At 70.2% G+C, this 57,194-nt stretch carries 49 protein-coding genes and 1 pseudogene (1 of these 50 running past the window's edge); 11 read left to right on the plus strand and 39 right to left on the minus strand.

Going from position 1 to position 57,194, the window contains the following annotated elements:
- Positions 1-102: pseudogene (locus ABZ532_RS27200) on the plus strand (ATP-binding protein); the annotation flags it as partial.
- Between the two features lie 456 nt (positions 103-558).
- Here ABZ532_RS27200 and ABZ532_RS27205 read toward each other — a convergent pair.
- Both ABZ532_RS27205 and ABZ532_RS27210 read right to left on the minus strand, forming a co-directional pair.
- Positions 559-759, minus strand: coding sequence for an acyl-CoA carboxylase epsilon subunit (locus ABZ532_RS27205; RefSeq protein ID WP_361289119.1), 201 nt, complete (start codon positions 757-759; stop codon positions 559-561).
- A gap of 21 nt (positions 760-780) precedes the next feature.
- Positions 781-2,364 carry an acyl-CoA carboxylase subunit beta gene (locus ABZ532_RS27210; protein WP_361289122.1) on the minus strand — a complete coding sequence of 528 codons (1,584 nt, stop codon included), beginning with the start codon at positions 2,362-2,364 and terminating at the stop codon, positions 781-783.
- A gap of 493 nt (positions 2,365-2,857) precedes the next feature.
- Between ABZ532_RS27210 and ABZ532_RS27215 the strand changes: the two genes are divergently transcribed.
- Positions 2,858-3,478: a YceI family protein gene (locus ABZ532_RS27215; RefSeq protein ID WP_361289280.1), complete on the plus strand. Its 621-nt coding sequence runs from the start codon at positions 2,858-2,860 to the stop codon at positions 3,476-3,478.
- 155 nt (positions 3,479-3,633) lie between these two features.
- Here ABZ532_RS27215 and ABZ532_RS27220 read toward each other — a convergent pair whose 3' ends face one another.
- The 9 genes from ABZ532_RS27220 to ABZ532_RS27260 form a co-directional block, all read right to left on the minus strand.
- Positions 3,634-5,001: a hypothetical protein gene (locus ABZ532_RS27220; protein ID WP_361289126.1), complete on the minus strand. Its 1,368-nt coding sequence runs from the start codon at positions 4,999-5,001 to the stop codon at positions 3,634-3,636.
- A gap of 83 nt (positions 5,002-5,084) precedes the next feature.
- A complete protein-coding gene (cimA, locus tag ABZ532_RS27225) occupies positions 5,085-6,716 on the minus strand; it encodes a citramalate synthase (protein WP_361289129.1) in 1,632 nt (543 codons plus the stop codon).
- A gap of 463 nt (positions 6,717-7,179) precedes the next feature.
- The gene (locus tag ABZ532_RS27230) at positions 7,180-8,268 is read right to left on the minus strand and encodes a branched-chain amino acid aminotransferase (protein WP_361289132.1); all 1,089 of its coding nucleotides are present in this window, start codon (positions 8,266-8,268) and stop codon (positions 7,180-7,182) included.
- Between the two features lie 278 nt (positions 8,269-8,546).
- Positions 8,547-9,587: a 3-isopropylmalate dehydrogenase gene (locus ABZ532_RS27235; protein ID WP_361289135.1), complete on the minus strand. Its 1,041-nt coding sequence runs from the start codon at positions 9,585-9,587 to the stop codon at positions 8,547-8,549.
- 113 nt (positions 9,588-9,700) lie between these two features.
- The gene (locus ABZ532_RS27240) at positions 9,701-9,862 is read right to left on the minus strand and encodes a hypothetical protein (protein WP_361289285.1); all 162 of its coding nucleotides are present in this window, start codon (positions 9,860-9,862) and stop codon (positions 9,701-9,703) included.
- 232 nt (positions 9,863-10,094) lie between these two features.
- The gene (locus tag ABZ532_RS27245) at positions 10,095-10,400 is read right to left on the minus strand and encodes a hypothetical protein (RefSeq protein ID WP_361289138.1); all 306 of its coding nucleotides are present in this window, start codon (positions 10,398-10,400) and stop codon (positions 10,095-10,097) included.
- Between the two features lie 66 nt (positions 10,401-10,466).
- Positions 10,467-10,706 (minus strand): hypothetical protein, encoded by a 240-nt coding sequence (locus ABZ532_RS27250; protein WP_361289141.1) that lies wholly within the window; start codon positions 10,704-10,706, stop codon positions 10,467-10,469.
- A gap of 134 nt (positions 10,707-10,840) precedes the next feature.
- Entirely contained in the window at positions 10,841-12,472 is a 1,632-nt protein-coding gene (gene pruA, locus ABZ532_RS27255; RefSeq protein WP_361289144.1) for an L-glutamate gamma-semialdehyde dehydrogenase, read from the minus strand.
- Positions 12,473-12,546: 74 nt separating this feature from the next.
- Positions 12,547-13,473 (minus strand): proline dehydrogenase family protein, encoded by a 927-nt coding sequence (locus ABZ532_RS27260; RefSeq protein ID WP_361289147.1) that lies wholly within the window; start codon positions 13,471-13,473, stop codon positions 12,547-12,549.
- A 181-nt stretch (positions 13,474-13,654) separates the two neighbouring features.
- Between ABZ532_RS27260 and ABZ532_RS27265 the strand changes: the two genes are divergently transcribed.
- Positions 13,655-14,836 carry a helix-turn-helix domain-containing protein gene (locus tag ABZ532_RS27265; protein WP_361289150.1) on the plus strand — a complete coding sequence of 394 codons (1,182 nt, stop codon included), beginning with the start codon at positions 13,655-13,657 and terminating at the stop codon, positions 14,834-14,836.
- A gap of 67 nt (positions 14,837-14,903) precedes the next feature.
- On the opposite strand, the gene serA is transcribed toward ABZ532_RS27265, so the two are convergent.
- The 6 genes from serA to ABZ532_RS27295 form a co-directional block, all read right to left on the minus strand.
- Positions 14,904-16,505, minus strand: coding sequence for a phosphoglycerate dehydrogenase (serA, locus tag ABZ532_RS27270; RefSeq protein ID WP_361289153.1), 1,602 nt, complete (start codon positions 16,503-16,505; stop codon positions 14,904-14,906).
- Positions 16,506-16,775: 270 nt separating this feature from the next.
- The gene (gene ilvC / locus ABZ532_RS27275; RefSeq protein ID WP_361289156.1) at positions 16,776-17,777 is read right to left on the minus strand and encodes a ketol-acid reductoisomerase; all 1,002 of its coding nucleotides are present in this window, start codon (positions 17,775-17,777) and stop codon (positions 16,776-16,778) included.
- Positions 17,778-17,891: 114 nt separating this feature from the next.
- Positions 17,892-18,416, minus strand: a complete 525-nt coding sequence (gene ilvN, locus ABZ532_RS27280) for an acetolactate synthase small subunit (protein WP_361289159.1) — start codon at positions 18,414-18,416, stop codon at positions 17,892-17,894.
- Positions 18,417-18,449: 33 nt separating this feature from the next.
- Entirely contained in the window at positions 18,450-20,336 is a 1,887-nt protein-coding gene (locus ABZ532_RS27285) for an acetolactate synthase large subunit (protein WP_361289162.1), read from the minus strand.
- A gap of 212 nt (positions 20,337-20,548) precedes the next feature.
- The gene (locus tag ABZ532_RS27290; protein WP_361289165.1) at positions 20,549-23,431 is read right to left on the minus strand and encodes an EAL domain-containing protein; all 2,883 of its coding nucleotides are present in this window, start codon (positions 23,429-23,431) and stop codon (positions 20,549-20,551) included.
- A 436-nt stretch (positions 23,432-23,867) separates the two neighbouring features.
- Entirely contained in the window at positions 23,868-24,821 is a 954-nt protein-coding gene (locus ABZ532_RS27295; protein ID WP_361289168.1) for a 2-hydroxyacid dehydrogenase, read from the minus strand.
- A 75-nt stretch (positions 24,822-24,896) separates the two neighbouring features.
- On the opposite strand from ABZ532_RS27295, the gene ABZ532_RS27300 reads away from it, so the two are divergent.
- From ABZ532_RS27300 to ABZ532_RS27310, 3 genes are all read left to right on the plus strand, one after another.
- Positions 24,897-25,976 carry an aldo/keto reductase gene (locus tag ABZ532_RS27300; RefSeq protein ID WP_361289170.1) on the plus strand — a complete coding sequence of 360 codons (1,080 nt, stop codon included), beginning with the start codon at positions 24,897-24,899 and terminating at the stop codon, positions 25,974-25,976.
- 138 nt (positions 25,977-26,114) lie between these two features.
- Positions 26,115-27,299, plus strand: coding sequence for a PQQ-dependent sugar dehydrogenase (locus ABZ532_RS27305; RefSeq protein ID WP_361289173.1), 1,185 nt, complete (start codon positions 26,115-26,117; stop codon positions 27,297-27,299).
- Between the two features lie 14 nt (positions 27,300-27,313).
- Entirely contained in the window at positions 27,314-27,490 is a 177-nt protein-coding gene (locus tag ABZ532_RS27310) for a DUF6191 domain-containing protein (protein WP_361289176.1), read from the plus strand.
- Between the two features lie 62 nt (positions 27,491-27,552).
- On the opposite strand, the gene ABZ532_RS27315 is transcribed toward ABZ532_RS27310, so the two are convergent.
- Entirely contained in the window at positions 27,553-30,621 is a 3,069-nt protein-coding gene (locus tag ABZ532_RS27315; protein ID WP_361289282.1) for an AAA family ATPase, read from the minus strand.
- Between the two features lie 117 nt (positions 30,622-30,738).
- Complete coding sequence (locus tag ABZ532_RS27320; RefSeq protein WP_361289179.1) at positions 30,739-30,912, minus strand: hypothetical protein; 174 nt, start codon at positions 30,910-30,912, stop codon at positions 30,739-30,741.
- A 354-nt stretch (positions 30,913-31,266) separates the two neighbouring features.
- On the opposite strand from ABZ532_RS27320, the gene ABZ532_RS27325 reads away from it, so the two are divergent.
- The gene (locus ABZ532_RS27325; protein WP_361289182.1) at positions 31,267-32,175 is read left to right on the plus strand and encodes a hypothetical protein; all 909 of its coding nucleotides are present in this window, start codon (positions 31,267-31,269) and stop codon (positions 32,173-32,175) included.
- A gap of 75 nt (positions 32,176-32,250) precedes the next feature.
- Here the strand turns inward: ABZ532_RS27325 and gatB are convergent, their stop codons facing one another.
- From gatB to gatC, 4 genes are read right to left on the minus strand one after another with little or no spacing between them, the layout of a single operon-like run.
- Complete coding sequence (gene gatB / locus ABZ532_RS27330; protein WP_361289185.1) at positions 32,251-33,765, minus strand: Asp-tRNA(Asn)/Glu-tRNA(Gln) amidotransferase subunit GatB; 1,515 nt, start codon at positions 33,763-33,765, stop codon at positions 32,251-32,253.
- Positions 33,766-33,781: 16 nt separating this feature from the next.
- A complete protein-coding gene (locus tag ABZ532_RS27335) occupies positions 33,782-34,021 on the minus strand; it encodes a hypothetical protein (protein ID WP_361289188.1) in 240 nt (79 codons plus the stop codon).
- Positions 34,018-35,517: an Asp-tRNA(Asn)/Glu-tRNA(Gln) amidotransferase subunit GatA gene (gene gatA / locus ABZ532_RS27340; RefSeq protein WP_361289191.1), complete on the minus strand. Its 1,500-nt coding sequence runs from the start codon at positions 35,515-35,517 to the stop codon at positions 34,018-34,020. The genes ABZ532_RS27335 and gatA overlap by 4 nt, the downstream gene beginning before the upstream one ends.
- A gap of 5 nt (positions 35,518-35,522) precedes the next feature.
- Positions 35,523-35,819, minus strand: coding sequence for an Asp-tRNA(Asn)/Glu-tRNA(Gln) amidotransferase subunit GatC (gene gatC, locus ABZ532_RS27345; protein ID WP_010984178.1), 297 nt, complete (start codon positions 35,817-35,819; stop codon positions 35,523-35,525).
- Positions 35,820-36,058: 239 nt separating this feature from the next.
- Between gatC and ABZ532_RS27350 the strand changes: the two genes are divergently transcribed.
- Positions 36,059-37,090: an FUSC family protein gene (locus ABZ532_RS27350; protein ID WP_361289194.1), complete on the plus strand. Its 1,032-nt coding sequence runs from the start codon at positions 36,059-36,061 to the stop codon at positions 37,088-37,090.
- An 83-nt stretch (positions 37,091-37,173) separates the two neighbouring features.
- On the plus strand, positions 37,174-37,779 hold the full coding sequence (locus tag ABZ532_RS27355) for a GDSL-type esterase/lipase family protein (RefSeq protein WP_361289198.1): 606 nt from the start codon (positions 37,174-37,176) through the stop codon (positions 37,777-37,779).
- Between the two features lie 322 nt (positions 37,780-38,101).
- Here ABZ532_RS27355 and ABZ532_RS27360 read toward each other — a convergent pair whose 3' ends face one another.
- The 5 genes from ABZ532_RS27360 to mnmA form a co-directional block, all read right to left on the minus strand.
- On the minus strand, positions 38,102-40,225 hold the full coding sequence (locus ABZ532_RS27360; protein WP_361289201.1) for a bifunctional diguanylate cyclase/phosphodiesterase: 2,124 nt from the start codon (positions 40,223-40,225) through the stop codon (positions 38,102-38,104).
- 276 nt (positions 40,226-40,501) lie between these two features.
- The gene (gene ligA, locus ABZ532_RS27365) at positions 40,502-42,688 is read right to left on the minus strand and encodes an NAD-dependent DNA ligase LigA (RefSeq protein ID WP_361289204.1); all 2,187 of its coding nucleotides are present in this window, start codon (positions 42,686-42,688) and stop codon (positions 40,502-40,504) included.
- A 35-nt stretch (positions 42,689-42,723) separates the two neighbouring features.
- Positions 42,724-43,743 carry a methionine synthase gene (locus ABZ532_RS27370; protein WP_361289207.1) on the minus strand — a complete coding sequence of 340 codons (1,020 nt, stop codon included), beginning with the start codon at positions 43,741-43,743 and terminating at the stop codon, positions 42,724-42,726.
- On the minus strand, positions 43,740-44,429 hold the full coding sequence (locus ABZ532_RS27375; RefSeq protein WP_361289210.1) for an SDR family oxidoreductase: 690 nt from the start codon (positions 44,427-44,429) through the stop codon (positions 43,740-43,742). Before ABZ532_RS27375 ends, ABZ532_RS27370 begins: the two co-directional genes overlap by 4 nt.
- A 145-nt stretch (positions 44,430-44,574) precedes the next feature.
- The gene (mnmA, locus tag ABZ532_RS27380) at positions 44,575-45,702 is read right to left on the minus strand and encodes a tRNA 2-thiouridine(34) synthase MnmA (protein WP_361289213.1); all 1,128 of its coding nucleotides are present in this window, start codon (positions 45,700-45,702) and stop codon (positions 44,575-44,577) included.
- A 95-nt stretch (positions 45,703-45,797) separates the two neighbouring features.
- Between mnmA and ABZ532_RS27385 the strand changes: the two genes are divergently transcribed.
- Entirely contained in the window at positions 45,798-46,469 is a 672-nt protein-coding gene (locus tag ABZ532_RS27385) for an N-acetylmuramoyl-L-alanine amidase (protein WP_361289216.1), read from the plus strand.
- A gap of 43 nt (positions 46,470-46,512) precedes the next feature.
- Here ABZ532_RS27385 and ABZ532_RS27390 read toward each other — a convergent pair whose 3' ends face one another.
- The 3 genes from ABZ532_RS27390 to ABZ532_RS27400 form a co-directional block, all read right to left on the minus strand.
- Positions 46,513-47,676, minus strand: coding sequence for a cysteine desulfurase family protein (locus ABZ532_RS27390; RefSeq protein ID WP_361289219.1), 1,164 nt, complete (start codon positions 47,674-47,676; stop codon positions 46,513-46,515).
- Between the two features lie 122 nt (positions 47,677-47,798).
- Positions 47,799-48,074: a DUF4190 domain-containing protein gene (locus ABZ532_RS27395; RefSeq protein WP_361289222.1), complete on the minus strand. Its 276-nt coding sequence runs from the start codon at positions 48,072-48,074 to the stop codon at positions 47,799-47,801.
- Between the two features lie 16 nt (positions 48,075-48,090).
- Positions 48,091-48,249, minus strand: coding sequence for a hypothetical protein (locus tag ABZ532_RS27400; RefSeq protein WP_361289225.1), 159 nt, complete (start codon positions 48,247-48,249; stop codon positions 48,091-48,093).
- A 95-nt stretch (positions 48,250-48,344) separates the two neighbouring features.
- Here ABZ532_RS27400 and ABZ532_RS27405 point away from each other — a divergent pair, with 95 nt between their 5' ends.
- Positions 48,345-49,013 carry a TetR family transcriptional regulator gene (locus tag ABZ532_RS27405; protein ID WP_361289229.1) on the plus strand — a complete coding sequence of 223 codons (669 nt, stop codon included), beginning with the start codon at positions 48,345-48,347 and terminating at the stop codon, positions 49,011-49,013.
- A gap of 19 nt (positions 49,014-49,032) precedes the next feature.
- On the opposite strand, the gene ABZ532_RS27410 is transcribed toward ABZ532_RS27405, so the two are convergent.
- The 8 genes from ABZ532_RS27410 to ABZ532_RS27445 form a co-directional block, all read right to left on the minus strand.
- Positions 49,033-49,548 carry a hypothetical protein gene (locus ABZ532_RS27410; RefSeq protein WP_361289232.1) on the minus strand — a complete coding sequence of 172 codons (516 nt, stop codon included), beginning with the start codon at positions 49,546-49,548 and terminating at the stop codon, positions 49,033-49,035.
- A gap of 99 nt (positions 49,549-49,647) precedes the next feature.
- Positions 49,648-50,514, minus strand: coding sequence for a thioesterase family protein (locus ABZ532_RS27415; RefSeq protein WP_361289235.1), 867 nt, complete (start codon positions 50,512-50,514; stop codon positions 49,648-49,650).
- Positions 50,515-50,539: 25 nt separating this feature from the next.
- A complete protein-coding gene (locus tag ABZ532_RS27420) occupies positions 50,540-51,223 on the minus strand; it encodes a trimeric intracellular cation channel family protein (RefSeq protein WP_361289238.1) in 684 nt (227 codons plus the stop codon).
- Between the two features lie 270 nt (positions 51,224-51,493).
- Positions 51,494-52,570: an oligopeptide/dipeptide ABC transporter ATP-binding protein gene (locus tag ABZ532_RS27425; protein ID WP_361289241.1), complete on the minus strand. Its 1,077-nt coding sequence runs from the start codon at positions 52,568-52,570 to the stop codon at positions 51,494-51,496.
- Positions 52,567-53,559: an ABC transporter ATP-binding protein gene (locus ABZ532_RS27430; RefSeq protein ID WP_361289244.1), complete on the minus strand. Its 993-nt coding sequence runs from the start codon at positions 53,557-53,559 to the stop codon at positions 52,567-52,569. The genes ABZ532_RS27425 and ABZ532_RS27430 overlap by 4 nt, the downstream gene beginning before the upstream one ends.
- A 4-nt stretch (positions 53,560-53,563) precedes the next feature.
- Positions 53,564-54,526, minus strand: a complete 963-nt coding sequence (locus ABZ532_RS27435; RefSeq protein ID WP_361289247.1) for an ABC transporter permease — start codon at positions 54,524-54,526, stop codon at positions 53,564-53,566.
- Positions 54,526-55,521: an ABC transporter permease gene (locus ABZ532_RS27440; protein WP_361289250.1), complete on the minus strand. Its 996-nt coding sequence runs from the start codon at positions 55,519-55,521 to the stop codon at positions 54,526-54,528. Before ABZ532_RS27440 ends, ABZ532_RS27435 begins: the two co-directional genes overlap by 1 nt.
- 106 nt (positions 55,522-55,627) lie before the next feature.
- On the minus strand, positions 55,628-57,194 hold the 3' portion of the coding sequence (locus tag ABZ532_RS27445; protein ID WP_361289253.1) for an ABC transporter substrate-binding protein. The gene runs 101 nt beyond the window's last position; 1,567 of the gene's 1,668 nt are visible here — the last part of the coding sequence; the start codon falls outside the window, past its right edge — the gene reads right to left on this strand; its stop codon occupies positions 55,628-55,630.

Raw genomic sequence — 57,194 nt, forward strand, 5'->3', positions numbered from 1 at the left:
CCCGACACCCCCATCATCACCACCGACGCCCGCCACCGCGCCGACGCCAAGAGCGCGCTCATCACCCTCGTCGAACACGCACTCATGGCACGACTGCGGTAGCGAAGTCACCGGCTGCCCGGACCGTTCTGCTGCGAGCGGGGTTCCGCACTCCCAGGGGGTGCGGAACCCCGCTCGTTCTGCGCGGCACCTCTAACACCAAGGTGGCCAGGCGGGATCTCGCGGTCGTATCCGTACCGGCTGTTCCCCGACGAGGAAGCACTGTGTGTCGCAGGGGGTCGACGACTGCTTGCGACTGGTCAGGGTGCGACTGCCCGGGGCAGCCGCCGAGGTCGGCGCTGAAGGCGGCACCTGGGCCGTCACCGAGGAGTCCTGGTCGGGCCCCGCCGGTGGACGCGGACCCCGAGGGCGTGCGCGCGGCACCGGGACCACGCACCGCCGCCTGGCTTGGCGACTTCAAGCGCGCGGCACAGAGTCCCGCGCAGCGGAACCGCTCACGCCGAAGCCCCCGCTCACCGTGTGCGAGCGGGGGCTTCAGTGTGGTGCGGTGAAGTCGTGTCAGCCCTGCCAGCTGTGCGGGGCACGGAAGCCGGACTGGCGCTCCAGCCGGCGCCAGCCTGCGGTGCTGCGGCCACCGCGCACCGGGGCGTCCGGCTGCGTGGCAGCGCGGGCGAGCAGGATGGCCGTGAGCGCGGCCAGCTCCTCGGGCTCGGCGTTGCCCTTCTCGACGCGGAGCAGGGAATCGGCGGTCATGGTCATGTGCAGCGTTCTCCTCGTGGGTTACTGCGGGGGGTTGCCGTGCTTGCGGGACGGCAGATCGGCGTGCTTCGTGCGGAGCATGGCGAGGGAGCGGATGAGCACCTCGCGGGTCTCGGACGGGTCGATGACGTCGTCGACCAGGCCGCGCTCCGCGGCGTAGTAGGGGTGCATGAGCTCGGACTTGTACTCCTTGACCATGCGCGCACGCATCGCCTCGGGGTCCTCCGCGTCGGAGATCTGGCGCCGGAAGATGACGTTGGCGGCGCCCTCGGCGCCCATCACGGCGATCTCGTTGGTGGGCCAGGCATAGGTGAGGTCGGCGCCGATGGACTGGGAGTCCATGACGATGTACGCGCCGCCGTAGGCCTTGCGCAGGATCAGGGAGATCCGGGGCACGGTGGCGTTGCAGTACGCGTACAGCAGCTTGGCGCCGTGCCGGATGATGCCGCCGTGCTCCTGGTCGACGCCGGGCAGGAAGCCGGGCACGTCCAGCAGGGTCACGATCGGGATGTTGAAGGCGTCGCACATCTGGACGAAACGTGCGGACTTCTCGGAGGCCTCGATGTCCAGCACGCCCGCGAGGGTCTGGGGCTGGTTGGCGACGATCCCGACGACCTGGCCGCCGAGCCGGGCCAGCGCGCAGATGATGTTGCGCGCCCACCGCTCGTGGACCTCGAGGTACTCGCCGTCGTCGACGATCTCCTCGATGACCTTGTGCATGTCGTAGGGGCGGTTGCCGTCCGCGGGGACCAGGTCGAGCAGCGCCTCGGAGCGGCGGTCGGCCGGGTCCTCGGTGCTGGCGTGCGGCGGGTTCTCGCGGTTGTTCTGCGGAAGCATCGACAGCAGGTACCGCACCTCGGCGATGCAGGTCTCCTCGTCGTCGTACGCGAAGTGCGCCACGCCGCTCGTCTCGGCGTGCACGTCCGCGCCACCGAGTCCGTTCTGGGTGATCTCCTCACCCGTGACCGCCTTGACCACGTCGGGTCCGGTGATGAACATCTGCGAGGTCTCGCGGACCATGAACACGAAGTCGGTCAGCGCGGGGCTGTAGGCGGCGCCGCCCGCGCACGGGCCGAGCATCACGGAGATCTGCGGGATGACGCCGGAGGCCCTCGTGTTGCGCTGGAAGATGCCACCGTAACCGGCGAGGGCGGAGACGCCCTCCTGGATACGGGCCCCCGCGCCGTCGTTCAGGGAGACCAGCGGCGCACCCGCCGCGATGGCCATGTCCATGATCTTGTGGATCTTGGTGGCGTGAGCCTCGCCCAGCGCACCACCGAAGATCCGGAAGTCATGCGCGTAAACGAACACCGTACGACCCTCGACCGTGCCCCAGCCGGTGATCACACCATCGGTGTACGGCTTCTTCGCCTCAAGGCCGAACCCGGACGCCCGGTGCCGCCGCAGCTGCTCGACTTCCCGGAACGAGCCCGCGTCCAGCAGCAGCTCGATCCGCTCGCGCGCGGTCAGCTTGCCCTTGGCGTGCTGCGCCTCGGTGGCACGCTCACTCGGGCCACGCCGGGCCTCTTCGCGAAGGGCGTGCAGCTCGGCCACACGCCCGCGTGCGTCGGTGGGCGCCTCGGCGGTCTCGTCCAAAACGGTCATGTACTGACCCTACGGACCCGGGCAACAAAATCCTGCCGTTGACTCCGTACAGTCTCACGACCGTTCTCCTGTCACCCCCGGACAGAACCATCCGGCAGGGCAGCCCAAGTGCCAGGAGAGCGCCGTCCAGGATTGTCGGGGTTCGACAAAGACGTCATCCCCCTGTCAACCGTTGGTCACTCAACGCCGAAAGAGCCCACGCCCGCCCGACCTCCCGCACGTTGTCGGGGGTCTCCAGACGGCCAGGATCGGCAGCGACGGCGGCGAGCGTACCCGGGAGGCGCCGCACGACAGAACGCGGGCGTGGGCGGCATTCACCGGATCGGCCCCACGACCGGGCCGGGGGCCCGGTCGGCGACGGCACGAGAATCCACGCGGCGAGAATGTTGAACATTGAACGGGAATGGCCTTATGGTGGTTCTTGTTGAAGCTTCAACGAGTGGCCGGCACGGTCGCTCAGCCACCGGCCATCACGTCCCCCGAGGAGCACACCATGGGCCTGTTCAACCGCAAGAACAACGACCTGGCCAACGCCGCCACCGCCACCGCCGTCCGCGAGGTGGACCCCGCGCTCGCCGCGCTGAGCGGCGACTACGCCATCGACCCGGCTCACAGCAGCATCGGCTTCACCGTGCGTCACGCGATGGTCACGAACGTCCGCGGCAGCTTCGGCGAGCACGAGGGCAGCCTGAAGCTGGACGGTTCCGACCCGGCGGCCTCCACCGCCACGATCGACATCAAGATCGCGAGCATCGACACCGGCATCGGGGACCGCGACAACCACCTGCGCAGCGGCGACTTCTTCGACGCCGAGCAGTTCCCTCTGATGAGCTTCCGCTCCACCCAGGCCGAGCAGCTCGGCGGCGACAGGTACCGGATCACCGGCGACCTGACCATCAAGGACGTCACCCGCCCGCTCTCCATCGACCTGGAGTTCAACGGGGCGGCGACCGACGTCTACGGCGCCGAGCGGGTCGGCTTCGAGGGCAGCGCGGAAATCCTGCGCTCCGACTGGGGCCTGACCTGGAACGCGGCTCTGGAGACCGGCGGTGTCATGGTCAGCGACAAGGTGCGGCTGAACTTCGACATCTCCGCCGTCAAGGCCGCCGCCTGACCCTCGCACCCCCGGCCCCGCAGTCCACGAGCGCGCCCGCCACTTCGCCACCTGCGGAGGGGCGGGCGCTCGGCGGTACCAAGGACTACTGGCCCTGACGGCCTGTGCCGACACTTGGGCGTGCTGACACTTGGGCGCGCTGACATCTGGCGCGCTCAGAAGCCCCCACCCGAGTCGAAGCCACCACCGCCGCCCCAGTCGCCACCGCCGCCGAAGCCGCCGCCGTCGAAGCCGCCGTCGGACGAGCCGAAGTCCCCACCCGAGAAGTCGCCGCCGAAATCCTCACCGCCGTACTCGGCCGCGTAGGCCGGGGTGGACAGCGCGCTGCCGAGGAGCGTTCCCGCCAGCAGCCCCGGCAGAATGCCGCCGCCGAAGTAGCCGCCCGCCCAGGGGCCGTACGCCGGGCCGGCCTCCCAGTAGGGGCGGGAGCCCGCGTCCGTCGCGACCTGCCGGGCCATCGGGTCCGCACCATCGGCCAGCCGGGCCGCGTCGGCGGCGCAGACCGGGACCTGGCGTGCGGCGCCCATGGCGGCGGGTGCCCACATCACGTCGGTCGTCGACGGGCCGTGCCGCGGGTCGAAGAAGCACGGCGCCCGGCGCTCGGGAGGTGGACGGTCCTCGCGGCGTGCCGCGAGGACGGCGAGCGCGAAGCGGCCCTCCTCCAGAGCCTCGGTGACGGGGCGGACATCGTGCGGTCGGGTAGCCGCGGCCATGGCGGACTTGGCCTTCTCGTACGCGTCGAGGGCGCGCTCGTAGTCGGCGCGCATCGCGTCATCGGCGCCGGGCTCGGACGGGTGGAAGTCCAGCCGGTCCAGCTCCTCGCCGTACGCCGTGATGTCCTCGTCCACGACCACCCGCAGCTTCTCGAGCGCGGCCCGTTCCTCTGCCGCACGCCTGTGGCGGCTGCGGCGGACGAAGGCGTAGGTGCCGATGCCGCCCAGGACAAGGACCGTGGCGATGGCGATGAGCGCGCCCGCGGAGCTCCTGCCCGCGCCTCCCCCGTTCCAGGTGTCCGGGGCGGAGCCGCGTACGGCGGGCAGCGCCTGATCGACGAAGTTGTTCAGCTCCGTGGCGGCGTCGACGCCGGGCGTCTTCACACCGGCCACGATGCTCCGCACTTCGTCTCTGGGCATCACCGCGCGGTCCGCGCCCGCGTTGAAGCCGTCACCGAGGCGGATTCCGTACAGACCGGCGATCCCGGTCGCGGCTCGCAGCTCGCCCAGCACGCGGTCCGCAGGATAAGCGGAGCTCTGGGGCAGCACAGCGACGAAGACGGGCTTGTCCGCGTCCTTGATCTTCTGAGCGAGTGCCTTCTCTTCGGCCTCGGAGAGCTGGGACCGGGCCCCTGGATCGACGTACACGGGCCCTTGCTTGAGCGCCTGGGCGGCGTCGGTGACACCCGTGGCCCTGACGCTCGCGCTGAAGGCCGGAGCCGGGGCAAGAATCAGGGCAAGCAGCAGGACGAGTGCCAGCCCCGGGAGAGCCGACAGCGCCGACAGGAGGGTGGACGACCTGGTCCTCATAGTCCGACGCTACCCCGATCGGGACACAATTTACGACATTTTGACTATTTATTCTGGGCCTCTCCCGGAACCTGCCTGCCTGTCTACTCCGCGGGCTCCACTCCCGCCTTCAGCAGTCCGTAGGTGTACGCGTCCTCCAGCGCCTGCCACGACGCCGCGATCACGTTGTCCGCGACCCCGACCGTCGACCACTCGCCTCTGCCGTCACTGGTCGTGACGAGCACCCGGGTCGTGGAGTCCGTGCCATGGCGACCCTCGAGAATGCGGACCTTGTAGTCGACCAGCTCCAGCTTGGCGAGCTGGGGGTAGATGCGCTCCAAGCCCACCCTCATCGCCCGGTCCAGGGCATTGACCGGGCCGTTCCCCTCCGCGGTCGCGACGATCCGCTCGCCCTTGGCCCACAGCTTCACGGTGGCTTCGTTGGCGTGCGTGCCGTCGGGGCGGTCCTCGACGATCGCCCGCCATGACTCCGTGCGGAAGTAGGTGCGCGGCTTGCCCACTTCCTCACCACGCAGCTCCTGGCGCAGCAGCAGCTCGAAGGAGGCGTCGGCCGCCTCGTAGGTGTAGCCCCGGAGTTCACGCTCCTTGACGCGTTCAACGACCCGGCCGAGCACCTCGCGGTCGCCGCCCAGGTCGACGCCGAGCTCCTTGCCCTTGAGCTCGATGGAGGCCCGGCCGGCCATGTCGGAGACGAGCATCCGCATGGTGTTGCCGACCCGCTCGGGGTCGATGTGCTGGTAGAGGTCCGGATCGACCTTGATGGCAGAGGCGTGCAGGCCCGCCTTGTGCGCGAAGGCGGAGACCCCCACGTACGGCTGGTGCGTGGAGGGAGTCAGATTGACGACCTCGGCGATGGCGTGCGAGATCCGGGTCATCTCCTGGAGCGCGCCGTCGGGCAGCACATGCTTGCCGTACTTCAGCTCCAGCGCGGCGACGACCGGGAAGAGGTTGGCGTTGCCGACGCGCTCGCCGTAGCCGTTGGCGGTGCACTGGACATGGGTGGCGCCCGCGTCCACGGCAGCCAGGGTGTTGGCGACCGCGCAGCCCGTGTCGTCCTGGGCGTGGATGCCGAGCCGGGCACCTGTGTCCGCGAGCACGGTGGCGACCACGGCCTGGACCTGGGCGGGCAGCATGCCGCCGTTGGTGTCACAGAGGATCACCACATCGGCGCCCGCCTCCGCCGCGGCACGGACCACCGCCTTGGCGTACTGCGGATTGGCCTTGTAGCCGTCGAAGAAGTGCTCGCAGTCCACGAACACCCGGCGGCCCTGCTCCTTCAGATACGAGACGGTGTCGCGGACCATCGCGACGTTCTCGTCCAGAGTGGTGCGCAGAGCGAGCTCGACATGGCGGTCGTGGGACTTGGCGACCAGCGTGATGACCGGCGCGCCGGAGTCGAGGAGCCCCTTGACCTGCGGGTCCTCGGCAGCGGATCCTCCGGCGCGGCGGGTGGCACCGAAGGCCACCAGCTGGGCGTGTCTGAACTCGATCTCTTCACGTGCCCGGGCGAAGAACTCGGTGTCCCTCGGATTGGCGCCCGGCCATCCGCCCTCGATGAAGCCCACACCGAACTCGTCCAGGTGGCGGGCGATGGTCAGCTTGTCCGCGACCGTCAGGTTGATGCCCTCGCGCTGGGCGCCGTCCCGCAGGGTGGTGTCGAAGACATGGAAGCTGTCATCGGGCCTGGAATCGAGGCTGTTGCCTGTCGTGGTCATGGCGGTGGTGACTCCTGTCGGAAGAGTGGCTCCGGAACTTCTGGCTCCACTTGCTCCATCGTCGCGCGCTTCCCGCTTCGGCCGGGGTGTGGCCGGAAAACGAAAAAACCCCTCGCTGGTGCGAGAGGTCTGCGCGCGGGTCTGGGGCACGGTGCCACTGCCGCAAGGGGTGCTGCCCTGGTCAGTGATCACTGCGGACCGGCGCGCTGCTGCCGATAATCATGGCGAATGCGAGCACCTTCGCAGTGTGCCACAAACTGGCGCCGCCATGGACACAGGTCTCACGATACGGTCGCCCGCGTGGCACGCCGTCACCCCGGTGTTGAGGGGCAGGCCGCTCAGGCGCCGCCCCCGATCTGGACCGGCCGCGCGACCAACCCTCTGACGGCGAAAGGCCCCGGCGCGGACGCGCCGGGGCCTTTCGCCAAGCCTGTCCGGGCCTGGCACGTCAGCGGTTCATGCCTCAGCCGAGGGTGTGCACCCAGCCGTGCGGGTCCTCCGCGGCACCGGTCTGGATGGCGAGGAGCGCCTTGCGCAGCTCCATCGTGACCTTGCCGGGCTGTCCGTCCCCGTGCGTCCACTCGCCGCCGGCGGACTTGACCCGGCCGACCGGGGTGATGACCGCCGCAGTACCGCAGGCGAAGACTTCCCGGAGCGTGCCGTTCTCGCTGTCGCGCCGCCAGTCCTCGATGGAGATCCGGCCTTCCTCGGACGCATGGCCGAGGTCACGGGCGAGCTTGAGCAGGGAGTCACGGGTGACGCCGGGCAGGAGAGAGCCGGTGAGCTCCGGGGTGACGATCTTGTCCTCGTACACGAAGTACAGGTTCATACCGCCCAGTTCCTCGACCCAGCGGTGTTCGACGGCGTCGAGGTAGGCGACCTGGGGGCAGCCGTGCTCGGCCGCTTCGGCCTGGGCGAGCAGGGACGCGGCGTAGTTGCCGCCGGTCTTGGCGTCGCCGATGCCGCCCGGGACGGCGCGGACCCGGTCCTCGGAGACCCAGATCGAGACGGGCTTGACCCCGCCGGGGAAGTACGCGCCGGCCGGGGAGGCGATGACGATGAACAGGTACTCGTTGGCGGGGCGCACGCCCAGGCCGACCTCGTTCGCGATCATGAACGGGCGCAGATAGAGCGAGTCCTCGCCGCCATGCGCCGGGACCCAGTCGATGTCCTGCTGGACGAGGGCGTCACAGGCGTCGATGAAGGTCTCGACAGGCAGCTCGGGCATGGCCATCCGGCGGGCCGAGCCCTGGAAGCGCCGGGCGTTGGCGTCGGGGCGGAAGAGGGCGACCGAGCCATCCGGCTTGCGGTAGGCCTTCAGCCCCTCGAAGATCTCCTGAGCGTAGTGCAGGGTCATGTTCGCCGGGTCGATCGAGAGCGGGGCGTACGGCGTGAGCTGGGCGTCGTGCCAGCCACGGCCCTCCGTCCACTTGATCGTCACCATGTGGTCGGTGAAGTGGCGGCCGAATCCGGGGTTGGCCAGGATCGCCTCGCGCTCCGCGGCCGACAGGGGACTCGATGAGGGCTTGAGCTCGATCGGGATGGTCGTCATGTCTGCGTGTCCTTCACCTTTTGTGTGTGACGGACCGCCTGCACGTCTGCCCGGAACATCCGCTGTTCCGATACTGCCCGTTACTGCTGGTACCGGTACTCGGACGTCCGAGCTTCCCCGCACCGTGCGGCCCCACGCCCGATTATCGCAGGGCGTGGGAGCGAGGGACGGAGCGGTGTGCGTGCGGCCCATGGGTTGATGGTGGCACCCGGAGGCCGCACAGGAGAAGCCGCCGGGTCGCGCGACCCGGCGGCTTCGGAGTATCGGAGGCCGACGGGTCAGTCCGCTACTCGTACGGCGAGCGCGTCGCCGATCTCGTCGGTGGTGCGTGCGGTTCCGTCCCGTTCCGCCAGGTCGGCGGCGACGGCTTCCTCGATGCGGACGGCCTCGTTCTCGTAGCCGAGGTGGCGCAGGAGGAGGGCGACGGACAGCACCGTGGCCGTGGGGTCGGCCTTGCCCTGGCCCGCGATGTCCGGCGCCGAGCCGTGCACGGGCTCGAACATCGACGGGAAGGCGCCGGTCGGGTTGATGTTGCCGGACGCGGCCAGCCCGATACCACCGGTCACGGCGGCGGCGAGGTCGGTGAGGATGTCACCGAAGAGGTTGTCGGTGACGATCACGTCGAAGCGCTGCGGCTGGGTGACGAGGAAGATCGTCGCGGCGTCGACGTGCAGATAGTCGGTGGTGACCTCGGGGTACTCCTGGGCGACCCGGTTGAAGATCTTCGTCCACATGTGGCCGGCGTGGACCAGGACGTTGTTCTTGTGCACCAGCGTCAGCTTCTTGCGAGGGCGCGCCCCGGCCCGCTCGAACGCGTCACGGACCACCCGTTCGACGCCGTACGCGGTGTTGACGCTGACCTCGGTGGCGACCTCGGCGGGCGTACCGGTGCGCAGGGAACCGCCGTTGCCGGTGTACGGGCCCTCGGTGCCTTCGCGGACCACCACGAAGTCGATGTCGGGGGAGCCGGCGAGCGGGGTCGCCGTGTTCGGGAAGAGCTTCGACGGACGCAGGTTGACGAAGTGGTCGAAGGCGAAACGGAGCTTGAGCAGCAGCCCGCGCTCCAGCACTCCGGACGGCACGGACGGGTCACCGACCGCCCCGAGCAGGATCGCGTCGTGCTGCTTCAGCGCTTCGAGCTCCGTGTCGGGGAGGGTGTCCCCGGTGCGGTGCCAGCGCTGGGCTCCGAGGTCGTACTCCCTGGTCTCCAGCTTCACGTCCTCAGGGAGCACGGCCGCGAGGACCTTGAGGCCCTGGGACACGACCTCCTGGCCGATGCCGTCACCGGGAATCACTGCGAGATTGAGGCTGCGAGACATAACGGCACCGTACTCCCCGTCCCAGCTCATGACACGCCTTGTCCATCATGCGGACGCGGTTTTTGCGGAGGACATCGCTCCGGCCTGCATCCGGCAGTCTCCCTGACGGCGTCTCAGTGGCCGGTGGAACCGCCGTTGTCCCTGCGGTCCAGGGCGCGCTGGAGAGCGGCGGCGGCGTTCTTGCGGTCGGCGTCGCTCACACGCGGGGTGTGGCGGACACGGCGGCGGATGTTCGTCTCGGACATGGTGATCGACTCCTTGAGATCAAGAGCCATGCGGAACCGCATGGCGTGTCTACGAGGGGCCGGAAGGGGCGGGGAGCGGGCCGCAGGGGTTGCCTGCATCAGGGCACCGGCTCGCGACCGCCATTCGCTGGATCGAGCGAGACGTTCGGCTTCTACAAAAGTAAGGGAGCGGGAGCGCCGTGTCTCTACAACTAGTCGGACTTCCTACTATCTGAGACGCCCTTTCGGAGCAGAGCTCGTCGAAACCGCTCAGCCAGAAGCATCACCGCAGGTCACCGCAGGCGCTCACAGACCAGCGCCGACAGGCTGACGCCGCGCAGGTATCCAGGAGCCCGCAGGACCACTTCCCGGCCAGGCCCGCGGTCCAGCCGGACGCCGGGGACCACGGAGGTACCGAGGGCTTCGGTCGCCACGCCCACCGGGCCCCGCAGACCCAGGTCTCGCGCACATCGCGGAGGGTGGCGACCACCCACTGGGCCTCCCACTCGGACATGCCGAAGCACAGCAGGCCCGCATCGCGCGGCAGGACGACACCTTCCCCCGGAAGCAGTTCGAACTGCTCGTGCACGCCTGGTACCCCCCGTCGTGGTGACCTCGCCGCCGTGACCGCATCGTGGTGACCAAATTGCGGTGCCTAGGTCGAGGTGACCTTCTCCAGGTACGCGGCCATCCGCCCCACCCAGCCGGTGAACTCCTCACGGCTGTGCGCCTGCGCACCGCACAGCGCGGCGACCTGCGGATCCGTGAGCCGGTGCGGCCCTGCCTCGTCCAGCAGCCGGTGCAGGTCCCTCATGACGGACGCGAGCCGCCGGGCATCGACGTGGTCGATCGCGTCGACCCCGTGGCCGGGGCCGAGAGTCGTGGAACCGGGCATGGTGAGCCTCCTCGGCGTCGCCCCCCTGCCTTCCCCAGCAGCCTAAGCCCGGTGAACGTGAGCCGCCCCCGGCCGGTACGGGGGGAGACCGGCCGAGGGCGGGGTTCAGGGCGGCCCCGAGGGCCGCGTGGGCGTCAGCCCATGTGCGGGTACGTGTAGTCCGTCGGGGCGACCAGCGTCTCCTTGATCGCGCGGGTCAGCGTCCAGCGCATCAGGTTCTGCGGGGCGCCGGCCTTGTCGTTCGTACCGGAGGCACGGCCGCCGCCGAAGGGCTGCTGGCCGACGACGGCGCCGGTCGACTTGTCGTTGATGTAGAAGTTGCCCGCGGCGTAGCGGAGCTTCTCCATCGCGTCGGCCGCGGCGGCACGGTCACCGGCGATGATCGAGCCCGTCAGCGCGTACGCCGACACCGACTCCATCTGCGCGAGCATCTCGTCGTACTTCTCGTCCTCGTAGACGTGCACCGCGAGGATCGGGCCGAAGTACTCGGTCGTGAACACCTCGTTCCCGGCGTCGGTGCACTCGATGACGGTCGGGCGGACGAAGTAGCCGACAGAGTCGTCGTAGGTGCCGCCCGCGACGATCGTGCAGCTCGGATCGGCCTTGGCGCGGTCGATCGCGGCCTTGTTCTTGGCGAAGGCGCGCTCGTCGATGACGGCGCCGACGAAGTTGGTCAGATCGGTGACATCGCCCATCTTGATGGCGTCGACCTCGGCGGCGAACTCCTCCTTGAAGCCCGAGTTCCAGATGGAGGCCGGGATGTACGCACGCGAGGACGCGGAGCACTTCTGGCCCTGGAACTCGAAGGAACCGCGGGTCAGCGCGGTCTTCAGGACGGCACGGTCGGCGCTCGGGTGGGCGACGACGAAGTCCTTGCCGCCCGTCTCACCGACGATGCGCGGGTAGCAGCGGTACTTCTCGATGTTGTTGCCGACCGTCTTCCACAGGTGCTGGAAGGTTCTGGTCGAGCCGGTGAAGTGGATACCGGCGAGGTCCGGGTGGTTGAGGGCCACCTCGGACACGGCGATGCCGTCGCCTGTCACCAGGTTGATCACGCCCTTGGGCAGACCGGCCTCCTCCAGCAGCCGCATCAGCAGCACGGCGGCGTGTGTCTGCGTCGGGGACGGCTTCCAGACCACCACGTTGCCCATCAGGGCGGGGGCGGTGGGCAGGTTGCCCGCGATCGCCGTGAAGTTGAAGGGGGTGATCGCGTAGACGAAGCCCTCCAGCGGGCGGTGGTCCAGACGGTTCCACACGCCCGGGGAGTTGGCCGGGGGCTGCTCGGCCAGGATCTGCCGGGCGTAGGCGACGTTGAACCGCCAGAAGTCGACCAGCTCGCAGGGGGTGTCGATCTCGGCCTGCTGGGCGGTCTTCGACTGGCCCAGCATGGTCGAGGCGGCCATCGTCTCGCGCCAGGGGCCCGCCAGCAGCTCGGCGGCACGCAGGATGATCGCGGCGCGGTCGTCGAAGGACAGCGCGCGCCAGGCCGGGGCGGCGGCGAGAGCGGCGTCGATCGCGTCCTGCGCGTCCTGCTGGGTGGCGCCGCGGAAGGTGCCGATGACGGCCTGGTGGTTGTGCGGCTGGACGACCTTGAACTCCTCGCCGCCACCCATCCGCTGCACGCCGTTGATGGTCATCGGGAGGTCGATCGGGTTCTCGGCCAGCTCCTTGAGCTTGGTCTCGAGGCGGGCGCGCTCGGGCGAACCGGGGGCGTAGCCCTGGATCGGCTCGTTGACCGGGGCGGGGACCTGGGTCACAGCGTCCATGAGTTCCGTTGCTCCTTTTGAGAGGGGTGGGAGGGCTCAGTCCTGGGGCCCTGGAGTCGGTTCTGGGTTCTCGGTCAGTTCTTGGTGATCATCGAACGCACGAAGAACAGCAGGTTTGCCGGCTTCTCGGCCAGGCGGCGCATGAAATAGCCGTACCAGTCGGTGCCGTATGCCGTGTAGACGCGCATCCGGTGGCCCTCGGCCGCCAGCCGGAGGTGCTCGTCGCTGCGGATGCCGTACAGCATCTGGAACTCGTACTCGTCCATCTTGCGCCCGGCGCGCCGCGCGAGCTCCTGTGCGATGGAGATCAGCCGGGGGTCGTGGGACCCGATCATCGGGTACCCCTGTCCCTCCATCAGAATCTTCAGGATTCGGACATACGCCTTGTCGATCTCGGCCTTGTCCAGGTACGCGACCGACGCGGGCTCCTTGTAGGCGCCCTTCACGATCCGTACCCGGCTCCCGCTGGCGGCGAGCCGGCGGGCGTCGGCCTCCGTGCGGAACAGATAGGCCTGGATGACGCAGCCGGTCTGCGGGAAGTCCTTCCGCAGTTCCTCGTGGATCGCGAACATCGAGTCGAGGGTGGTGTGGTCCTCGGCGTCGAGCGTGACCGTGGTGCCGATCGCCGCGGCGGCCTCGACGACCGGGCGCACATTGGCCAGCGCCAGTTCATGGCCGCCCTCGAGGGACTGGCCGAACATCGACAGCTTCACGGACATCTCGGCCGTGGCCCCGAGCTCCAGGTCCTCCAGGCGCCCGACCAGCTCCAGATAGGCGTCGCGGGCGGCGGCGGCCTGCTCGCGGTTGGTGATGTCCTCACCGACCACGTCCAGGGTGACCTCGAGCCCGCGGCTCGTCAGGTCCGCGACGATCGGGATGACCTCGTCGACCGTCTCTCCGGGAATGAACCGGTTGACCACGGGCTTGGTCACCGGGGCCGCGGACACCAGACGGCGCATCTTGTCGCTGCGTGACGCGGCGAGGATCACGGGACCCAGCACGGGCACCTCCACGGAACGGGGTCGAAGACGGCCGGAACCGGACGGTCCGGAACGGCACGGGGAACCACCGTGAAACCTAAATATCGCTCCGATGGCGGGCCATCGACAGCTGTCACGCATCCGTGTCCCGTACTTCAGACATTTGTCTGAAGCGCAGGTCGTGCGGTGCGAGAATGTCCGGGTGAAGGGCGATTACCAAGAGCTGGTGGACGAAATCTCGGCCCTGCTGGGCGTCCCCGCCACCCTGGAGAACCGCGACTTCGGACTGATCGCCTTCGGCGCGCACGACAGTGAGGACGACAGCGCGATGGACCCGGTCCGTACGCGCTCGATCCTGACCAGGAAGTCAACACCCGCCGTCCGCTCCTGGTTCGAGGGATTCGGCATCGCCCGGGCGACGGGGCCGGTGCGGATTCCGGCTGCCCCTGAGGCGGGGGTGTTCCGCGACCGGCTCTGTCTGCCCGTCCGCCATCGCGGGGTGGTGCTCGGCTATGTCTGGCTGCTGGACGCGGAGCCCGGGCCCGCGCAGGACCGGCTGGCCGCCGCCATGGAGGTGACGGAGCGGATCGGGGTGCTGCTCGCGGACGAGGAGCGGGCCGGTTCGGACCTGTCGCGGGAGCTGCGCGCGGCACTGACGGCGGAGCGCGACTGGCAGTACGACCTGGCCCTTGCCACCCTCCGCACCGCCCTGGGCCCGGACGCGGAGGGCCTGCACACCGTGGTGTGCGTGGCGCCGTGGACCGCACCGGACGCCCCCTCCGTACGTACGATCCCCGGCGCCTCGGCCCTGTGCCTGATGCCATGGCCCTGGACGGGCCCGCGCGGCGGCGGTCAGCCGGGCACCTCATCCGCAGGCCAGGTCCGCACGCCCCAGGCACTCGCCGCGCTGCTGCGGCTGCGCTCACCGGACGCCCCCGGCCCGGCCCACTCGGCGGCCAGCCGGCTCGGCGGCAGCGCGGGGGTGGCACTCCCCCGCCGCGGCCTCGGCGAGCTCCGCCTCTCCTGGCGCGAGGCCTGCTCCGCGGCACGCGCCGCACACGCCCAGCCCCGGCTCGGCCCGGTCGCCGACTGGTCCGCCATCGGCCCCTACCGCCTGCTCACCTCCCTGCCACGGACCGGTGCCCCCGACCCGGCGGCGAGCCCCCTGCTCATGCCCGCGCACTCGGAACTGGTGCGTACGGCCGAGGTGTTCCTGGACTGCGCGGGGCAGGCGGGGCGCGCGGCCTCGGAACTCGGAATCCACCGTCAGACGCTCTACTACCGGCTCTCCCGGGTCGAGCAGTTGACCGGGCTCGATCTGGACGAGGGCGAGGACCGGCTGCTGCTGCACATGGCGCTCAAGTCGGCCAGACTCCAGGGGTGATGCCCACCGTCGCGGAACGCAGTGCGCCCGCCCCACGGGGGCGGGCGCACGCGGAGCGGTTGCCTTGTCAGTCGACCAGATTGACCGAGCGGGCCGAGGTGGCGCCGATCTCCTCGGCGATCTCGGTCAGCACATGCGGCGGGACGGTGTCGTCGACGGTGAGGACGACCAGCGCCTCGCCGCCCTCCGACTGCCGCGCGACCTGCATGCCCGCGATGTTGAGCCCCGCCTCGCCGAGGATCCGGCCGACGGTGCCGACGACGCCCGGACGGTCCTCGTAGCGCGCCACGACCATGTGGTCGGCCAGGGCCAGATCGATGTCGTACTCACCGACGGCCACGATCTTCTGGAGGTGCTTGGGACCGGCCAGGGTGCCGGAGACCGCGATCTCCTCGCCGTCGGCCAGCGTGCCGCGCACGGTGACCACATTGCGGTGGTCCGGGGACTCGGAGCTCGTGGTGAGACGGACTTCGACGCCGCGCTCCTGGGCGAACAGCGGTGCGTTCACATACGAGACGGTCTCGTCCACCACGTCCTCGAACACGCCCTTGAGCGCGGACAGTTCGAGCACCTTCACATCGTGCTGGGTGATCTCGCCGTACACCTCGACGTCCAGCCTGACCGCCACCTCGCCCGCCAGCGCGGTGAAGATCCGGCCGAGCTTCTCGGCTAGCGGGAGTCCCGGGCGCACGTCCTCGGCGATCACACCACCCTGGACGTTGACCGCGTCCGGCACCAGCTCACCGGCGAGGGCGAGCCGCACCGACTTGGCGACGGAGATCCCGGCCTTCTCCTGGGCCTCGTCCGTGGACGCACCGAGGTGCGGGGTGCAGACGACCTGGTCGAACTGGAACAGCGGGGAGTCCGTGCAGGGCTCCTTCGCGTACACGTCGAGGCCCGCGCCCGCGACCCGGCCCTCCTTGAGGGCGCTGGCCAGCGCCTCCTCATCAACGATCCCGCCGCGTGCGGCGTTGACGATGCGGACGGTCGGCTTGACCTTGTGCAGCGCCTCGTCGCCGATCAGACCGAGCGTCTCCGGGGTCTTCGGGAGGTGGACGGTGATGAAGTCCGACGTCTCGAGCAACTCGTCGAGCGTCAGCAGCTTGACACCCATCTGAGCGGCGCGCGCCGGCTGGACGTAGGGGTCGAAGGCGACGACCTTCATACCGAACGCGGCCATCCGCTGGGCCACGAGCACGCCGATCCGGCCGAGACCGACGACCCCGAGCGTCTTCTCGCTGAGCTCGACACCCGTGTACTTCGAGCGCTTCCACTCACCGTTCTTCAGGGCGGTGTTGGCCTGCGGGATGTGGCGCGCGGTGGCGACGATCAGACCGCAGGCGAGCTCGGCGGCGGTGACGATGTTGGAGGTCGGGGCGTTGACCACCATCACACCGGCCTTGGTGGCGGCGGAGACGTCCACGTTGTCCAGTCCGACACCGGCACGGGCGATGACCCTCAGCTTGCGTGCGGCGGCGATGGCCTCGGCGTCGACCTTGGTGGCGGAGCGGACGAGGATCGCGTCGACGTCGGCGATGGCGGGCAGCAGCTCGGCGCGGTCCGCGCCGTTGCAGTGCCGGATCTCGAAATCCGGGCCGAGGGCGTCCACTGTCGCGGGCGACAGCTCTTCGGCGATGAGTACGACGGGTTTACGAGGCGCAGTGCTCACGTGTGTCCTCACTGGTCCTGGTGGCACCCCGTGCTGGGGAGAACCACGGGAGAAGACGGCCGTCCCGACGGCCGCCTGGCGGTGGAGGGGCTAGCCGCGTGGAAGACGCACGACGCTGTGGGCCTGACCTGACGCGTATGTGTTCACCACTCTAGTGGTGGTGGGGTGGTGGTTTCCCGCCTTGACGGAAGGATCACCCATCCGTGTTGGACCTGAGTGACGGGTCCAACGGCATGCGGCGGGCCCTTCCGGACCCGCCGCACAGGTGGCTCACGCCTCCTCGTTGTCCACCCAGCTCATCAGCTTGCGCAGCTCCTTGCCGGTGGTCTCCAGGAGGTGGTTCTCGTCCTGGGTCTTGTACTCGTTGTACTTCTTCAGGCCGCCGTGGTACTCGTCCATCCAGTTCTTGGCGAAGGTGCCGTCCTGGATCTCGGTGAGGACCTTCTTCATCTCGGCCTTGGTCTGGTCCGTGATGATGCGAGGGCCGGTGACGTAGTCGCCCCACTCGGCGGTCTCGGAGACCGACCAGCGCATCTTCTCCAGGCCGCCCTCGTACATCAGGTCCACGATCAGCTTCAGCTCGTGGAGGCACTCGAAGTACGCGATCTCCGGCTGGTAGCCGGCCTCGACCAGGGTCTCGAAGCCCGCCTTGACCAGGGCGGCGGTGCCGCCGCAGAGCACGGCCTGCTCGCCGAACAGGTCGGTCTCGGTCTCCTCGGTGAAGGTGGTCTTGATGACGCCGGCGCGGGTGCCGCCGATGCCCTTGGCGTAGGAGAGCGCCAGGGCGAAGGCGTCGCCGGAGGCGTCCTGCTCGACCGCGGCGATGCAGGGGACGCCGCGGCCCTCCTCGTACTGCCGGCGCACCAGGTGGCCCGGGCCCTTCGGCGCGACCATGGCGACGTCCACCCCGGCCGGGGGCTTGATGAAGCCGAAGCGGATGTTCAGACCGTGGCCGAAGAACAGGGCGTCGCCGTCCTTCAGGTTCGGTGCGATGGACTCCTCGTACACCTGGGCCTGGATCGGGTCCGGGACCAGGATCATGATGACGTCGGCCTCGGCGGCGGCCTCCGACGGCGTCACCACGCGCAGCCCCTGCTCCTCGGCCTTCGCCTTGGACTTGGACCCCTCGTGCAGACCGACGCGGACGTCCACACCAGAGTCACGGAGCGACAGCGCGTGGGCGTGGCCCTGGCTGCCGTAGCCGATGACCGCGACCTTGCGGCCCTGGATGATGGACAGGTCGGCGTCGTCGTCGTAGAACAGCTCGGCCACTGGGTTTCTCCTTGGGTGTTCTGGTGTTGCGTCCACCGTACGGCGGCGAGGCGCAGGATGGTCTTCGAGTCTCGGTATCCGGGCGCAGCCGCGGTCCGGACCAGGTCGGGAGGGTTACGCGCTGCGGTCGAGGGCACGCAGGCTGCGGTCCGTGATGGACCGGGCGCCACGCCCTATGGCGATCGTCCCGGACTGGACGAGTTCCTTGATGCCGAACTGCTCGAGCATCTTCAGCATGGCCTCCAGCTTGTCACTCGATCCGGTGGCCTCGATGGTGACGGCCTCCGGCGAGACGTCCACGGTCTTGGCGCGGAACAGCTGGACGATCTCGACGATCTGGGAGCGGGTCTCGTTGTCGGCGCGGACCTTCACCAGGACAAGCTCGCGCTGAACGGCGGAGCCGGGCTCGAGCTCCACGATCTTCAGCACGTTGACCAGCTTGTTCAGCTGCTTGGTCACCTGCTCCAGTGGGAGGTCCTCCACATTGACCACGATGGTGATGCGGGAGATGTCCGGGTGCTCGGTGACGCCGACGGCGAGCGAGTCGATGTTGAAGCCTCGGCGGGAGAACAGCGCGGCGATCCTGGCGAGGATGCCCGGTGTGTTCTCCACCAGGACGGAGAGCGTGTGCTTGGACATGTCGTGGTGTCTCTCTCTACTCTCGCTGGTCGCTCAGTCGTCTTCGTTGTCGCCGAAGTCGGGACGGACCCCGCGGGCGGCCATGACCTCGTCGTTGGAGGTGCCTGCGGCGACCATCGGCCACACCATGGCGTCCTCGTGCACGATGAAGTCGACGACGACCGGGCGGTCGTTGATCGCGTTCGCCTCGGCGATGACCTTGTCCAGGTCGGCCGGGTCCTCACAGCGCAGGGCGACGCAGCCCATCGCCTCCGACAGCTTGACGAAGTCCGGGATCCGGGTGCCCTTGCGGGGGGTGGTGGACGCGCCGAGCTGGGAGCCGGTGGTGTGGTGGCCCGTCTCGTCAGCGTGCAGCACGGTGCTCGAGTAGCGCTGGTTGTAGAACAGGGTCTGCCACTGGCGGACCATGCCCAGCGCGCCGTTGTTGATGATCGCGACCTTGATCGGGATGCCGTTGAGCGCACAGGTGACCAGTTCCTGGTTGGTCATCTGGAAGCAGCCGTCGCCGTCGATCGCCCAGACGGCGCGGTCCGGCATACCCGCCTTGGCGCCCATGGCCGCCGGGACCGCGTAGCCCATGGTCCCCGCGCCACCGCTGTTCAGCCAGGTCGCCGGCTTCTCGTAGCCGATGAAGTGGGCCGCCCACATCTGGTGCTGGCCGACCCCCGCCGCGAAGATCGTGTCCTCCGGGGCGAGCTGGCCGATGCGCTGGATGACCTGCTGCGGCGAGAGGCTGCCGTCCTCCGGCAGGTCGTAGCCGAGCGGATAGGTCTCGCGCCAGCGGTTGAGGTCCTGCCACCAGGCGGTGTAGTCGCCGGCATGGCCCTCGTTGTGCTCCGCCTGGACGGCCTGGACGAGGTCCGCGATGACCTCGCGGGCGTCACCGACGATCGGGACGTCGGCGGCGCGGTTCTTGCCGATCTCGGCGGGGTCGATATCGGCGTGGACGATCTTGGCGAACGGCGCGAAGCTGTCCAGCTTGCCGGTGACCCGGTCGTCGAAGCGGGCGCCGAGGGCGACGATCAGGTCGGCCTTCTGCAGCGCGGTGACGGCGGTGACCGCACCGTGCATGCCCGGCATTCCCACGTGCAGCGGGTGGCTGTCGGGGAAGGCGCCCAGCGCCATCAGGGTGGTGGTGACGGGGGCGTTGGTGAGCTCGGCGAGCACCTTGAGCTCGGCGGTGGCGCGGGCCTTGAGGACTCCGCCTCCGACGTACAGGACAGGACGCTTGGCCTGGGTGATCAGCCTGGCGGCCTCGCGGATCTGCTTGGCGTGCGGCTTGGTGACGGGCCGGTAGCCGGGCAGGTCGGCCTGCGGGGGCCAGCTGAAGGTGGTCTGTGCCTGGAGCGCGTCCTTGGCGATGTCGACCAGGACCGGGCCGGGTCGGCCGGTGGAGGCGATGTGGAAGGCCTCGGCGATCGTCCTCGGGATGTCCTCGGCCTTGGTGACCAGGAAGTTGTGCTTGGTGATCGGCATCGTGATGCCGCAGATGTCCGCCTCCTGGAAGGCGTCCGTGCCGATGGACTTGCTGGCGACCTGACCGGTGATCGCGACCATCGGGACGGAGTCCATGTGAGCGTCGGCGATCGGGGTGACCAGGTTGGTGGCACCCGGCCCTGAGGTGGCCATGCACACGCCGACCTTGCCGGTGGCCTGTGCGTAGCCCGTCGCGGCATGACCCGCGCCCTGCTCGTGGCGGACCAGGATGTGGCGGACCCGGGAGGAGTCCATCAGCGGGTCGTACGCGGGGAGGATGGCGCCGCCGGGGATACCGAAGACGGTGTCGGCCCCGACTTCCTCGAGAGAGCGGATGAGGGACTGCGCGCCCGTGACGTGCTCTACGGCGGTGGAGGCCGGTCCGCCGGTACGGGCTCGCGGCTGCGGATGGTGGGCCCCGGTGGCCTGCTCGGTCATCGGCATTCTCTTCTCGAAGCTGAGGGTTTTTGCGGGGATTTTGCGGGGTTGGGCGCCGTGCCAGTGCAACAAAAAACCCCTCGTGCCGGGAGGCAAGCGAGGGGAGCGCGCCGGTGCGTTGAACAGACCTGTGCAGGGGCCTGCTAGCCGACGCGCTTTCCAAGTACGAGAATTCGGGTGCGCATGGCACTGACCCTCTCCCCGGCGCACGGTCACTGTCAAGTGGGTGGGACGGGCGTCTCATTATTTGAGCGGATTGGCTGACGTCCGACGAGGTCGGAGCCAGGAGGCACGGAGTGCCCCGCTGGCAGGCAGCCCCCGCTGAGGACGGGCCAGGCCCCCGGAACGGCCGGCCCGGGCACCGGATACTCCCTGCGCACAAGTGCGCGACGGAGCCGGTACTCGTCCAGTGGTCCCGAGAATGCCATGCCCTGACCATGGGTGCAGCCCATGGCGCGCAGAGCGAGCACTTGCTCAGGCTCGTCCACCCCGTCGGCCACGGACTCCATCCCGAGGTCGCAGGCGATCCTCAGCAGCCCAGCGGTGATCTTGTGCAACCGGGCCGATTCCACCACTCCCTCGACCAGCCCGCGATCCAGTTTCAGGACATCCAGGGGAAGCCGGCGCAGGGCGTTGATCGCCGCGTATCCGCTGCCGAAACCGTCCAGGGCGATCCGGATCCCGAGGCGGCGCAGCGTCACCAGACGCTGCTCCAGGTCGTCGAAGGAGATCCGGGGGTCGCTGTCGGCGAGTTCGAGCACCAGCGCGCCCGAGGGGAGCCCGTGGCGGGTGAGCAGCGCCTCGATGGAGGCGAGCGGGATGGACCGGTCCAGCAGTCGGCGCGCGGACAGCCGGACGCAGACGGGCACGTCATGACCGCGGCGGCTGCGCTCGGCGGCCTGCCCCACGGCCTCCTCGAGCAGCCTGCGGCCGAGCCCCGCGGTGCGGCCACCGCCCTCCTCGGACAGCCGGAGGAACTCGGAGGGCGTGAAGAGGATGCCCTGGGCGGATCTCCAGCGCGCCTGGGCGGCGACGGAGGCGATCACTCCGGTCTCGAGGCTGACCACCGGCTGGTGGAGCAGCACGAACTCGCCGCCCTGGAGAGCGCCCCGCGTCCGGCTGGACGGCTCCGCCCGGCGGCCGGTGTCGGCCTGCATCTGGGGTGCGTACAGCTCGACCCGGTCCTTTCCCGCCGCCTTGGCGCGGTACATCGCCAGGTCGGCGTTGCGCAGCAGATTGCCGGCCGTGATACCCGGCTCGGCGAAGGCGACGCCGATGGACGCGGCGACCCGTACCTCGTTGCCGTCGACTCGGTAGGGCTGGGAGAGGGTCTGGCGCAGTCGGTCGGCGATCTCCTGCACCTGCTTCTGGTGCGCGGCGAGGTCGCGTGTGCCATGGCCCAGGATGAGGGCGGCGAACTCGTCGCCCCCGAGCCTGGCCGCGGTGTCGCCCGCCCGCACCGACTCCTGGAGCCTGCGCGCGGCCTGGATGAGCAGTTCGTCCCCCGCCTGGTGGCCCAGCCGGTCGTTCACGCCCTTGAAGCCGTCCAGGTCGATGAAGAGCACGGCCGTGCCCGGGTCACCGGCTCTGCGGCCGCCGAGTGCCCGGCGCACCCGCTCGGTGAAGAGCGCGCGGTTGGGCAGATCGGTGAGCGGGTCGTGTTCGGCGTTGTGCTGGAGCTGGGCCTGGAGGCGCACCCGCTCCGTGACATCCCGGCTGTTGAAGATCAGCCCGCCTTCGTGGCGGTTGACGGTGGACTCGACGTTCAGCCACTGGCCGGTACCGGACCTGAAGCGGCATTCGATACGGGTCGTGGGCTCGTCAGCCTGGCGGGCCGCCAGAAACCGGCGCACCTCGTGGACGACGCGCCCCAGGTCCTGGGGATGGATCAGCGACGACAGCTCGGAGCCGATGAGTTCGTCCGCGTCGCGCCCGTACACCCCCGCGGCGGCCGGGCTCACGTAGCGCAGTACACCGGTCGGTGCGGCGATCATGATGACATCGCTGGAGCCCTGGACGAGGGAACGGAAGTGGTTCTCCTTCTGGGCCAGCTCATGGGTGAGGGCGATGTTGTCCAGCAGCATGATGCCCTGCCGGACGACGAGCGCCAGCACGACCGTGCAGCCGGTGATGAGCACCACCCGGTCCACGCGGCGGCCCTCGGTCACGTTGTAGAGGATCCCCAGGGTGCAGACGGCAGCGGCCAGATAGGGCGTGAGCGCCGCGAGGGAGCCCGTGATGGGACGACTGAAGGCGAGATGGCCGGGAGGCCGTGGACCGCGCGACGACTGCGCCGCGCCGGCCTCCATTCTGCGCACCCCCCAGGGTGCGTAGGCGAGCAGGAGCGAGCCGGCGAACCAGCCGGCGTCGAGCAGCTGGCCGGAGCGGTAACTCTCGCGCAGCAGCGGGGAGGTGAACAGGGCGTCGCACAGGACGGTCAGGGCGAGGGCCGCGATCGCCGTGTTGATGGCCGGGCGGCTGGCGTTGGACCGACGGAAGTGCAGTGCGAGGACCATGCTCACCAGGACGATGTCGAGTAGCGGATAGGCGAGCGACAGCGCCGCCTCCGAGACGCTCTCACCCTGGGTGTGCGCGGTGTGCGCCAGTGCGAGGCTCCAGGAGAGCGTGAGCAGGGAGCCGCCGATCAGCCAGGAGTCCAGGGCCAGGCAGACCCAGCCGGCCCGGGTCACCGGGCGTTTGGCGAGGACGAGCAGCCCGATGATGGCCGGTGGCGCGAAGCAGAGGAAGAAGACATCCGCCAGGGACGGGCTCGGCACCGCGATGCCGAGCACCACCTCGTACCAGCCCCAGACGGCGTTTCCGCACGAGGCCATGGCGGAGGAGAACGCGAACAGCATCCAGGCGGGACGAAACCGCACGCCCCGCGTGCGGGCGTGGAGGAAGCAGGAGACCGCGGCGAGCAGCGCGGCGAAGCTCAGCCCGAAATCGCCCATGATGCGTGCGAGTTGCTGGGATCCCCAGCCGAACGCCGCGCCGGTGGCATAGCTTCCGCTGGCCAGTACGAGCACAACCTGGGGCAGCCGTCCCGTGCCGCCGTCGGAGACGGTCGGCCGCGTCAGGACGGCTCCCTGGGACGTCACCGCGCCGCTCCTGTCAGCTTCAGCCGGCTCCGTCCTCGGGAACGGCACTTCGGTGCACGCCTCAGGGCGCGTCTCGGTGCACGCGAGACCGGAGTGCGCGAGAGTGGTCGACGGTGCCTGCGCCGCGTCGGATCGTCCGCCGGATTGCCGATCGGATTGCTGCTCGGAATCTTGGTCCATTGGCCGTACATCGCCCGTCGCCCCCCTCGAAGTCCTGAACGCTCCGGTAGCGCCGCCCCGTATACGACGCAGCCCCCAAGTCGGGACGATACACCAGTCTCGTCACTCAGCGACAGGGTTTCTCTACGCTGCGTAACGGCGTGGAGTCGCCACCAACACGCGGTGCATCCGGATGACTTCACTGAGTGTCGGCGTGGCGTGCGCGCTCGTCCACCCGGCGCGCCAGGCGGGGACGCGCCGGTGACTCGTGCGGTCGTCAGTGGGTGGTGAGGACCACGTTGCGCAGGGGCTCCCCGGCCGCGAAGCGCCGCAGCTGGTCCCCCATCAGACGGTTGGCACGCGGCCGGAACGCCGAGGTGGAACCGCCGACATGAGGGCTGATCAGCACACCCGGCGCATGCCACAGCGGGTGCCCCGGTGGCAGCGGCTCCGGGTCGGTGACGTCGAGGGCAGCGGTGATCCGGCCTGTGACTGTCTCCTCGATGAGGGCCTTGGTGTCCACGACAGGCCCGCGCGCGACGTTCACGAGCAGGGCGCCGTCCTTCATCCGGCCCAGGAAGCCCGCGTTCACCAGGTGGTGGGTGCCGGGAGTGAGGGGGGTCGAGAGGATCACCACGTCCGCTTCGGGGAGCAGGAGCGGAAGTTGGGAGAGTGGGTGCACCTGACCGCGCTCCGTAGCACGTGCGGAGCGCGCGACGCGCGCCACCCGCGCACATTCGAAGGGCGTGAGCCGGTCCTCGATGGCCGCGCCGATCGAGCCGTAGCCGACGATGAGCACGGACCTGTCGGCCAGCGCGGGATAGAAGCCGGACCGCCACTCCTCCTTGCGCTGGCCCTCCACGAAGCGGGGGATGCCCCGCAGGGAGGCCAGGACGAGGGCGAGGGCCAGCTCGGCGGTGCTCGCCTCGTGCACCCCCTTGGCGTTGCAGAGCCGTACGCCCGCGCGCAGGGAGCCGAGTCCGGGCTCCACGTGGTCGATGCCGGCGGTGAGGGTCTGGACCACCTGAACGGACGTCATGGCGGCCAGCGGCCGCACCGCGGTCTCGGTGGGCTTCATGTACGGGACGACGTAGAAGGCGCAGTCTGCGGGATCGGCGGGAAAGTCCTCGCCGCCGTCCCAGAAACGGTAGGTGAACCCCGACGCCGCGGGGGCGGGGAGTCCCTCGATCTCATCGGCCCCGACGGGGAGCCAGACGTCTGCTGCGTTCATGGTCAGGAGGCTATGCGAAGCACGGCGGCGGCCAGAGGTTAGTTTTGGGTGCGGCACGAGGAGGGGTACGGGCAGGTGGAGCGCAGAACAATCGGCGCGGCGGCTCTCGAAGTGGGCGCGGTCGGTCTCGGCTGTATGCCGATGAGCTGGGCTTACACCACATCACAGCAGCGGAGCGACCGTTCGCTGCGTACGGTGCACGCGGCGCTCGACGCGGGTGTGAGTCTGATCGACACGGCCGACATGTACGGCCCCTTCACCAATGAACTGCTGCTCGGCCGGGTCCTGAAGCAGCGGCGCCAGGACGCGTTCGTGTCGACCAAGGTGGGTCTGCTGATGGGCGGCGACCAGCACATCGTGGCCAATGGGCGGCCGGGGTACGTGCGTCGGGCGTGCGATGCCTCGCTGCGGCGGCTCGGGACCGACGTGATCGACCTCTACCAGCTCCACCGGGCGGACCCTGAGGTGCCGGTGGAGGAGACCTGGGGCGCGATGGCGGAGCTGGTCCAGGCGGGCAAGGTGCGCGCGCTCGGGTTGTGCGCGATGGCCGCGCACACGGCGCGCAGATCGGGCGCGGGCACGGGCATGTCACGGCCCGGCCGGGCCGGCGGAGCGGGACGGCACGCGGAGTCCGGACCTCATGCGGGGTCCGGGCGCCACGCAGGAACGATTCGTCAGCTGGAGCGTGTCCAGCAGGTGTTCCCGGTCAGCGCGGTCGAGGCGGAGCTGTCGGTGTGGTCGCCGGACACGCTGGCTGACCTGCTCCCCTGGTGCGAGGCGCGCGGTGTGGGCTTCCTGGCCGCGATGCCGCTCGGCAGCGGATTCCTCACCGGGACGCTCACTCCGGGTGGCGGTTTCGAACCGGACGACCTGCGAGCCAGGCATCCGCGGTTCACTGCGGAGATGATGGCGGCGAACCAGCCTCTGGTGGCGGGACTGCGAAGGATCGCGGAGCGGCACGGCGACGGGACCACCCCGGCGCAGGTGGCGCTCGCCTGGGTCCGCGGCCAGGGCCTGCACGTGGTGCCGGTGCCGGGCGCCAAGCGGGAGTCCTGGGCCGTGGAGAACGCCGCGTCGGCGGAGCTCGCGCTGACCGCGCGGGACATGGCCGAGATCGCGGAACTGCCACCGGCCAGGGGATCCTGGGACTGGTAGCACCCGTCTTCGTGATCCTTTACGGAGACGGGAACCTCGGGAACCCCCGTGGCGTATGAACAGTGCACGGGAGGCTCCAGGGCGCCGGCCCGTCCGCACCCGCGCACACTCACCCGCAGTCGGTGAAGGGACACCACAGTGCAACGTCCAGCCGCGACGGCCGTTCTGACCGCAGCCGCCCTGCTCTTCACCGCGGGCTGCTCGTCCGGCGACGCCGGCGCCGGCACCGGTCAGGACGCCGGTCGCAAGAACACGCCGACGAGCGCAGCGGCACCCTCCCCCACCGGCTCCGGCACCGCCCCGGCCGCGCCACCCGCCAAGGGGGCGGTGAAGGTGGCGGCGACCCTGACGAAGGATCTGAAGTCCCCGTGGGGGCTGGCCGCCCTGCCCGACGGCGATCTGCTGGTGTCATCGCGCGACGAGGGCACCATCACGCGGATCGACACCACCAGCGGAGAGAAGACCGAGATCGGCTCGGTGCCCGGGGTCGCCCCGGCCGGCGAAGGCGGCCTGATGGGCCTCGCCGTCTCCCCGGCCTTCGCATCGGACCATCTGGTGTACGCCTACTTCACGACGGAGTCGGACAACCGGATCGCCCGCATGCTGTACGACGAGAAGAAGCCCGCCGGGCAGCAACTCGGCGCGCCCGACACCATCCTGCGGGGCATCCCGAAGGGGACCGTCCACAACGGCGGCCGGATCGCCTTCGGCCCCGACCGGATGCTGTACGCGGGCACGGGCGAGACGGGCGAGACGGGCCTCGCTCAGGACAAGGAGTCGCTCGGCGGCAAGATCCTGCGGATGACCCCGGACGGCCAGCCGGTGCACGGCAACCCCTGGCCCGACTCCCTGGTGTATTCCTACGGGCACCGCAATGTCCAGGGACTCGCCTGGGACTCGGAGAGACGGCTGTGGGCCTCCGAGTTCGGCCAGAACACCTGGGACGAGCTGAACCTCATCGAGCCGGGCAGGAACTACGGCTGGCCCGAGGTGGAGGGCAAGGGCGGCAGGTCCGGGTTCGTGGACCCGGTGGCGCAGTGGCGCACGGACGACGCGTCGCCGAGCGGAATCGCGTACGCCGGGGGATCGATCTGGATGGCCGGGCTGAGGGGCGAGCGCCTGTGGCGGATCCCGCTGGCCGGTGCGGAACCTTCCGCGGCCCCCCAGGCGTTCCTCCAGGGAGAGCACGGCCGTCTGCGCACGGTCCTGCCGGTCGGCGGAGCCGGGGGTGGCACGGCAATCTGGCTGGTCACCAGCGAGACGGACACCAGAGGCACACCCGGGCCGGCGGACGACAGGATCCTGCGACTCGAGGTCGAGTGAGAGGTGGGCGGCCCGTGTTCAATCTGATCGAGCAACTCTTCGCACCCAGCCGCAAGCACACCGACGACGAGCGCAACCGTCTCCAGCTGACCAGGGTGGATGTCGGCGACGGGGACCCGGGGCACGGCGAGATAGATCTGGCCTCGGGGAAGGTCGTCATACGCACCCGGCGCGAGACGCCCGGAGCCTGAGAGGCCACAGCGGAGGCACAGACGAGCCGACCCGGAGCTGCGCCGGTCGCCGCAGGGGCTGCTCAGGCGCTCGCGGGGAAGAGCCGCAGCCGGTGGGCGAGCGCGGCGGCCTCACCGCGGCCGGACACACCCAGCTTGGCCAGGATGTTGGAGACATGCACGCTCGCCGTCTTGGGCGAGATGTAGAGCTCCTCGGCTATCTGGCGGTTGGTGCGGCCGATCGCCACCAGACGCAGCACGTCCTGCTCCCGGGGAGTCAGCCCGAGGTCGTCGACGGGGGCGGGTGCCGGGACCACCGGGCCGCTCTCGGAGCCCGGCTCGGCGAGCCGTAGCCGGGCACGCTGGGCGAGACCGGTGACCGCTTCCGTCAGCGGGCGGGCGCCGAGGCGTTCCGCGGTGCGACGGGCCTGACGCAGCAGGGTGCCGGCGTGCTCGCGGTCCCCGGTGGCCAGCAGGGATTCGGCCAGGCGGTGGCGTACGCGGGCCACGTCATAGGGACGGTCGACCGCCGAGAAGGCCTCTGCGACCTCCGTCCAGGTGTCCGGGGTGTCCCGTGCGTCGGCGCGCAGCAGCTCCGCCCGCACCCACCGCTCGTAGGCGATCCATACGGGCACGGCCGAGGGCAGCGCCTTGGCGGCGCTGCGGATCGTGGTGAGCGCTTCGTCCCGGCCCTCTGCCACGGGGGGCAGCCCGCGCACATCGGCCTCGATGGTGGCCGCAGCGAGCAGCAGCGGCCAGGCGTAACGCTGCGTACCGGGCGGGAAACCGGCGGCCACCGCGCGGTGCAGCTCCGCGCGGGCGTCGTGGATGCGGCCTTCGCCCCCGGCGATGCCGATGGAGATCCGGGCCAGGGGTATGGACTGCTGCGGCATGGGGTCATGGGTGCCGTAGTGCCCGGCGGCGGTCTCGTGCCAGCGGACCGCACCCGCCATGTCACCGCGGGCGAGCGCGAGGTAGGCGAGCCTGGAGGCACCCGCGCCGCGTGGTTTGGCACTCTGGCCGACCCGTTCGACCTGCGCGGCGGTCTCCGCCGCCTCGTCCCAGCGGCCGAGGGCGTAGTAGGACTCGGAGAGATTGCTCCACACCCAGGCCTCGGAGTCCAGCAGACCGTAGGTGCGGGACAGCACGAGGCCCTTCTCCAGGATGCCGAGGGCCTCCTGGGAACGGCCGACGCCTTCCAGGACGGACGGCAGGTTCACATGGCTGCGGCCCACCAGGGCCGCCAAGCCCAGCTTCACGACCTGCTCGGTGACCTCGTAGATCTCGGCGAGGCCCGCCTCCACGCCGCCCGCGTCGACCATGAGGCCGCCCAGGGTGATCCGGGCGTTCATCTCGATCTCGCAGGCGCCGACCATCCGGGCGTACTCGACGGCGCGCTGAGCCGCCGCGAGGGCTTCAGGCCCTGGATCGTGCAGCCAGCACCAGCCGGCGACGGCCGCGAGCACTTCGGCGTGCACTTCCGACGGCGGCAGCCCGCGCACCAGTTCCTGTGCGGTGGCGAGCTCCTTCCAGCCGTCTCCGCGTGCCTGGCTCTGCACCAGCCGCGACCTCTGGGACCAGAACCAGGCTGCGCGCAGCGGGTCCTGCTTCTCGTCGATCAGCCGCAGTGCGCGCTTGATGGTCTTGAGCGCCTGGTCCCGCTCCCCGCTGAGCCGTCCGGCGACCGCCGCCTCGGCCATGAGGTCCAGATAGTGCGGCGGCCCCGCGCTCGCCCCGGGGTCCCCAGGGGTGAGGGCCAGCGGGGGGTAGGCCTCGGCATGGCACAGGGGCCGCAGTCCCGCCCGTACCTCGTCCGGGGTGTCATCCCACAGCTCCATCGCCCTTTCCAGCAGCTCCAGTTGCTCAGCGTGGGCATGACGGCGGCGTGCCTCGGCCGATGCGTCGAGTACGGCGGGCAGAGCCTTGGCGGCGTCGTGGGCGTGGTACCAGTAGCTGGCCAGCCGGGCGGCGCGCTGGTCGGCGGGGACGAGCGCCGGACCGGCTTCCAGCGCCTCGGCGTAGCGGCGGTTGAGCCGGGAGCGCTCACCGGGCAGCAGATCGTCGCTGACGGCCTCGCGCACCAGCGAGTGGCGGAAGCAGTAACCGTCGCCGTCGGGGGTGGCGAGCAGGATGTTCGCGCCGACCGCGGCGCGAAGGGCGTCGATCAGCTCTTCCTCACCGAGTCCGACGACCGCGGCGAGCAGCGGGTACTCGACGGTGGAGCCGCCTTCGGCGACGATCCTGGCGACCCGCTGGGCGTGCTCCGGGAGTCCTTCGACTCTGACGAGGAGCAGGTCGCGCAGCGAGTCGCTGAGGGTGGGGCAGCAGCCTTCGCTGGCGGCGACGGAGAGTTCCTCGACGAAGAAGGCGTTGCCGTCGGAGCGTTCGAAGACGTCGTCGACGAGGGTCGGTGCCGGCTCGCTCGAAAGGATTCCGGCCATCTGACGCCCGACCTCGTCACGGCTGAACCGGGGCACTTCGACACGCTGGACGGTGCGCAGCCGGTCGAGTTCGGCGAGCAGCGGTCTCAGCGGGTGACGGCGGTGGATGTCATCGGCGCGGTAGGTGGCGATGACGGCGAGACGCCCTCTGCGGAGCGTGCGGAAGGCATACGCGAGCAGTTGGCGGGTGGAGGCGTCGGCCCAGTGGAGGTCTTCCAGGACCACGACGACGGTGCGGTCGTCGGCCAGGCGTTCCAGGAGGCGGACGGTGAGGTCGAAGAGCCGGGCCCGGCTCTCCTCGTCGTGGCGGACCTGCGGATGCGAGGTCCCGCCCAGTTCGGGAAGCAGCCGGGCGAGTTCCTCCCCCCGTCCTGCGGCTGCGGCTGCGAACTCGTCGGGCAGTTGCCGGCGAAGACTGCGCAGGGCGGCGGAGAAGGGGGCGAAGGGCAGTCCATCGGCGCCGATCTCGACACAGCCGCCGATGGCGCAGACGGCGCCGTCGGCACGGGCCGCGTCCCGGAACTCCTCGATGAGGCGGGTCTTGCCCACTCCTGCCTCGCCGGCGACGAGGACCGCCTGCGGCTGCGGGCAGGGCCCCTGCGAAGCGCCCCCACCGGTGGCTCGGGCGAGCGCACCGGTGAGGACGGCGAGTTCGGCTGTTCGGCCGACGAACACGGGGCTGACTGACCTGGTCTGCACGGCCCAGAGCATCGCACAGGCACCAGGTGCGACGGCACCGGGCCTCGGGATCTCCTGAGAGTCCGTCATGCGGCGTGACCAGGGGCGGGACCCGGGGTGGACCATGGGCGCGACCGTCCCGGTACGGGCTCAGGCGCCTGGCTCGTGCCGGTTACGGCTGTCGCTCACCCGCCCCTCCGGGCCATGTCCCGCAGGCCTGCGCCCGGTGTGGTCCGCCCGCCGCACATGGCGCGCGAGCCACTCGCTCTCGGCGCGGCGGACCAGCTCGGCGTGGCGGATCTCGTGAAGTTGGTACTCGAACACGGTGCTCTCCTCGTTGGTGACATGGTGGGCGGCGGTTCACGCCGCCCCTCGCCGTCAGGGGTGCCTCAACTCTCTTCTCCCAGGCGGCGCGTCCGCATCGGGCGAGTGCCGCATCTTGGCGGCCGGGGGGACTTAGGCAACGGCCTCCGGATCAACGGCGTGCCTTAGACCCCGTCCGGGCCCAAGGCGGGCAAGGCCTAGGCCGTGTCCTAGGACTGGCGCCGTCCGCCCGCATCGCGAGCCAGGCGGGAGTTCTCAAGCACGGCCTAGTCGAGATCGCGCCAAAGGATCCGATCCGTCGGCCGGAGATGAGGAACTGGCAGCGTTGTCAGCGCTGCCTGGCAGCATGGAGGTATGACGGATACGGGGGCGTCGAGGACCATTGCTGTCAGTTCGCCAGGAGAGGCCGCTGGGCTCGCCTGGCACTTATACGACGAGGCGGGGGGATACGCCGGCCAGCCACCGGTCCCGGTGGTCAGCTATGAACCGGGGGCCGGCGTGCTCGCTCGGCGCGAGGCGCTCCGGGATGTGTACGGGGCGATCGTGGACCGCGTCGGTGAGCCCACGTTGTACGGGGGATCGGCCCAGGGACCGAATGTCCGCTGGCGCGACGACAGCAGACTGCTGCTGCTGTCGGGTGACCGTTTCGGCGCACGGCTGTCCGTGCACCATACGGAGATACTGGAGGCAGAGGAGTACCGCAGCTTCGCGTGGGGCGACATCTGGTCGCCCGCCGGCGCAGGAGACTTCGATCTGCTGCCGTACAGCTGGCAGTTGTACCGGAACGGTCCCGGTGAGCGCCCGGTGACCCGGGCGGGCGCCTGGCTCGCCGGCTGCTGGGAACATCTGGAGAAGGCCCTGGAGCTGATGCTCGGAGCCTGGGCCGAGCAGCTGCCGGTCCAGCTGCCGGGTGACTGGGCGGGCTTCACGATCCTGTCCGGCCGGGATCCCGGGCGCGAGCTCGTCGTCTCCTACAACCCGGACGAAGGACTGGGCGTGGCCGTCGATGACCGGGACAGCGGGCAGGGGCCGGAGCGGGAGCGCCAGATGCGGGGGCGGGGCTGGCATGCCAGGGACCGGGGCTGGTGGCAGTCGGTGTTCCACGAGGTGTACGAGAACGCGGCCCGGCTGGCCGCACGGCTGACGGTGACGGAGCTGCGGGCGCGGGGAGCCGTGACCCCGGACGATCTCGTCGTGCGGGATATGGGGGTCAGCGACCGGGGTGAGCTGTGGCTCCCCGGACTGGGGATACGCATGAGCTGAGGGCCCGCAGCACCAGTGCACGGGAACGTCCGAGGGCGGGACACCGCCGGTGTCCCGCCCTCGTAGCGCAGGTGCTCAGCCTTCGGAGACGCCGAGCTTCTCCAGGATCAGCTCCTTCACCCGGGCCGCGTCAGCCTGCCCGCGCGTGGCCTTCATGACCGCGCCGACCAGTGCACCGACCGCCGCGACCTTGCCGCCGCGGATCTTGTCCGCGATGGCGGCGTTGCCCGCGATGGCCTCGTCCACGGCCGCGCCGAGCGCGCCCTCGTCGGAGACGACCTTCAGTCCGCGCTTCTCGACGACGGTGTCCGGGTCGCCCTCGCCCGCGAGGACGCCCTCGATGGCCTGGCGGGCCAGCTTGTCGTTGAGCGAGCCGTCGGTGACCAGGGCGGTCACCTGGGCGACCTGCTCCGGGGTGATCGGCAGCTCCTCCAGGGCTCGGCCCGACTCGTTGGCGTTGCGGGCCAGCTCGCCCATCCACCACTTGCGGGCCGAAGCTGAGTCGGCGCCCGCCTCGACGGTGGCCACGATCAGATCGACCGCGCCCGCGTTGAGGATCGACTGCATGTCCGTCTCGGAGACGCCCCACTCCTCGCGCAGTCGGTTGCGGCGCAGACGCGGCAGCTCGGGCAGCGTGGCCCGGAGCTCCTCGACCCACTCACGGGAGGGGGCCACGGGTACCAGGTCGGGCTCCGGGAAGTACCGGTAGTCCTCGGCCTCCTCCTTGATCCGGCCCGAGGTCGTGGAGCCGTCCTCCTCGTGGAAGTGACGGGTCTCCTGGACGACCTTGCCGCCGCCGTTCAGCACGGCGGCGTGCCGCTGGACCTCGTAGCGTGCGGCGCGCTCCACGCTGCGCAGCGAGTTGACGTTCTTGGTCTCGCTGCGGGTGCCGAACCGCGTGCTTCCCTTGGGCATCAGCGAGAGGTTGACGTCGCAGCGCATCTGGCCCATCTCCATGCGGGCCTCGGACACACCGAGGGCCTTGATGAGCTCGCGCAGCTCCGCGACATACGCCTTGGCCACCTCGGGAGCGCGTTCACCGGCGCCGACGATCGGCTTGGTGACGATCTCGATCAGCGGGATACCGGCGCGGTTGTAGTCGAGGAGCGAGTGGGACGCGCCATGGATCCGGCCGGTGGCCCCGCCGACGTGCGTCGACTTGCCGGTGTCCTCCTCCATGTGGGCGCGCTCGATCTCCACCCGGAAGACCTCGCCGTCCTCGAGCTGGACGTCCAGATAGCCGTCGAAGGCGATCGGCTCGTCGTACTGCGAGGTCTGGAAGTTCTTCGGCATGTCCGGATAGAAGTAGTTCTTCCGGGCGAAGCGGCACCACTCGGCGATCTCGCAGTGCAGCGCGAGGCCGATCTTGATGGCGGACTCGACGCCGATGGCGTTCATCACCGGCAGGGAGCCGGGCAGGCCGAGACAGGTGGGGCAGGTCTGCGTGTTGGGCTCGGCGCCCAGGGCGGTCGAGCAGCCGCAGAACATCTTGGTCCTGGTGCCGAGCTCGACATGGACCTCCAGGCCCATGACGGGGTCGTAGGCCGCGAGGGCGTCCTCGTACGACACCAGTTCAGTCGTGACGGTCACGGTGAAACTTTCCCTCTCAGCCGAACAGGACGTCGTCGTCGCCCAGGCGCTTGAGCTCCCGGTAGAGGATCGCCAGTCCGGTGACGATGGCGGCGGCGGACACGGCCGCGTCGATCAGGCGGAGCGTGTCATGCTCCAGACGCGCCTTCTTGGCCTGCTTGGCGACGCTGATCGCGCCGACCGCGGTACTGGCCATGGCCACATAGGTGCCGGTCTTGGACTTCCTGAAGCCCTTGGCCTTCTGCAGCGTGCTCACAGTGACGGTGCCTCCTCCAGCAGCGGGTGGCCCCACTTCGCCACGAAGGCCGCCTCAACGGCGGCGCCCACCTTGTAGAGGCGGTCGTCCTTCATGGCGGGGGCGATGATCTGCAAACCGACCGGGAGGTTGTCCTCCGGTGCCAGGCCGCACGGCAGCGACATCGCCGCGTTGCCGGCCAGGTTGGTCGGGATGGTGCACAGGTCGGCGAGGTACATCGCCATCGGGTCGTCGGCACGCTCGCCGATCGGGAAGGCGGTGGTCGGCGTGGTCGGCGAGACGATCACGTCCACCTGCTCGAAGGCCTTCTCGAAGTCGCGGGTGATAAGCGTGCGGACCTTCTGCGCGCTGCCGTAGTACGCGTCGTAGTAGCCGGACGACAGGGCGTAGGTGCCCAGCATGATCCGGCGCTTGACCTCGTCGCCGAAGCCCGCCTCACGGGTGAGGGCGGTGACGTCCTCGGCCGACCGCGTGCCGTCGTCGCCGACCCGCAGGCCGTAGCGCATGGCGTCGAAGCGGGCGAGGTTGGACGAGCACTCGGACGGGGCGATCAGGTAGTACGCGGAGAGCGCCAGATCGAAGGACGGGCAGTCCAGCTCGACGATCTCGGCGCCGAGGCCGCGCAGCAGCTCGACCGACTCGTCGAAGCGCTGCACCACGCCTGCCTGGTAGCCCTCGCCGCGGAACTGCTTGACCACGCCGACGCGCATCCCGGCCACCGAGCCGTTGCGCGCGGCCTCGACCACGGGCGGGACCGGGGCGTCGATGGACGTGGAGTCCAGCGGGTCGTGCCCGGCGATGACCTCGTGCAGCAGCGCCGCGTCCAGGACGGTGCGGGCGCAGGGGCCGCCCTGGTCCAGGGAGGACGAGAAGGCGACCATGCCGTAGCGGGAGACCGCGCCGTAGGTGGGCTTCACGCCGACGGTGCCGGTGACGGCGGCCGGCTGGCGGATCGAGCCGCCGGTGTCCGTACCGATGGCGAGCGGGGCCTCATAGGAGGCGAGAGCGGCGGATGAGCCACCGCCGGAGCCACCGGGGATCCGGGTCAGGTCCCATGGGTTCCCGGTCGGACCGTACGCGCTGTTCTCGGTGGACGACCCCATGGCGAACTCGTCCATGTTGGTCTTGCCGAGGATCACCACGTCGGCGTCCTTCAGCCGCGTGGTGAGGGTCGCGTCGTAAGGCGGGATCCAGCCCTCGAGGATCTTGGAACCGACCGTGGTCGGGATGCCTTCGGTGGTGAAGATGTCCTTCAGCGCCAGCGGCACACCGGCCAGCGGTCCCAGCTTCTCGCCGCGCGCACGCTTCTCGTCGACGGCGCGGGCCTGCGCGAGCGCGCCCTCCCGGTCGACGTGCAGGAAGGCGTGCACCTTCTCGTCCACGGCCTCGATACGGGCCAGGTGGGCCTCGGTGACCTGGACGGCTGTGAGCTCGCCGGAGGCGATCTTCGCGGCGATCTCGGCCGCGGTGAGCTTGATGATGGTGCTGTCCGTCATGGTTGTTAGTCCTCCCCCAGGATCTGCGGCACCTTGAAACGCTGCTGCTCCTGCGCGGGGGCGCCGGAAAGCGCCTGCTCGGGGGTGAGCGACGGACGGACCTCGTCCGCGCGCATGACGTTGGTCAGCGGCAGCGGGTGAGAGGTCGGCGGCACGTCTTGGTCGGCGACCTCGGAGACGCGGGCGACCGCGCCGATGATGTCGTCCAGCTGTCCGGCGAAGTGGTCGAGCTCTTCGGCCTTCAGCTCCAGACGCGCCAGCCGGGCGAGGTGGGCGACCTCCTCGCGCGTGATGCCAGGCATGCAGCGATCCTCAGGGTGAGTGTTCGGGTTTTGGCCCAATCCTATGGGGCTGCCGCCCGTCCCCGCGAAACGCTTTGCCCGGCCGCCCTCCGGGCCCCGGTCATGTCCCGTTCGTTTCCAGGGGCGGCCGGGGCTGTCGAGGCGGCGTCCCGGTGGCTCTGGGGCACTCGGGTGGACTCCGCGGCCCCGGCCCGCCGGCTGCCGCGGGCCGGCCGCGCCGATGGGGTAGCGATGGTCCGGTGCGTACGATCGTGGCCGCCGAAGGACCCGTGGTCGCCCGGATCACGGTCACCGCTGGCGTGGCCTGGCAGGCCTCGGTGTGGCTGGGTGCCGACCAGCCCCCGGTCTTCGCCGCCCTTGTCCCCCTGTTCGCCATGCGCAGCAGCCCCGAAGCCGCGGTCGTCACCTCGCTCAGCCGGGTCCTGGGCGTGGTCGCGGGGGTCCTGCTCGGGATCGGGGTCCTGAACGTGCTGCGCCCGCAGACGTTGACCCTGGCCCTGGTCGTGGGTGCGGGTCTGGTCATCGGGGCGGTACTGCGCCCGGGCCGCGAGCTCAACGTCCAGGTCGCGGTGTCCGCCCTGCTGGTGTTCGCCAACCCCAGCCCGGCTGCCTACGGGTTCGACCGCGTCTGGGAGACCGCCGTAGGCGCCGTGGTGACGGTGGTGCTCGGCCCGCTCCTGTGGCCGCCCGATCCCCGTCGGGTGCTGTCTGCGACCGTGCGGGACTGCGGGGCACGGCTCGTGCGCGCGCTCACCGGCACCATCGCCGTGCTCGGCACCGATACGACCGCCGCACAGGACAATCTCGCACGCGTACGGAAGGACATGCGGGACCTCCAGCACACGGCCCAGGAGGCCGGCCAGGCCGAGCGCCTCCTCGTGTTCGATCCGTGGCACCGGCGGCACCGGGACGCCGTGCGGAGCCTGTCCCGGCGCGCGGCCGTCGCGGCCGAGATCGCCTCGCATCTCCAGGTACTCGCCAGGGAGGTCGCGTTCTTCACCGCCCGGCCCGATGCCGTCGAGGACGTGGCCCGGGCACAGCCGCCCTGTACGGCGATCGCCACGTCCACCGCACAGGCCATCGAACGCCGCATGGAGGGCGCGGACCCGGGGCCCGCGATCACCACGGCCCGCGGCGAACTGGCCGCCTTCAGACGCACCATGCCCCGTCCCGTCGCCGTGGCCCTGAGGCGGCCCTTCCAGCGGATCCTGGACGACCTGGACGGGCCGCAAGACGACGGGGACGACGGGAACAGCGGGCAAGCGGCATGAACGTGTGACCGAACCGGCGCTGCCCGGTGCGGAATCGCGTGGCTGATTCGTGGATCATCCAGGGAGCTAGAAGGGGGCTTCAGATGATTCAGCTGTCCGGCGAACCGATGACATGGGTGATGGCGGGTGACAGCATCACGCATGGCGTGCTGCACACCCATGGCGCACGGGGATGGGTCGAGCATGTACACGAGCGGGTGCGCTGGCAGCTCGACCGGTTGACCGACATCGTCGTGAACACCGGAGTCTCGGGCTGGACGGCCGCAGAGGTGCTCGCGGCTTATGACCATCTGATCGGCCGGTTCTCGCCCGACGTGCTGTCCATATCCCTGGGCGCCAACGACGTCCTCGACGGACCGGAGGGCCTCCCGGGGTTCCACGTGGCGATGCGGGCGATCATCGCGCGCACCGGCGGTGCACAGATCGTGCTCCACACACCGGTGCCGGTCAGCGCGACCGGGCGGGCCAGACGTGCCGCGCTGCCGGACTACTGCCAGGCCGTACGGGAGATCGCGAAGGACACCGGGGCTCTCCTCGTCGACCACGAGGCTTACTGGAAGGCGCAGTTCGGCGACGAGGACCCGATCCCGTGGCTGGACGATCCGGTGCACCCGAACGCCGTCGGCCACCTCCGCATGGCCGACCACACCTTGCGCACCCTGGGTCTCGGGCCGCTCCAGGACCTGTAGGGCGCCGAACCCCGGGTCCAGGTCCCGTCCGGACGATCTGTGCCGGAGTGCTCCCGTGGGCGGTCCGGCCAGGTCTGCGCAGCACAGTGCACGCTCGGCGTTCTCCAACCGGTCGGGCACCGCCCGTGCGGGAGTCGCAGGCCTCCCGGCATCGGCAAGAAGCGGCACGAGGTCGGCATCGCCCCGTCGATGGCGGGCCTCCGCCGGTCAGGAGGCCGCACGGTCCATGGGCTCATCCTCATGGCGTTCGGCCTGGGCCTGATCCCGTTCTCGGTGCAGTACGTGGTGCTGCGGGGTTCCGAGGTGATCCGAGAGGAACTGCCTAGTTCACGACATGGCCCGAAGGCCGGTCCGCCTCCGCCGGGGCCGCGGGGGGCAGTTCGCCCGCGGGGCGGCGCCAGCCGTGCTCGCCGCGGGCGCGGAGCCAGGCGGTGGTCTCCTGCGGGGGCATCGCCGCGGCGACGAGCCACCCCTGGACGGCGTCGCAGCCCAGGTCCCGCAGCCTCTCCCAGGTTTCGTCGTCCTCGACGCCCTCCGCCACCACGAGCAGCCCGAGCGAGTGGGCGAGGTCGACGGTGCAGCGGACGATTTCGGCGTCCTGCGCGTCGATCGCGAGGCGGGCCACGAAGGACCGGTCGATCTTCAGCTCGCTCACCGGGAGCCGGCGCAGGTGGACCAGCGAGGAGTAGCCCGTGCCGAAGTCGTCGAGTGACATCTTCACTCCGTGACCCGCGAGCCCGGCAAGGGTGTCGGCGGCGCGCTGCGGGTCCTCCAGCAGCACGTGTTCGGTGATCTCCAGTTGGAGCGCTCCTGCCGGGACGCCGTGCCGTGCCAGCCGGGCGGCGACGGCTCCGGCGAATCCGGGGGTGTGGACGTCGCGGGGCGACACATTGACGGCGACCGGGACATGGAGCCCCTGGGCGCGCCAGCGGGCGACCTGGCCGAGCGCGGTCTCCAGGACGTACTCCGTCAGATGGGGCATCAGTCCGGAGGACTCGGCGATGGCGATGAACTCGTCGGGCGGGACCCGGCCGCGGTCCGGGTGCACCCAGCGCACGAGGGCCTCCAAACCGGCCACCTGACCGTCGAAGCCGACCTTGGGCTGGTAGTGCAACTCCACTTCCCCGGCGTCCAGTGCCCTGCGCAGGTCGCCCAGCAGACCCAGCCGGTCCGGCGTGTTCGAATCCCGCTTGGACTCGTACACCTCGACGCCCGTGCGATCGCGCTTCGCCTGGTACATCGCCACATCCGCCCGCCTGAGCAGCCCTTCGGCGTCAAGCGCGTGGTCGGGGAACACCGCGAGCCCCGCGCTGGCCTCGAGTACGAGGGTCAGCCCGTCGAGGTCGAGAGGTGAGGAGAGCTGGCCCACCAGGTGGCGGGCGACGCGCTGTGCGCTGGTGGTGGAGTCGGCGGTCGGCAGGAGTACGGCGAACTCGTCACCGCCGAGCCTGGCCGCCTCCGCTCCGCGTGGCAGGGCGACGCGCAGCCGTTCGGCGATCTGAAGCAGCAGCCGGTCGCCCGCCAGATGGCCCAGGGTGTCGTTGACGGAACGGAAGCGGTCGAGGTCGATGAGGACGAGCGCGGACCGGGCGCCGACGCCCTCGGCCTCTTCAAGCGCCGCCCAGGTGCGCTCAAGCAGCCACTGCCGGTTGGGCAGGCCGGTCAGCGGATCGCGCAACTGCTCCTCGGCACGTGCCCGGGCGATCCACAGGGTGGAGTCGAGAGCGATCAGCGGCACGGCGAAGAGCGGCAGCAGGATCGGCATCGCGGTCGCCACCACGCAGATCAGCGGGGCGATCCCCAGCAGGGCCACCGCGACAAGGCCCTGCCGCAGCAGGGCCGTACGGGTGGCGGTGGGCAGTCCGCCGCCCTGCGGCGCCAACGTGTACCAGAGCACCGTTCGGGTGACGCCGAGGTAGGCGGTGGCCGCGAGCACCACTTCGGGCCCGGCGTCAGCCCCCCATTCCACGGGCGACCAGGGCTGGTCCACCGTGGGTACGTCGCCGAACGCGGCGAGCACCAGGGCCGCGGCCCCGACGCCGAGGACATCCGCCGCTCCGTGCAGCACCCCTTGCCGCCAGCGGTGCCTGCGAGCCGCACCGACGAGCAGCACGACCGCGAGGCTGACCAGACCCGCGGGCACCCAGCCGTAGAGCAGCAGCACGGCGAGGGTGAGGGCGGCACCCGAGCCGGTGCCGCCCCACCAGCGGTCGCGGCCCAGCGCGACCAGATGGCCGACGATGATGCCGGTGAGCACGGCCAGGGACCAGCCCTCGACCCCGGCGGGGAACAGCGGGTGCCCCTGCGTCACGGCCGCGACGATGCCTGCCGCCAGGGCGAGGCCGGAGAGCCCCACGACCACGGAGGGCATCCTGGCGGGGATACGCGCAAACCCCCGGAAACCACGCGGCCGTGAGACCGGGGCGGCGCTCTCGGTCGGTTCCATACCCGTCCCTCTCACAGCCGGCGGTGCCGATGCCACGCGATGGGCTCCCTGTCATGCCACCACGGCCGAAACCTCGCCACGCAGCCGTGTACGACAGACGCACAACTCAACAGTAGGCTGCGGAAGGCCCGTACGGGCAGCGCTCTACAGCTCTTGCCCGATTGCGACCCGGCCACCCTTATCCCTCTGATATGCGCCGATCGAGTGAGCCCATCAGAGTGAATGCTCGATCATACGTGCCACTTATCGAGCCCTCCGGAGCTGCTCGACGCCCCCTCACTGCTCTTCGACCGGCATCGCGGCCTCGCGGGCGGCGTCCTGCCCCTGTCCGAGCAGGACACCGAAGCCGTCCTCGTCGAGCACTGGCACCTTCAGCTGCATGGCCTTGTCGTACTTCGAACCGGGGTTGTCGCCGACGACCACGAAGGAGGTCTTCTTGGAGACCGACCCCGTAACCTTCGCCCCAAGGCCCTGAAGGGCGTCCTTGGCGCCGTCCCTCGTGTAGTGCTCCAAGGTGCCCGTGACGACGACCGTGAGGCCTTCCAGCGGACGCGGCCCCACGTCCTCACCGGCCCCTTCCTCCTCCATCCGGACGCCCGCGGCCCGCCACTTACGCAGGATCTCGCGGTGCCAGTCCTCCTCGAACCACTGCTTCAGCGAGGCCGCGATGGTCGACCCGACACCCTCGACCGCCGCCAGCTCCTCCTCGGAGGCCTGCTCGATCCGGTCGATGGAGCGGAACTCACGGGCGAGCGCCTCGGCGGCGACCGGGCCGACATGACGAATGGACAGCCCCGTGATGACGCGGGCCAGGGGGCGCTCCTTGGCCGCCGCGATGTTCTCCAGCAGCGCCAGGGTGTTCTTCTTCGGCTCGCCCAGCTGGTTGGCGAAGACGGTGACGATCTTCTCCTCGCCGGTCTTCGGGTCACGCTTGGGCAGCCCGCTGTCCTGGTCCAGGACATAGGCCTTGATGGGCAGCAGCTTCTCGACGGTCAGATCGAACAGATCTCCCTCGTCGGCCAGCGGAGGGTCGGACGGCTCCAGGGGCTTGGTGAGCGCCGCCGCCGCCACATAGCCGAAGGCCTCGATGTCCAGGCACTTGCGCCCGCCGAGATAGAACAGCCGCTCACGCAACTGGGCCGGGCAACTGCGGCTGTTGGGGCAGCGGAGGTCGATATCGCCCTCCTTCATCGGCCGCAGCGCCGTGCCGCACTCGGGGCACTCGGCCGGCATCACGAACTCCCGCTCGCTGCCGTCCCGCAGGTCCACCACCGGCCCGAGGATCTCCGGAATGACATCGCCCGCCTTGCGCAGCACGACGGTGTCGCCGATCAGCACACCCTTGGACTTCACCACCTCCTGGTTGTGGAGCGTGGCGAACTCGACCTCGGAGCCCGCCACCTTGACCGGCTCCACCTGCGCGTACGGAGTGACCCGGCCCGTGCGGCCCACACCCACGCGGATGTTGACCAGCTTGGTGTTGACCTCCTCCGGGGCGTACTTCCAGGCAATCGCCCAGCGCGGTGCCCGGGAAGTCGAGCCCAGCCGGCCCTGAAGCGGGATCTCGTCCAGCTTGACGACCACTCCGTCGATCTCGTGCTCGACGGAGTGGCGGCGCTCGCCGTAGTACGTGATGAACTCGCGGACCCCGTCCAGGGAGCCGACCACCTTGTTGTGCCGGGCCGTCGGCAGACCCCACTCGTGCAGCAGCTCGTACGCCTGCGACAGGCGGGTGATCTCAAGACCCTCGCGTGCGCCGATCCCGTGCACCACCATGTGCAGCGGAAGCGTCGCGGTCACCTTCGGGTCCTTCTGGCGCAGCGAACCCGACGCGGAGTTGCGTGGGTTGGCGTACGGCTGCTCCCCCGCCGCGACCCGGCGGGCGTTGAGCTCCTCGAAGGCCTCCATCGGGAAGTAGACCTCGCCGCGGATCTCGACCAGATCCGGGATGCGGTCGCCCTTCAGACGGTCCGGGATGTCCTTGATCGTCCGTACGTTCGGAGTGATGTCCTCGCCGGTGCGGCCGTCGCCCCGGGTCGCCGCCCGGGTCAGTCTGCCTTTCTCGTACGTCAGATTGACCGCCAGACCGTCGACCTTCAGCTCGCACAGGAAGTGATGCGCCGACGAACCGACCTCCTTGGCGATCCGGTCCGCCCAGCCCGCCAGCTCCTTGTCGTCGAAGGCGTTGTCGAGCGACAGCATCCGCTCGCGGTGCTCGACGGCGGTGAACTCCGTCTCGTACGCCCCCGCGACCTTCTGGGTCGGCGAGTCGGGTGTGCGCAGCTCCGGATACCCCTCCTCCAGCGCCTCCAGCGTCCGCAGCAGCTTGTCGAACTCGGCGTCGCTGATGACCGGCTGGTCCTTCACGTAGTACCGGAAGCGGTGCTCCTCGATCTGCTCCGCCAGCTGGGCGTGGTTCTCCCGTGCCTCCGCGGGCACCGTCCCCTGCTGTTCGACAGCCACCGTGATGTCCTCCCGTTACCTCAGCCCCGAGTCCATTACTCAGGGTTGTCCGCGAGCGATCTCGCCGCCCTGACGCAGTGCGTGAGAGCCGCACGCGCATAGGCGGGCGAAGCGCCCGCCAGCCCGCACGAAGGAGTGATTACCACAGACCCCTCAAGAGTCCCCGGACTCAGCCCCAGCCTGCGCCACAGCGTCCTGACACCCATGACGCTACCGCCAGGGTCTGACAATGGACCGTCCGTGGACGGGACGACCCCGGCGAGGAGTTTCATGCCGCCTTCGACCGCTTCCCCCACGGCTTCCTCGTGACGCTCGGTGAGCAGGCTGAAATCGAACGAGACTCCTGTGGCCCCTGCCCGGCCCAGCAGGGCGAACGGCACGTCCGGGGCGCAGGAGTGCACCACCACGGGACCGTCCGTGACCGCCCGCACCTCTCGCAGCGTGCTCTCCACGAGCTGCCGGTCCACCGCCCGGTGCGTCCGGTAGCCGCTGGCCGTCCTGATCTGCCCGCGCAGCACGGCGGTCAGGGACGGCTCGTCCAGTTGAAGCACCACCCGCGCCCCCGGAACACGCCGCCGCACCTCCGCGAGATGCCCGCGCAGCCCTTCGGCGAGCGAGGCCGCGAGATCGCGGCAGGCACCCGGATCGCCCAGGGCAGCCTCGCCGTTCCTGAGCTCCAGGGCGGCGGCCAGTGTCCACGGCCCGACGGCCTGGACCTTCAGCGGGCCCTCGTACCCCTGGGTGAACTCCTCGAGCGCGTCCAGGTCCTCGCCGAGCCAGGACCGGGCGCGCCGGGTGTCACGCCCCGGCCGGTCGCTGACCCGCCAGCCGCTGGGCTCGACATGCCCGTACATCTCCACGAGCAGGCCGATCGTCCGCCCGATCATGTCCGCGCCGGGGCCACGGGCGGGCAGTTCGGGCAGATACGGGAAGTCCTCGAAGGAGCCGGTGACGGCCTTGGCCGCCTCGCGGGCGTCGCCGCCCGGCATGGAGCCGACTCCGGTGGCACTGCCCCACACGAAGCTCCGCGGGGTTTCGTCGCTGGAATCGCTCATCGTCCGGGCCGCACCGTCAGATCGTTGATCTCCGCGTCACGCGGCAGATCGAGGGCGGTGAGGATCGCGGTCGCGACCGACTCGGGGTCGATCCACCGGGACGGGTCGTACTCCTTGCCCTCCTGCTGGTGCACCTTGGCCTGCATCGGGCTCGCGGTGCGTCCCGGGTAGACGGAACTGACCCGGATGCCGTTGGGGTTCTCCTCGTGGCGCAGCGAGTCGGCGAGCGCCCTGAGACCGTGCTTGGATGCGGCGTACGCGCCCCACCCCGCATGGGCGTTGAGCCCCGCGCCCGAGTTCACGAAGATCACCGTGCCCTGAGCGGCACGCAGCTGCGGCAGCATCAGCCGGGTCAGCTCGGCCGGCCCCACCAGGTTCACATCGAGCTGGGCGTGCCACGTCTTCGGGGTGAGCTCGCCGATCGCGCCGAGGTCCACGATCCCCGCGATGTGGAGCAGGGAGTCCAGGCGCTCGGGCATGGTCTGGTGCGAGAAGGCCCAGGAGAGCCGGTCGGGCGCGGCGAGGTCGCCGACGAGGGTACGGGCGCCGGGGTACGCCTGGGCGAACTCCTTGGCGCGTCCCGCGTCACGTGCCAGCAGCACGAGTTCGTCCCCGCGCTCGTGCAGCCGGCGCGCGACGGCGGCGCCGATGCCGGAGCCCGCGCCGGTGATCAGATGAGTAGCCATGAAGGCAATGCTCGCATCACCGCACGCCCGGGCATGCCTCCAGGTCCTGGCCGGGAGCGCCCGGCGCTGCTCCGCTGCCTGAGGGCTGCTCCATGACGTCCTTCGTCGAGTCCGTCATGAAGCAGCGGAGCAGGGGGGGAACGGCCTACGCGACCGCGCCCGCCCCCCGCCGTGCCGTCGTCGCGATCGTCGCCGAGCCGACCACGCGCGTGCCGTCGTACAGCACGATCGCCTGGCCGGGCGCCACCCCGTGCACCGGCTCGGTGAAGCTCACCCGCAGCTCACCGCCGCTCAGCTCGGCGGTGACCTCGGTCTCGCCGCCGTGGGCGCGCAGCTGGGCGGTGTAGACACCCGGGCCCTGCGGGGCGGTGCCGCACCAGCGGGGCTTGATCGCGGTCAGGGCACTGACCGCGAGCGCCTCGGCCGGGCCGACCGTGACGGTGTTGTCGACGGGTGAGATGTCCAGGACATAGCGCGGCTTGCCGTCGGGCGCGGGGTGACCGATGCGCAGGCCCTTGCGCTGGCCGATGGTGAAGCCGTACGCACCCTCGTGGGTGCCCAGCTTCGTACCGGACTCGTCCAGGATGTCGCCCTCCGCCTTGCCGAGGCGGGAGGCGAGGAAGCCCTGGGTGTCGCCGTCGGCGATGAAGCAGATGTCGTGGCTGTCGGGCTTCTTCGCCACCGCGAGCCCACGACGCTCGGCCTCCGCGCGGATCTCGTCCTTGGTGGTGAGGGTGTCGCCGAGCGGGAACATCGCGTGGGCGAGCTGCTTCTCGTCGAGCACGCCCAGCACGTACGACTGGTCCTTGGCCATGTCGCTCGCCCGGTGCAGCTCCCGGGTACCGTCCTCCCTGAGGACCACCGTGGCGTAGTGGCCCGTGCACACGGCGTCGAATCCGAGTGCCAGAGCCTTGTCGAGCAGCGCAGCGAACTTGATCTTCTCGTTGCAGCGCAGGCAGGGGTTCGGCGTACGGCCCGCCTCGTACTCCGCGATGAAGTCCTCCACGACGTCCTCGCGGAAGCGCTCGGCGAGATCCCACACATAGAAGGGGATGCCGATGACGTCGGCGGCGCGGCGTGCGTCGCGTGAGTCCTCGATCGTGCAGCAGCCGCGCGCGCCGGTGCGGAAGGACTGCGGGTTCGCGGAGAGGGCCAGGTGGACGCCGGTGACGTCGTGCCCGGCCTCGACGGCGCGGGCGGCGGCGACGGCTGAGTCCACACCGCCGGACATCGCGGCGAGCACACGGAGCGGACGGGAAGGGGTCTGAGTCATAGCCCTACCAGAGTACGGGGCGCCGGGAACCACCGACTCGTGAGTACGCGTTCCAGAAGCTGAGAGAGGCAGAGAGCGATCGGCGTTGGGGTGGCATGGGCGGTAGTGGGGACGCGCGGCGCGGCGTGGGACGCAGGGCGGTGCTGATCGGCGGCGGAGCCGCGCTCGTGGGCACGGGCGTGGCGGCCCATGACGAGCTCAGACGCCTGTGGTGGCGGCTGCCCGGCGTGGAGAAGCAGCGGGTGGAGGGCGAGCTCGACCACCCGGGGGCGCTGTGGACGGCGGCGTCCCGGGCCAACTGGCGCAGGGCCGACCGCCCTGACGACTTCACGATCGACCGGGTCGTGATCCATGTCGTCCAGGGCAGCTACGCCACCGCGCTGAAGGTCTTCAAGGACCCGGGCCACCTCGCGGCGGCGCACTATGTGGTGGGCAAGGACGGGCGGATAGCTCAGATGATCCGCGAGCTCGATGTGGCCTACCACGCCGGGAACCGCTCGATGAACGAGCGCAGTATCGGGATCGAGCACGAGGGCTTCGTCGACCGGCCCCGGGACTTCACGAGCGCGATGTACGCGGCATCGGCGCGGCTGACGGCCGGGATCTGCCGGCGGTACGGGATCCCCGTGGACCGGGAGCACATCGTCGGCCATGTGGAGGTGCCCGGCACGGACCACACCGATCCGGGCCCGCACTGGGACTGGCAGCGCTATCTGCGGCTCGTGCGCTCGGCTCGGACGCAGATCGAGTCGGCCTCCTCCAGATGAGACCCGCCGTGAGACGGGTCCCGCCGTGCCATGAATCCCGCCGCTAGGTGAGTCCCGCCGTGCGCGCCCGCTCGACCGCCGGGCCGATGGCCTTCGCCAGGGCTTCCACGTCCTCCTGGGTGGAGGTGTGGCCCAGGCTGAAACGGAGCGTCCCGCGGGCGAGCTCCGGGTCTGCGCCGGTGGCGAGCAGCACATGGCTCGGCTGGGCGATCCCGGCCGTGCAGGCGGAGCCGGTGGAGCACTCGATGCCCTGGGCGTCGAGCAGCAGCAGCAGGGAATCGCCCTCGCAGCCGGGAAAGGTGAAGTGGGCGTTGGCCGGCAGCCGGTTCTCGGGGTCACCGCCGAGGATCGCGTCCGGCACGGCGGTGCGTACGGAGCCGATCAACCGGTCCCGCAGGGAGCCCACCTCGCGTACGAAGTCCTCGCGCCGCTCGGCCGCCAGCCGGCCCGCCACGGCGAAGGCGGCGACGGCGGGCACGTCGAGGGTGCCCGAGCGTACGTGGCGTTCCTGGCCGCCGCCGTGGAGCACCGGCACGGGGGTGTACTCCCGGCCGAGCAGCAGCGCACCGATTCCGTAGGGGCCGCCGATCTTGTGGGCGCTCACGGTCATCGCGGCGAGGCCGGACGCCCCGAAGTCCACATCGAGCTGCCCGACCGCCTGCACGGCGTCGGAGTGCAGCGGGACACCGAATTCGGCCGCGACATCGACGAGTTCGCGGATCGGCAGGACCGTGCCGATCTCGTTGTTGGCCCACATCACGGTGACGAGGGCGACATCGCCGGGGTCCCGCTCGATGCTCTCGCGCAGGGCGTCGGGGTGCACCCGGCCGTGCCGGTCGACCGGCAGGTACTCGATGGTGGCGCCCTCGTGTTCGCCGAGCCAGTGCACGGCGTCGAGCACGGCGTGGTGTTCGACGGGGCTGGACAGGACCCGGGTACGACGGGGGTCGGCGTTGCGGCGGGCCCAGTAGAGGCCCTTCACCGCGAGGTTGTCGGCCTCGGTGCCACCGGAGGTGAGGACGACCTCGCTGGGACGCGCTCCGAGCGCGTCGGCGAGTGCCTCCCTGGCCTCCTCGACGGTACGGCGGGCCCGGCGGCCCGCGGCGTGCAACGACGAGGCGTTTCCCGTGACGGCGAGCTGGGCGGTCATCGCCTCGATCGCTTCCGGAAGCATCGGAGTGGTCGCGGCGTGGTCGAGGTAAGCCATGATGCCCACGATTCTACGAGCCACGGGGTGGCCGGCAGTGCGGCCGGGTGCCCCTGTCCGTACCTGGGCGGGGGCGCCCGGCCGGACTTCGTGGCAGCACCCGGCCGGGCGCCGTGGCGCGGTCAGCCGCCGAAGCTCCAGACGACGGCGCCGCTGCCGTCGAGGAGCACCGTGAAGACGACGAGGTCGGCGATTCCGAGACCGAGGCCGAGCAGGGCACGCCCGCGGCGGGCGGTGCCGCGCAGCAGAGCGAGCCCGCCGAGGACGATCGCGGAGGGGCCGAGGATCACATTCATCACCAGCAGGCCGAGCAGCCCGAGCACGAAGGAGGCGACGGCCATGCCGTCGGCGTCGCGCTTGCTGCTGGTGAACCGTCGGGTAGGAGAAACGAGTTCCATGGTCCTGCTCCCTCAGTCAGTGGGTACGGCGGCGCGCGCGGCGCTCGCGTACGGCGAAGACGAGCAGCCAGAGACCGATGAGGGTGGCGGCTGCGGCGGACGCGGGAAGCGGGATCTGTGCCACGGTGCCCAGGAGCAGTCCCAGGAGAAGCAGCGCGGCAACGAGGGCGATCATGATCAGCCTTTCACTGAACGGATGAGAGTACAACTGTTCACTGACTTCTCAGTCTAGTCTTCCCAGAGTCGGAGAACACATGTTTACTGAATGGCATGAGTCACACCGCCGGAATCCGCCAGACCCAGAAGTTGAAGACGCGTCAGGCCCTCCTGGACGCGGCCCTGCAGTTGCTGGAGCACCAGAGCCTCAGCAGCCTCGGCCTGCGTGAGGTGACCCGGGCGGTGGGCGTCGCACCGGCGGCGTTCTACCGGCACTTCACGGACCTGGCGGAGCTCGGTGTGGCCCTGGTGGAGGAAGCCCTCGGCAGCCTGCACGGACTGGTCGCCGAGCTGCTCGCGGAGACGGGGGACGCGGAGGTGCGCATCACCCGCACGGTGGACCTCATCGCGCGCCATGTCCGGGCCCAGCCCGCCCACTTCCGCTTCATCGCGCGCGAGCGGCACGGCGGATCCGGACGGGTACGCGCCGCCATCGCGACCCAACTCGACGCGTTCACCGACGAGGTGGCCAGGGCGTTCGCCGCGGAACCGGGGTCCCAGGGCTGGACGGACGCGGACCTGCACATGCTGGCGGGGCTCTATGTCGAGCACATGGTGCTCACGGCCTCGGCGTTCCTGTCGGCGTACGAGGCGGAGACGAGCGGCGATCCAGGAGCGGCGGACGAGCGGGAGATCGCCCGTACCGCCCGCAACCGCCTGCGGATCGTCACGCTCGGCCGCCGCCACTGGCTGGAGGACGACGTCTTCGGAGTCCACGACTGACCCCGGGCCCCTTGCCCGGTCAGTCGCGCGCGGAGCTGCGATCGCCCGTATCGGCGGACCGGCCGACCCCCGCCATGAAGCGCCACACCAGGGCGTGCCCCAGCATGACCAGCAGGATCAGCAGCAGGGCTTCGGCCTGGAGCCCCGACAGACCGATGGCACCGGCGGCCCCGGGCGCCGCGCCCACCACGGCGATGAGCACATAGACAGCGGCCGCCGCGCCCATGGCCGGGCTGAGCAGCCCGGAAGCGTCGTCCGCCCGCCCGCGCGCGAGCAGCCGCAACGTCGACACGCAGCCGACCACCGCGAGCACGACGAAGCTCGCCCGCCAGAGTCCCGGCGCCTCACTCCCGCCGACCTGGGCGAACAGGCCCATCAACGCGGGCAGCAGAAAGGAGAGGTAGACACCGCCGACGATCCGGCGCAGCGGCGCCAGGCGCATCCAGTCGGCGTGCCCTTGCACCACGTTCCACCACAGGCCCACCAGCGTGAAGCAGGTGGCCGCGAAGAGAGCGTAGAACGTGCTGACATCCATTGGGCGAGCGTCGCACGGGGACGCGGTCACCCCGGAGGATCGACACTCCTCACGCACCCGGCCGGGTGGCCGGGCCGGGCACCTGTGCGGCGCGGCCCCTCAGTGCTTGGGCAGGGGCACCTTGGCCAGCTGGCGGGACTGGGCGACCAGACGGTCCGCGCTGTCCCAGATCTCGGCGTCCTCCTCGAGGAAGCCGCCCGCGAGGTTGCGGGTGGTGATGGAGACGCGCAGCGGTCCGGGAGCCGGGCGGCAGCGGATGTGCGTGGTGAGCTCGACGGTCGGGGTCCAGCCGCGGATGCCGATCTCGAAGGCGGTCGGCGGCAGCGCGTCCACCGTCAGGAGCAGCGACAGCGGGTCCGCGTCACGGCCGTCGGCGAGGCCGAACCAGGCGCGCATCTCACCCTTGCCGGAGGGAGCGCCCACGGCCCAGCCGACGGTGGCGGGGTCGAGCCTGAGGTCCAGCCGATCGGTGATCGCCGTGGAGCCGGGGATGGCGGCGGACGCTGAGCCGTCGGCCCGGCCCAGGCAGAGCTCGTACGGCGGGATGGCCGGGGGCTTCGCGGTCGTGCGGACGTCGTCGGGCAGTTGGTCCAGGTCGCCGTAGGTGGCGAGGACACGGATGCGCTCCACCTCGGTGCCGTCCGCCGCGTACTGGAACAGGGACGCCTGGCCGGTGGAGAGGGTGCGTCCGGTACGGATGACCTCGGTACGGATCACCGCGGGGCCGGGCTCGGAGGGGCTCAGGTAGTGGGCCGAGACCGAGAACGGGTCCGGGTGCGGCAGGGCGTCGCCGAGCGCCCGCCCTAGCGTCGCCAGAAGATAGCCGCCGTTGACGGCCCGGATGATCGTCCAGCCCTCGGAGAGCTCCGCGCGGTATACGCCCGGTACCCCCGGGTCCTGCAGGGTGACAGCGGTATCGCGGTCGAACTCGCTGTCCCCAATGGTTGCCTGTGCCACCTGTGCCATGCCGCGACCGTACAGCAGCAAACTACTAAGCGGTAGCTTTTCTGGGTGTCTCCTCCGTCTCAGTGGCCGCCGACCTGCGGTTCCATGCGCGCGGCGCCCGCCAGTGGAAGCGCATGGCGAGCAGCCGCAGCACGAAGGCCGTCACCACGGCGAGCCCGCTGGTGAGGGCGTTCAGCGCGTCGAACCTGATGCAGAGCGCCACCATCGTGGCGCCGACCATCGCCGGGACGGCATACAGATCCCGGTCCCAGCGCAGCAGCGAAGGCACCTCGTTGGCCAGCACGTCGCGCAGCACACCGCCCCCGACCGCGGTGGCGAGCCCGAGCACCACGGAGGAGGTCAGCCCGAGGCCGTACTCGTACGCCTTGGTCGTCCCCGTGACACAGAAGAGCCCGAGACCGGCGGCGTCGAAGACGTTGACCGAACCCTGGATGCGCTCGACCTCCGGATGCAGGAAGAACACCAGCGCGGCGGCGACGAGCGGCATCAGGAAGTAGCCGAGATCCGTGAACGCGGCGGGCGGCACCGCCCCGATGACCAGGTCCCGGAAGAGCCCGCCGCCCAGTGCGGTGCTCTCCGCGAGGACGGCGATGCCGAAGACGTCGAAGTTCTTGCGCACGGCGAGGAGGGCGCCGGAGATGGCGAAGACGAAGATGCCGACGAGGTCGAGCGCGTGTTGGACGGAGGGGGTGAACAGTTCCTGGAGCACGCCCCCAATTGTGCGGGTCGCCTCCGGCGGGGGTGGTTGCCGGTGGCGTCCGCACCCCCGCGGCTGCGGACGGGTTCCGCGGTGCGCCGCACTTCTCGGCGGTGCCCGGCGTGCCCGGTGGGCCCGCACTGGAGGCGCCGGGCGGGCTGGGTGCAGGGGCTGCCCGTGCCCGCGGTGTTGCCGCGGGAGCCACTCCGGAGCTCATGTCCGGGAACGACGCGGCGGGGTGCCGTGCACCGAGGCTTGCCCCGGCGCACCGCACCCCGCACGCTACTTCGCGACAGGCTCCTCGGAGGGCTTCGCGTCCTCTACGCCCTCACGGGTCGCGGGGACCACCTCGCCCGAGGTGCGGGCCAGCTCGCCCGAGGCGATCTCCCGGGTGAAGTGGCAGGCCACCTTGTGACCGCCCCCGGTGTCCGTCAGCTCGGGGCGCTCCTTCGCGCAGCGGTCCTGAGCCCAGGGGCAGCGGGTGTGGAAGCGGCACCCCGCAGGAGGGTTCGCGGGGGACGGCAGGTCCCCCCGGAGCAGGATCCGCTCGCGGCGGTCCTCCACCTCGGGGTCCGGCACCGGCACCGCCGACATCAGCGCCTTGGTGTACGGGTGCTTCGGCTCCGCGTACAGCGCGTCGCTGGGTGCCTCCTCCACCAGCGAGCCGAGGTACATGACCCCGATGACGTCCGAGATGTGCCGGACGACCGCGAGGTCGTGGGCGATGACGAGATACGTCAGACCCATCGACTCCTGGAGCTCCTCCAGGAGGTTGATGACCTGCGCCTGGATGGAGACGTCCAGCGCGGACACCGGCTCGTCGCAGATGATCACGTCCGGTTCGAGCACCAGGGCCCGGGCGATCCCGATGCGCTGGCGCTGACCACCGGAGAACTCGTGCGGGTAGCGGGACAGGGCGTTCGCCGGAAGCCCCACCTTCGCCAGGATCTCCTTGATCTTCTCCCGGCGCGCCTCCTGGTTCGCGCCGATGCCGTGTGCGGCCATGCCCTCGGACAGGATCGACTCGATGTTCTGCCGGGGGTTGAGGCTGCCCAGCGGGTCCTGGAAGACCATCTGGAGCCGCCGCCGGAAGGAGCGCAGTTCCTTCTCGGGGAGCTGCGCCACATCCGTGCCGTCGAGCACGACCTTGCCGTCTGTGACATCCACGAGCCGCAGCACCGCGCGCCCCAGCGTGGTCTTGCCGCAGCCGGACTCACCGACGAGACCGTAGGTCTGCCCGGCCTCGACCGAGAGCGAGATCCCGTCGACGGCGTAGACATGGCCGACCGTACGGTTGAAGAGAAGGCCCTTCCTGACCGGGAAGTGGACCTTCACTCCATCGAGTTCGAGCAGACTCATGCCGGGACCTCCGTGGTGGCCAGGACCGGGTTGACGCAGCGGGCCTGGTGTCCGGGCTCGCGGGGTTCGGTCAGTTGGGGCGTACCGGTCAGGCAGTCCATCTCGTAGCGGTCGCAGCGCGGGGCGAAGGCGCAGCCCTCGGCCCAGGCGATCTGGTCGTTGATGGATCCGCGGATGGGGTTGAGCGGCTCACCGCGCGGCGCGTCGAGCCGTGGGATGGAGCCCAGCAGTCCGTGGGTGTACGGGTGCGTGGGGTGCGCGAAGAGCTCACGCCTGCCCGCCGACTCGACGGCCTTGCCCGCGTACAGCACGTTGACCTGGTCGCACAGGCCGGCGACGACACCCAGGTCATGAGTGATCATCAGCAGGGCGGTGCCTTCCTGGTCCACCAGCTCCTTGAGCAGTTCCAGGATCTGCGCCTGGATGGTGACATCCAGGGCGGTGGTCGGCTCGTCGGCGATGAGCAGCCGGGGCGCGCACGCCACCGCCATGGCGATGAGGGCGCGCTGGCGCATACCGCCGGAGAGCTGGTGCGGGTACTCCTTGAGGCGCCGGGTGGGGTCGGGAATGCCGACCCGGTCCAGCAGGTGTGCGGCTTCCTTGCGGGCGGCCTCGCCCTTGAGCCCCCGGTGGCGCTGGAGGATCTCGGTGACCTGCACCCCGATGGGAACGACGGGGTTGAGCGAGGAGAGCGGATCCTGAAAGATCATCGCCAGCTGACTGCCGCGCATGTCCCGCATCTTGCCGGGGCTCAGCGACAGCAGGTCGGCGCCGTCGTAGTCCGCGCGGCCGCCCAGAGTGACCCCCTTGCGCGGAAGCAGGCCCATCAGGGCGAGGGAGGTCACTGACTTCCCACAGCCCGATTCGCCGACCAGGCCGACAACCTGGCCCTGATCCACGGAGAAGGACACACCGTTGACGGCCCTGACGTCCTTGCGGCCGCGTCCGCCGAAGGTGACGGTCAGTTCGTCCACATTGAGCAGTGGCATGACATCAACCTCGCAGCTTCGGGTCGAGCGCTTCGCGCATGGCCTCGCCGAGCAGGGTGAAGCCGAGGGCCGTGATGATGATGCCGACCGCCGGGTACATCGACATCATCGGCTCGTTGTCGAAGAACCGCTGGGCCTGGGAGAGCATCACACCCCACTCAGGCACGGCCGGGTCGGGGTTGCCGAGGCCCAGGTACGACAGCGCCGCCGCCTCGATGATGGCGGTGGCGAGGCTGAGGGTCGCCTGGACGATCACCGGGCTCAGCGAGTTGGGCATGATCTGGGTGAGCACGATCCGCTGCTTGCGGATCCCGAGGGCACGCGCCGCCAGCACATAGTCGCTGCCGCCCTGCGCGAGCATAGAACCGCGCAGCAGCCGGGCGAAGATGGGGATCTGCACCACACCGACGGCGATCATGACGGTGGTCAGCGACTGCCCCATCACCGCGGCGATGGACACGGCCAGCAGCAGCGACGGCAGCGCCAGCATGATGTCGGTGACGCGCATGATGATGTCGTCGATGCGCTGTCCCGCGCGGCCGCCGAGGGTGGCCGCCGCGCCCGAAACGGCGCCGATCAGGGCACCGACGATCAGGCCGATGAGCATCGAGACCACACCGACGAGCAGGGTCTGGCGGGCGCCCACGAGCATCCGGGAGAACACGTCGCGGCCCAGGTGGTCCAGGCCGAACCAGTTCTCGCCGCGCGCGCCGACGAACTCGCCCCTGTTGGGGAAGACCTCGGCACGCCAGGCCTGGTCGGTCGGTGCGTGGGGGGCGATCCAGGGGCCGATGATCGCGAGCACGACGAAGGCCGCGATGATCACGGCACCGATGATCGCCGCCTTGCTGCCTCGCAGCCGGCGGAACGCCTCACGCCACAGGCTCGCGCCACTGGACGTCTCGGTCCTCGCGGTGAGTTCCGCGAGCCGGTCGATCTTCGAGGTCTTGGTGATTGCCAGGCTCATCAGTGCACCCGCACCCTCGGATCAATGAGGCTGTACGCGAGATCGACCAGCAGGTTGATCAGTACGTACACCATCGCGATGAACATGATGAAGCCGACGAGCACCGGGTAGTCGCGGGCGTCGATCGCGGTACGGATGAAGGAGCCGATCCCGCCGAAGGAGAACACCGACTCGGTGAGCACCGCGCCCGACAGCAGGCTGCCCGTGAGCAGGCCGATCGTGGTAACCACGGGCAGCAGCGCGTTGCGCAGGATGTGACGGCCCCGGACCGTCTTCCGGTCCAACCCCTTGGACTCGGCCGTGCGGATGTAGTCCTCGCCGAGCACCTCCAGCACGCTGGCGCGTGTCATCCGCACGATGACCGCGAGCGGAATGGAGGCGAGCGCGATCCCTGGCAGCACCAAGTGCTTCATCGCGTCCAGGGAGGCGTCGAACTCACCGGTGAGAACACCGTCGAGCACGGCGAAGCCGGTCACCGTGGTGGCGTCGATGCCGGTGCTGAGACGGCCGTAGGTCCCGAAGACGTCGCCGAGGGCGCTCTTGAGCAGCTGGGCCAGGAAGAAGACCGGGATGCAGATCCCGACGAGCGATCCGGAGACCGAGGCCACGTCCAGCCAGCCGCCGCGCTTGCGGGCGGCGAGGTAGCCGAGCGGAATGCCGACCACGGTAGCCATGATCATGGCGGCGACGCTGAGTTCGACCGTGGCGGGGAACCGCAGCACGAATTCGTCCCACACCGGCTGTCCGGTCTGGGTGGAGGTACCGAGGTCCAGTTCGAAGATGCGCTTGAGGAAGCGCCCGTACTGGACATACAGCGGCTGATCGAGCCCGAGCGCCCGGTTGATACGTGCCACTTCGGCTTCGGTCGCCCGCTCGCCCAGGATCGCTGAGGCGGGTCCGCCGGGCAGTCGGTTCAGCCAGATGAACAGCAGAACCGACAGGCCGAGCAGGGTGGGTATCAGCTGTAGCAGTCGTCGTACGACGAGTCGCAACACCCCGCATGCCCCTTTCTTGCGTGTGTTGTACGAGTGGTACGGGAATGGGATGCGGGTCCGCCCGGCCGACAGCGTGCATCGGCCGGGCGGACCCCCATGCGGTGTGCTACTTGAAGGAGACCTCGGCGAAGTTCTCCTGCGTCAGCGGGGAGACCTTCGGCGGGTTGACGTTCTTGCCGAAGGCGATGGCCGGCGGCGAGGAGGACAGCGGGACACCAGGCAGGTAGTCCATGATGGTCTCGTTGGCCTTCTTGTAGAAGTCCACGCGCTTGGTCGGGTCGGCCTCGACGGAACCGGCCTTCACCGCCTGGAAGACCTTGGCGTCCTTGAAGCCCCACTGCTTGTCGTACTCGGCGAACCAGGTGCCGATGAAGTTGTAGCCGTCGTTGAAGTCACCGGTCCAGCCCAGCATGTGCAGGGCGCAGGAGCCGGCCTCGGTGGCGTCCAGGTAGTCCGGGGCCCACTTCATCGGCTTCGGGGTGACCTTGATTCCGGCCTTCTCCAGGTCGGCCTTGAGCAGCTCGAAGATGTCCTGCGGGGCGGGCATGTACGGGCGGGTGACCTCGGTCGGGTAGCAGAACTCGATCGAGAGGTTGCTCTCCTTCGCCGACGCCAGCAGCGACTTGGCCTTGGCGGTGTCGAAGGCGTACTGCTTCACCTTGTCCGAGTAGCCGGCGACCGTGTCGGGCATGAACTGGGTCGCGACCTTGCCGCCCTCGGGCAGCTGGGTCTTGACCATGTTCTCGCGGTCGATGGCGTGCGCGATGGCCTGGCGGACGGCGGGCTTCTTCAGCGCCGGGTTCTTCTCCTGGGACATACCGAGGTAGAAGATGTTGAAGACATCACGGGTCGGAACCTTGAAGCCGGCGCCCTCGAGCGTCTTGATGTCGGCGGGCGCGACCAGGTCGTAGCCGTTGATGTCGCCGGCCTGAAGGGCCTGGCGGCGGCCGTCATCGGTGTCGATCGTACGGAAGACGAGGTTCTTCACCTTCGCCTTCTCGCCCCAGTAGTCGTCGAAGCGCTCAAGGGAGACTTCCTTGTTGCCCTTGTTCCACTTCGTGATCTTGTACGGGCCGGTACCGGCGACCGTGCCGGCCTCCTGGCTGTACTTGGGGTACGTGATGGCGTCGCCCTTGGCGCTCGCGTCCTGCTTCTCGTACTCCTTGATCGCCTTCGGCGAGTGGATGGCGAGGGCCTGGAGCGAGAAGCCGCCGGGCAGGTTGGCCGAGGGCTCGTTGACCTCGATGACCGCGGTGTTCTCGTCCTTGGCGGTGCAGGACTTGTAGTTCGCCTTCGGCGTCTCCTTGTCCGCGTTCGCCTTGAACCCGCCCATGATGGTCTGCCAGTAGTACGAGACCGCGCTCGACTGGTACGTGCCCGCCCAGTTGAACCAGTGGTCGTAGTTGGCGCAGACCGCGGCGGCGTTGAACGCCTCGCCGTCGTGGAACTTCACACCCTTGCGCAGGTTGAAGGTCCAGACCTTGCCGGCCGGGTCGCTGGACCACTTCTCGGCGAGACCGCCGACGAGCTTGCTGCCGCCGGACTCGTGCTCCAGCAGCGCCTCGAACGCCTGGCGGGTGACCCGGAAGGTCTCACCGTCGCTCGCGAGGGCCGGGTCGAGGGAGCTCGGGTCACCCGGAGCACCGAAGACGAAGGTGTCCCCCGCACCCTTG

Source organism: Streptomyces sp. NPDC019396 (assembly GCF_040632375.1).
In the GTDB taxonomy this organism is placed as follows: domain Bacteria; phylum Actinomycetota; class Actinomycetes; order Streptomycetales; family Streptomycetaceae; genus Streptomyces.

What these genes read in the sequence shown, in the direction of transcription:
- ABZ532_RS27435 (WP_361289247.1), bottom strand. Translation starts at nt 54,526, where the DNA reads ATGAGCCTGGCAATCACCAAGACCTCGAAGATCGACCGGCTCGCGGAA.
- ABZ532_RS27355 (WP_361289198.1), top strand. Translation starts at nt 37,174, where the DNA reads ATGATTCAGCTGTCCGGCGAACCGATGACATGGGTGATGGCGGGTGAC.
- ABZ532_RS27215 (WP_361289280.1), top strand. Translation starts at nt 2,858, where the DNA reads ATGGGCCTGTTCAACCGCAAGAACAACGACCTGGCCAACGCCGCCACC.
- pruA (WP_361289144.1), bottom strand. Translation starts at nt 12,472, where the DNA reads ATGGACGCTGTGACCCAGGTCCCCGCCCCGGTCAACGAGCCGATCCAG.
- mnmA (WP_361289213.1), bottom strand. Translation starts at nt 45,702, where the DNA reads ATGACTCAGACCCCTTCCCGTCCGCTCCGTGTGCTCGCCGCGATGTCC.
- ABZ532_RS27400 (WP_361289225.1), bottom strand. Translation starts at nt 48,249, where the DNA reads ATGATCGCCCTCGTTGCCGCGCTGCTTCTCCTGGGACTGCTCCTGGGC.
- ABZ532_RS27425 (WP_361289241.1), bottom strand. Translation starts at nt 52,570, where the DNA reads ATGAGTCTGCTCGAACTCGATGGAGTGAAGGTCCACTTCCCGGTCAGG.
- ABZ532_RS27230 (WP_361289132.1), bottom strand. Translation starts at nt 8,268, where the DNA reads ATGACGACCATCCCGATCGAGCTCAAGCCCTCATCGAGTCCCCTGTCG.
- gatA (WP_361289191.1), bottom strand. Translation starts at nt 35,517, where the DNA reads ATGACGGACAGCACCATCATCAAGCTCACCGCGGCCGAGATCGCCGCG.
- ABZ532_RS27240 (WP_361289285.1), bottom strand. Translation starts at nt 9,862, where the DNA reads ATGGCTCTTGATCTCAAGGAGTCGATCACCATGTCCGAGACGAACATC.
- ABZ532_RS27360 (WP_361289201.1), bottom strand. Translation starts at nt 40,225, where the DNA reads ATGGAACCGACCGAGAGCGCCGCCCCGGTCTCACGGCCGCGTGGTTTC.
- ABZ532_RS27385 (WP_361289216.1), top strand. Translation starts at nt 45,798, where the DNA reads ATGGGCGGTAGTGGGGACGCGCGGCGCGGCGTGGGACGCAGGGCGGTG.
- ABZ532_RS27325 (WP_361289182.1), top strand. Translation starts at nt 31,267, where the DNA reads ATGACGGATACGGGGGCGTCGAGGACCATTGCTGTCAGTTCGCCAGGA.
- ABZ532_RS27395 (WP_361289222.1), bottom strand. Translation starts at nt 48,074, where the DNA reads ATGGAACTCGTTTCTCCTACCCGACGGTTCACCAGCAGCAAGCGCGAC.
- ABZ532_RS27220 (WP_361289126.1), bottom strand. Translation starts at nt 5,001, where the DNA reads ATGAGGACCAGGTCGTCCACCCTCCTGTCGGCGCTGTCGGCTCTCCCG.
- ABZ532_RS27370 (WP_361289207.1), bottom strand. Translation starts at nt 43,743, where the DNA reads ATGAGCGATTCCAGCGACGAAACCCCGCGGAGCTTCGTGTGGGGCAGT.
- ABZ532_RS27235 (WP_361289135.1), bottom strand. Translation starts at nt 9,587, where the DNA reads ATGTCTCGCAGCCTCAATCTCGCAGTGATTCCCGGTGACGGCATCGGC.
- ABZ532_RS27410 (WP_361289232.1), bottom strand. Translation starts at nt 49,548, where the DNA reads ATGGATGTCAGCACGTTCTACGCTCTCTTCGCGGCCACCTGCTTCACG.
- ABZ532_RS27375 (WP_361289210.1), bottom strand. Translation starts at nt 44,429, where the DNA reads ATGGCTACTCATCTGATCACCGGCGCGGGCTCCGGCATCGGCGCCGCC.
- ABZ532_RS27390 (WP_361289219.1), bottom strand. Translation starts at nt 47,676, where the DNA reads ATGGCTTACCTCGACCACGCCGCGACCACTCCGATGCTTCCGGAAGCG.
- ilvN (WP_361289159.1), bottom strand. Translation starts at nt 18,416, where the DNA reads ATGTCCAAGCACACGCTCTCCGTCCTGGTGGAGAACACACCGGGCATC.
- ABZ532_RS27295 (WP_361289168.1), bottom strand. Translation starts at nt 24,821, where the DNA reads ATGAACGCAGCAGACGTCTGGCTCCCCGTCGGGGCCGATGAGATCGAG.
- ABZ532_RS27430 (WP_361289244.1), bottom strand. Translation starts at nt 53,559, where the DNA reads ATGCCACTGCTCAATGTGGACGAACTGACCGTCACCTTCGGCGGACGC.
- ABZ532_RS27210 (WP_361289122.1), bottom strand. Translation starts at nt 2,364, where the DNA reads ATGACCGTTTTGGACGAGACCGCCGAGGCGCCCACCGACGCACGCGGG.
- ABZ532_RS27415 (WP_361289235.1), bottom strand. Translation starts at nt 50,514, where the DNA reads ATGGCACAGGTGGCACAGGCAACCATTGGGGACAGCGAGTTCGACCGC.
- ABZ532_RS27250 (WP_361289141.1), bottom strand. Translation starts at nt 10,706, where the DNA reads ATGCCCGGTTCCACGACTCTCGGCCCCGGCCACGGGGTCGACGCGATC.
- ABZ532_RS27285 (WP_361289162.1), bottom strand. Translation starts at nt 20,336, where the DNA reads ATGCCGATGACCGAGCAGGCCACCGGGGCCCACCATCCGCAGCCGCGA.
- ABZ532_RS27315 (WP_361289282.1), bottom strand. Translation starts at nt 30,621, where the DNA reads ATGCTCTGGGCCGTGCAGACCAGGTCAGTCAGCCCCGTGTTCGTCGGC.
- cimA (WP_361289129.1), bottom strand. Translation starts at nt 6,716, where the DNA reads ATGACCACGACAGGCAACAGCCTCGATTCCAGGCCCGATGACAGCTTC.
- ABZ532_RS27405 (WP_361289229.1), top strand. Translation starts at nt 48,345, where the DNA reads ATGAGTCACACCGCCGGAATCCGCCAGACCCAGAAGTTGAAGACGCGT.
- gatC (WP_010984178.1), bottom strand. Translation starts at nt 35,819, where the DNA reads ATGCCTGGCATCACGCGCGAGGAGGTCGCCCACCTCGCCCGGCTGGCG.
- ABZ532_RS27205 (WP_361289119.1), bottom strand. Translation starts at nt 759, where the DNA reads ATGACCATGACCGCCGATTCCCTGCTCCGCGTCGAGAAGGGCAACGCC.